Source organism: Arthrobacter gyeryongensis (assembly GCF_039543785.1).
Lineage (GTDB): Bacteria > Actinomycetota > Actinomycetes > Actinomycetales > Micrococcaceae > Arthrobacter > Arthrobacter gyeryongensis.
This window is the reverse complement of record NZ_BAABKK010000006.1, coordinates 280,397-338,067: the sequence shown is the minus strand read 5'-3', so window position 1 is coordinate 338,067 and position 57,671 is coordinate 280,397. Positions and strand designations below refer to the sequence as shown.

General features: G+C 61.9%; 51 protein-coding genes and 2 tRNA genes (2 of these 53 running past the window's edge). 32 read left to right on the top strand and 21 right to left on the bottom strand.

All coding sequences use genetic code 11. The annotated features are described in order from the left end of the window. The 5 genes in view from ABEA18_RS05520 to pknB are tightly spaced (at most 6 nt apart) and all read left to right on the top strand, a layout consistent with a single transcriptional unit that may run on beyond the window. A protein-coding gene (locus ABEA18_RS05520; protein WP_345448287.1) for a protein phosphatase 2C domain-containing protein crosses the window boundary here: on the top strand, positions 1-1,280 show its 3' portion. It extends 400 nt beyond the left edge of the window; only the last 1,280 of its 1,680 coding nucleotides appear in the window; the start codon falls outside the window, past its left edge; it ends in the stop codon at positions 1,278-1,280. Then, a complete protein-coding gene (locus tag ABEA18_RS05515) occupies positions 1,277-2,644 on the top strand; it encodes an FtsW/RodA/SpoVE family cell cycle protein (protein ID WP_345448286.1) in 1,368 nt (455 codons plus the stop codon). The genes ABEA18_RS05520 and ABEA18_RS05515 overlap by 4 nt, the downstream gene beginning before the upstream one ends. Beyond that, complete coding sequence (locus ABEA18_RS05510; protein ID WP_345448285.1) at positions 2,641-4,098, top strand: penicillin-binding transpeptidase domain-containing protein; 1,458 nt, start codon at positions 2,641-2,643, stop codon at positions 4,096-4,098. The genes ABEA18_RS05515 and ABEA18_RS05510 overlap by 4 nt, the downstream gene beginning before the upstream one ends. Further along, on the top strand, positions 4,095-5,903 hold the full coding sequence (locus ABEA18_RS05505) for a protein kinase domain-containing protein (protein ID WP_345448284.1): 1,809 nt from the start codon (positions 4,095-4,097) through the stop codon (positions 5,901-5,903). Before ABEA18_RS05510 ends, ABEA18_RS05505 begins: the two co-directional genes overlap by 4 nt. A 6-nt stretch (positions 5,904-5,909) precedes the next feature. Next, positions 5,910-7,880, top strand: a complete 1,971-nt coding sequence (pknB, locus tag ABEA18_RS05500) for a Stk1 family PASTA domain-containing Ser/Thr kinase (RefSeq protein WP_425550476.1) — start codon at positions 5,910-5,912, stop codon at positions 7,878-7,880. Here pknB and ABEA18_RS05495 read toward each other — a convergent pair. Both ABEA18_RS05495 and ABEA18_RS05490 read right to left on the bottom strand, forming a co-directional pair. Next, entirely contained in the window at positions 7,877-8,518 is a 642-nt protein-coding gene (locus ABEA18_RS05495; RefSeq protein ID WP_345448282.1) for an aminodeoxychorismate/anthranilate synthase component II, read from the bottom strand. The two genes, pknB and ABEA18_RS05495, sit on opposite strands and share 4 nt — an antisense overlap. A gap of 170 nt (positions 8,519-8,688) precedes the next feature. Continuing rightward, entirely contained in the window at positions 8,689-9,417 is a 729-nt protein-coding gene (locus ABEA18_RS05490) for a class E sortase (RefSeq protein WP_345448357.1), read from the bottom strand. Positions 9,418-9,727: 310 nt separating this feature from the next. Between ABEA18_RS05490 and ABEA18_RS05485 the strand changes: the two genes are divergently transcribed. The 11 genes from ABEA18_RS05485 (at position 9,728) to ABEA18_RS05435 (ending at position 17,681) form a co-directional block, all read left to right on the top strand. Then, positions 9,728-9,979: a cell division protein CrgA gene (locus tag ABEA18_RS05485; RefSeq protein WP_345448281.1), complete on the top strand. Its 252-nt coding sequence runs from the start codon at positions 9,728-9,730 to the stop codon at positions 9,977-9,979. Between the two features lie 42 nt (positions 9,980-10,021). Beyond that, on the top strand, positions 10,022-10,531 hold the full coding sequence (locus tag ABEA18_RS05480) for a methylated-DNA--[protein]-cysteine S-methyltransferase (protein ID WP_345448279.1): 510 nt from the start codon (positions 10,022-10,024) through the stop codon (positions 10,529-10,531). After that, positions 10,531-11,046 (top strand): RNA polymerase sigma factor, encoded by a 516-nt coding sequence (locus tag ABEA18_RS05475; RefSeq protein WP_345448278.1) that lies wholly within the window; start codon positions 10,531-10,533, stop codon positions 11,044-11,046. The genes ABEA18_RS05480 and ABEA18_RS05475 overlap by 1 nt, the downstream gene beginning before the upstream one ends. Further along, a complete protein-coding gene (locus tag ABEA18_RS05470) occupies positions 11,043-11,663 on the top strand; it encodes a methylated-DNA--[protein]-cysteine S-methyltransferase (protein ID WP_345448277.1) in 621 nt (206 codons plus the stop codon). Before ABEA18_RS05475 ends, ABEA18_RS05470 begins: the two co-directional genes overlap by 4 nt. After that, positions 11,660-12,355 (top strand): alpha-ketoglutarate-dependent dioxygenase AlkB family protein, encoded by a 696-nt coding sequence (locus ABEA18_RS05465; protein WP_345448276.1) that lies wholly within the window; start codon positions 11,660-11,662, stop codon positions 12,353-12,355. The genes ABEA18_RS05470 and ABEA18_RS05465 overlap by 4 nt, the downstream gene beginning before the upstream one ends. 56 nt (positions 12,356-12,411) lie before the next feature. Beyond that, positions 12,412-13,014 (top strand): DNA-3-methyladenine glycosylase I, encoded by a 603-nt coding sequence (locus ABEA18_RS05460; RefSeq protein ID WP_345448275.1) that lies wholly within the window; start codon positions 12,412-12,414, stop codon positions 13,012-13,014. A gap of 307 nt (positions 13,015-13,321) precedes the next feature. Next, a complete protein-coding gene (locus tag ABEA18_RS05455; protein WP_345448274.1) occupies positions 13,322-13,684 on the top strand; it encodes an ArsR/SmtB family transcription factor in 363 nt (120 codons plus the stop codon). Then, positions 13,681-14,724: a cation diffusion facilitator family transporter gene (locus ABEA18_RS05450; RefSeq protein ID WP_345448273.1), complete on the top strand. Its 1,044-nt coding sequence runs from the start codon at positions 13,681-13,683 to the stop codon at positions 14,722-14,724. Before ABEA18_RS05455 ends, ABEA18_RS05450 begins: the two co-directional genes overlap by 4 nt. 140 nt (positions 14,725-14,864) lie before the next feature. Next, positions 14,865-16,220 (top strand): FtsW/RodA/SpoVE family cell cycle protein, encoded by a 1,356-nt coding sequence (locus ABEA18_RS05445; RefSeq protein WP_345448272.1) that lies wholly within the window; start codon positions 14,865-14,867, stop codon positions 16,218-16,220. Between the two features lie 611 nt (positions 16,221-16,831). Further along, positions 16,832-17,236, top strand: coding sequence for an ArsR/SmtB family transcription factor (locus ABEA18_RS05440; protein ID WP_345448271.1), 405 nt, complete (start codon positions 16,832-16,834; stop codon positions 17,234-17,236). Next, positions 17,211-17,681 carry an SRPBCC family protein gene (locus tag ABEA18_RS05435; RefSeq protein ID WP_345448270.1) on the top strand — a complete coding sequence of 157 codons (471 nt, stop codon included), beginning with the start codon at positions 17,211-17,213 and terminating at the stop codon, positions 17,679-17,681. Before ABEA18_RS05440 ends, ABEA18_RS05435 begins: the two co-directional genes overlap by 26 nt. A gap of 15 nt (positions 17,682-17,696) precedes the next feature. Here the strand turns inward: ABEA18_RS05435 and ABEA18_RS05430 are convergent, their stop codons facing one another. Both ABEA18_RS05430 and ABEA18_RS05425 read right to left on the bottom strand, forming a co-directional pair. Then, the gene (locus ABEA18_RS05430) at positions 17,697-18,566 is read right to left on the bottom strand and encodes a rhomboid family intramembrane serine protease (RefSeq protein WP_345448269.1); all 870 of its coding nucleotides are present in this window, start codon (positions 18,564-18,566) and stop codon (positions 17,697-17,699) included. 21 nt (positions 18,567-18,587) lie between these two features. After that, a complete protein-coding gene (locus ABEA18_RS05425) occupies positions 18,588-19,130 on the bottom strand; it encodes a peptidylprolyl isomerase (protein ID WP_236813950.1) in 543 nt (180 codons plus the stop codon). Positions 19,131-19,283: 153 nt separating this feature from the next. On the opposite strand from ABEA18_RS05425, the gene ABEA18_RS05420 reads away from it, so the two are divergent. Both ABEA18_RS05420 and ABEA18_RS05415 read left to right on the top strand, forming a co-directional pair. After that, complete coding sequence (locus ABEA18_RS05420; RefSeq protein WP_345448268.1) at positions 19,284-20,264, top strand: hypothetical protein; 981 nt, start codon at positions 19,284-19,286, stop codon at positions 20,262-20,264. A 122-nt stretch (positions 20,265-20,386) separates the two neighbouring features. After that, the gene (locus ABEA18_RS05415; RefSeq protein ID WP_345448267.1) at positions 20,387-21,271 is read left to right on the top strand and encodes a glycosyltransferase family 2 protein; all 885 of its coding nucleotides are present in this window, start codon (positions 20,387-20,389) and stop codon (positions 21,269-21,271) included. 15 nt (positions 21,272-21,286) lie between these two features. Here ABEA18_RS05415 and ABEA18_RS05410 read toward each other — a convergent pair whose 3' ends face one another. The 12 genes from ABEA18_RS05410 to dnaA form a co-directional block, all read right to left on the bottom strand. After that, positions 21,287-22,195 (bottom strand): DMT family transporter, encoded by a 909-nt coding sequence (locus ABEA18_RS05410; RefSeq protein WP_345448266.1) that lies wholly within the window; start codon positions 22,193-22,195, stop codon positions 21,287-21,289. Positions 22,196-22,262: 67 nt separating this feature from the next. Beyond that, positions 22,263-22,338 (bottom strand) — tRNA-Ala (locus ABEA18_RS05405). Positions 22,339-22,410: 72 nt separating this feature from the next. Continuing rightward, positions 22,411-22,527 (bottom strand): DLW-39 family protein, encoded by a 117-nt coding sequence (locus ABEA18_RS05400; RefSeq protein ID WP_345448265.1) that lies wholly within the window; start codon positions 22,525-22,527, stop codon positions 22,411-22,413. 57 nt (positions 22,528-22,584) lie between these two features. Continuing rightward, positions 22,585-22,658, bottom strand: a tRNA-Ile gene (locus ABEA18_RS05395). 113 nt (positions 22,659-22,771) lie between these two features. After that, entirely contained in the window at positions 22,772-23,467 is a 696-nt protein-coding gene (locus tag ABEA18_RS05390) for a DUF3566 domain-containing protein (RefSeq protein WP_345448264.1), read from the bottom strand. Then, the gene (gene gyrA / locus ABEA18_RS05385) at positions 23,464-26,196 is read right to left on the bottom strand and encodes a DNA gyrase subunit A (protein WP_345448263.1); all 2,733 of its coding nucleotides are present in this window, start codon (positions 26,194-26,196) and stop codon (positions 23,464-23,466) included. Before gyrA ends, ABEA18_RS05390 begins: the two co-directional genes overlap by 4 nt. Positions 26,197-26,258: 62 nt before the next feature. Beyond that, positions 26,259-28,334: a DNA topoisomerase (ATP-hydrolyzing) subunit B gene (gene gyrB / locus ABEA18_RS05380; RefSeq protein ID WP_272909602.1), complete on the bottom strand. Its 2,076-nt coding sequence runs from the start codon at positions 28,332-28,334 to the stop codon at positions 26,259-26,261. Between the two features lie 396 nt (positions 28,335-28,730). Then, entirely contained in the window at positions 28,731-29,285 is a 555-nt protein-coding gene (locus ABEA18_RS05375; RefSeq protein ID WP_234752970.1) for a DciA family protein, read from the bottom strand. Next, a complete protein-coding gene (gene recF, locus ABEA18_RS05370) occupies positions 29,272-30,465 on the bottom strand; it encodes a DNA replication/repair protein RecF (RefSeq protein ID WP_345448262.1) in 1,194 nt (397 codons plus the stop codon). The genes ABEA18_RS05375 and recF overlap by 14 nt, the downstream gene beginning before the upstream one ends. 23 nt (positions 30,466-30,488) lie before the next feature. Next, positions 30,489-31,448 carry a phosphogluconate dehydrogenase (NAD(+)-dependent, decarboxylating) gene (gene gnd, locus ABEA18_RS05365; protein ID WP_425550483.1) on the bottom strand — a complete coding sequence of 320 codons (960 nt, stop codon included), beginning with the start codon at positions 31,446-31,448 and terminating at the stop codon, positions 30,489-30,491. Between the two features lie 18 nt (positions 31,449-31,466). Further along, the gene (gene dnaN, locus ABEA18_RS05360; protein ID WP_059388865.1) at positions 31,467-32,591 is read right to left on the bottom strand and encodes a DNA polymerase III subunit beta; all 1,125 of its coding nucleotides are present in this window, start codon (positions 32,589-32,591) and stop codon (positions 31,467-31,469) included. Between the two features lie 525 nt (positions 32,592-33,116). Continuing rightward, positions 33,117-34,538 carry a chromosomal replication initiator protein DnaA gene (dnaA, locus tag ABEA18_RS05355; RefSeq protein WP_345448260.1) on the bottom strand — a complete coding sequence of 474 codons (1,422 nt, stop codon included), beginning with the start codon at positions 34,536-34,538 and terminating at the stop codon, positions 33,117-33,119. Positions 34,539-34,995: 457 nt separating this feature from the next. Here dnaA and rpmH point away from each other — a divergent pair, with 457 nt between their 5' ends. The 8 genes from rpmH to ABEA18_RS05315 all read left to right on the top strand — a co-directional run bounded on the left by rpmH (position 34,996) and on the right by ABEA18_RS05315 (position 40,581). Beyond that, positions 34,996-35,133 (top strand): 50S ribosomal protein L34, encoded by a 138-nt coding sequence (gene rpmH, locus ABEA18_RS05350; protein ID WP_011776797.1) that lies wholly within the window; start codon positions 34,996-34,998, stop codon positions 35,131-35,133. A 40-nt stretch (positions 35,134-35,173) separates the two neighbouring features. Further along, complete coding sequence (rnpA, locus tag ABEA18_RS05345; RefSeq protein ID WP_236813924.1) at positions 35,174-35,581, top strand: ribonuclease P protein component; 408 nt, start codon at positions 35,174-35,176, stop codon at positions 35,579-35,581. Continuing rightward, positions 35,574-35,972, top strand: coding sequence for a membrane protein insertion efficiency factor YidD (gene yidD, locus ABEA18_RS05340; protein ID WP_425550475.1), 399 nt, complete (start codon positions 35,574-35,576; stop codon positions 35,970-35,972). The genes rnpA and yidD overlap by 8 nt, the downstream gene beginning before the upstream one ends. Positions 35,973-35,989: 17 nt before the next feature. After that, positions 35,990-36,967: a membrane protein insertase YidC gene (gene yidC / locus ABEA18_RS05335; protein ID WP_345448258.1), complete on the top strand. Its 978-nt coding sequence runs from the start codon at positions 35,990-35,992 to the stop codon at positions 36,965-36,967. Next, complete coding sequence (locus tag ABEA18_RS05330) at positions 36,967-37,542, top strand: Jag family protein (RefSeq protein ID WP_345448257.1); 576 nt, start codon at positions 36,967-36,969, stop codon at positions 37,540-37,542. Before yidC ends, ABEA18_RS05330 begins: the two co-directional genes overlap by 1 nt. Before the next feature lie 6 nt (positions 37,543-37,548). Further along, positions 37,549-38,199 carry a 16S rRNA (guanine(527)-N(7))-methyltransferase RsmG gene (rsmG, locus tag ABEA18_RS05325; protein ID WP_345448256.1) on the top strand — a complete coding sequence of 217 codons (651 nt, stop codon included), beginning with the start codon at positions 37,549-37,551 and terminating at the stop codon, positions 38,197-38,199. Between the two features lie 86 nt (positions 38,200-38,285). Further along, positions 38,286-39,341, top strand: a complete 1,056-nt coding sequence (locus tag ABEA18_RS05320; protein WP_345448255.1) for a ParA family protein — start codon at positions 38,286-38,288, stop codon at positions 39,339-39,341. Between the two features lie 67 nt (positions 39,342-39,408). Next, positions 39,409-40,581, top strand: a complete 1,173-nt coding sequence (locus ABEA18_RS05315) for a ParB/RepB/Spo0J family partition protein (RefSeq protein WP_345448254.1) — start codon at positions 39,409-39,411, stop codon at positions 40,579-40,581. 5,687 nt (positions 40,582-46,268) lie between these two features. Here the strand turns inward: ABEA18_RS05315 and trxA are convergent. The 5 genes from trxA to ABEA18_RS05290 all read right to left on the bottom strand — a co-directional run bounded on the left by trxA (position 46,269) and on the right by ABEA18_RS05290 (position 52,192). Further along, positions 46,269-46,595, bottom strand: coding sequence for a thioredoxin (trxA, locus tag ABEA18_RS05310; RefSeq protein ID WP_078107075.1), 327 nt, complete (start codon positions 46,593-46,595; stop codon positions 46,269-46,271). 36 nt (positions 46,596-46,631) lie between these two features. Then, positions 46,632-47,588: a thioredoxin-disulfide reductase gene (gene trxB, locus ABEA18_RS05305; protein ID WP_345448253.1), complete on the bottom strand. Its 957-nt coding sequence runs from the start codon at positions 47,586-47,588 to the stop codon at positions 46,632-46,634. Positions 47,589-47,746: 158 nt separating this feature from the next. Then, complete coding sequence (locus ABEA18_RS05300; protein WP_345448252.1) at positions 47,747-49,396, bottom strand: ABC transporter substrate-binding protein; 1,650 nt, start codon at positions 49,394-49,396, stop codon at positions 47,747-47,749. Positions 49,397-49,539: 143 nt separating this feature from the next. Next, a complete protein-coding gene (murJ, locus tag ABEA18_RS05295; RefSeq protein WP_345448251.1) occupies positions 49,540-51,621 on the bottom strand; it encodes a murein biosynthesis integral membrane protein MurJ in 2,082 nt (693 codons plus the stop codon). A gap of 70 nt (positions 51,622-51,691) precedes the next feature. Continuing rightward, positions 51,692-52,192, bottom strand: a complete 501-nt coding sequence (locus ABEA18_RS05290; RefSeq protein WP_345448356.1) for an NUDIX hydrolase — start codon at positions 52,190-52,192, stop codon at positions 51,692-51,694. 216 nt (positions 52,193-52,408) lie between these two features. Here ABEA18_RS05290 and ABEA18_RS05285 point away from each other — a divergent pair, with 216 nt between their 5' ends. The 6 genes from ABEA18_RS05285 to ABEA18_RS05260 form a co-directional block, all read left to right on the top strand. Further along, positions 52,409-53,905: a CCA tRNA nucleotidyltransferase gene (locus tag ABEA18_RS05285; protein ID WP_345448250.1), complete on the top strand. Its 1,497-nt coding sequence runs from the start codon at positions 52,409-52,411 to the stop codon at positions 53,903-53,905. Between the two features lies 1 nt (position 53,906). Further along, positions 53,907-54,491 (top strand): histidine phosphatase family protein, encoded by a 585-nt coding sequence (locus ABEA18_RS05280; protein WP_059388855.1) that lies wholly within the window; start codon positions 53,907-53,909, stop codon positions 54,489-54,491. A 581-nt stretch (positions 54,492-55,072) separates the two neighbouring features. Next, positions 55,073-55,213: a hypothetical protein gene (locus ABEA18_RS05275; protein ID WP_234752948.1), complete on the top strand. Its 141-nt coding sequence runs from the start codon at positions 55,073-55,075 to the stop codon at positions 55,211-55,213. Between the two features lie 33 nt (positions 55,214-55,246). After that, entirely contained in the window at positions 55,247-55,372 is a 126-nt protein-coding gene (locus ABEA18_RS05270; protein ID WP_345448249.1) for a hypothetical protein, read from the top strand. Between the two features lie 16 nt (positions 55,373-55,388). Then, positions 55,389-56,960, top strand: coding sequence for a glycosyltransferase family 87 protein (locus tag ABEA18_RS05265; protein ID WP_345448248.1), 1,572 nt, complete (start codon positions 55,389-55,391; stop codon positions 56,958-56,960). After that, positions 56,953-57,671, top strand: the start of a protein-coding gene (locus ABEA18_RS05260) for a phytoene desaturase family protein (RefSeq protein WP_345448247.1). The gene runs 727 nt beyond the window's last position; 719 of the gene's 1,446 nt are visible here — the first part of the coding sequence; it begins with the start codon at positions 56,953-56,955; the stop codon falls past the right edge of the window. The genes ABEA18_RS05265 and ABEA18_RS05260 overlap by 8 nt, the downstream gene beginning before the upstream one ends.

The following is a 57,671-nucleotide window of genomic DNA, read 5'->3' as shown; positions in this document are numbered from 1 at the left end:
ACCGCCTGCGCAATGGCAAATTCGAGCAAATCAGCGTGGACCACACTTTCGTCCAGAGGCTGATCGACGAAGGCCGCCTGCGCCCGGAGGAAGCTGAGACCCACCCGCACAAGAACGTCCTCATGCGCGTTCTGGGCGACGTGGACGCGAGCCCCGAGCTGGACCTGGACGAACTCGACGTCGTACCGGGCGAACGCTGGCTCCTCTGCTCCGATGGCCTGAACTACGTCCAGGGCGCGGTCGTGGAGCAAGTCGTCCGCGAAACCAAGGACCTCGCCGAGTGCGCCGAACTCCTCGTTGAGCTCACGCTCGCCAACGGTGCTCCCGATAACGTCACCGTGGTGCTGTTGGAAATCGTGGAAGAGACCGGCGACAACCTCAGCACGGCCGCCGTCGACGTCGTCCGGGAAGCGCCAGTGCCGCCGAAAGCGGCCGATCCGGGAAAGTCCGCGCCGAGCAAGGACAGCGCGCACGGCAACGATGCGGCAGCCCAGGTCAAAGAGTCCGGAGCCAACATTCCCACAGCCCCGGAAAATCCCACCGCAGCCGCGGCTCCCGTAGCGGGTTCGGCAAAACCAGCCCGGACTCCTGAGCCTCCGACGGCGACAGACCCGCACCTTGGCGAGCACCTGTCGGCGGAGATCCTCCGCGAAGAGCTCGCAAGCCGTCCGCACGAACTGGTCGGTGCCGCCGCGACCGCGGCCGATACGGGTTCGATCCCGACGATAGCCGGACGCAGCGTTGCACGCCGGGCTGCCACGGTGCTGACCCACAAGGCTGAACAGGACCGCCAGGATCTACAACCGCTTGTCGCCAGGAAGCGACGCTGGTTGACGCCGGCCATTGCCGCAGTCCTGGCCATATTCGTGGTCGCCGGGCTGTGGCTCGGCTATGCGTGGACCCAGACACGCTACTACGTCGGTGAATTCGACCAGCACGTCGCAATTTTCAATGGCATTTCCCAGAGCCTTGGCCCGTTCCAGCTCTCGAAAGTTGAGGCCAGGACGAACATCCGCATGGACTCTTTGCCTCAATACACGCAACAAACCCTTCGCCAGACCGTTCCGGCACGGGATCTCGCCGATGCACAGCAGATCGTGAAGAGCCTGCAGGAGAACGGCACCACCGGGCTGCCAGCCAATTGCCCCACAGGCACAGCCAAGCCGACGGCGAGTCCCACCCCCACGGGAACCCCCGCGCCGGCAAGCCCGAGTCCTTCGAACCAGCCAACATCGTCACCCACGTCAACGGCAGCCCCTACGTGCGCGGTGTCGCGATGATTCTGGCCATCACCACACCCAAGCCGCGCCGCAACGTCGAGCTCGTCCTGCTGGTCCTTGCCCTCGCTGTGGGAATCGGCGCCAGCGCCATGGTCGGGCTCAACAGTACGGCCGCTTTCGACGGCGATTTCTGGTTCCAGTCGAGTCTCTTGATCGTGGCGGCATTCGCTTTTCACATGATCCTCAGGTTCCGTGCAAAATATGCCGATCCGATCATCCTTCCGATCGTCGTTGCCCTCAACGGCTTGGGACTGGCCCTCATCCATCGCATGGACCAGCCAGGCGAGGACACGGGTAACAACCAGTTGCGCTGGACCCTCCTGGCCATGGCAGTGTCAATCGTCGTGATTTGGTTCCTCAAGGATCACCGCCTCCTTCGCCGTTTCACTTTTATTTCGCTGGCGGCCAGTGCAGTTCTCCTTGTACTGCCGCTCGTTCCCGGCATCTCCGCCGGCGAGGTGCTCGGCGCCAGCGTCTGGATCCGGATCGGTCCCATGACTTTCCAACCAGGCGAAATCGCCAAGATCACCTTGGCTATATTCTTCGCAGGTTATCTTTCCTCCAACCGGGACCTCATCCTGCTTGCCGGCCGAAAGATCGGCCCCATGCAATTGCCACGCTTCAAGGATCTTGGACCGATGATCACGGCTTGGCTCGTAAGCATCGGCATCCTCGTGTTCCAGCGGGACCTCGGCACGTCAATCCTTTTCTTCGGCTTGTTCATCGTCATCATTTACGTGGCAACAAGTCGAATCAGCTGGGTGGTCATCGGAGTCGCACTGATCCTTGGTGGCGGATTCCTGGCGTCCAGGTTCTTCTCGCACGTCGCGTTCCGCCTGGACAGCTGGTGGAACGCCTTCACCCCGGAAGTCTTCGACCGCTCCCCGGGCGGCAGCGGACAGATCGTCCAAGGCCTCTTTGGCATGGCCGATGGCGGCCTCGGAGGCACAGGGCTCGGACAAGGCAGGCCGGATCTGGTGCCTTTCGCCAACAGCGACATGATCGTGGCCCTCATCGGTGAGGAGCTGGGACTGATCGGTCTCTTCGCCGTCGTGATGCTCTACATGCTGCTCTTCACCCGGGGGTTCCGCGCGGCTCTTGGCGCGCGGGACGCGTTCGGCAAACTCTTGGCATGTGGCCTGTCCTTTGCCATAGCGCTGCAGTGCTTCGTGGTGATCGGCGGCGTCACCCGGCTGATCCCGCTGACGGGACTAACCACTCCATTCCTTGCGGCAGGCGGTTCCTCCTTGCTTGCCAACTGGATCATCGTGGGCTTGCTGCTCATGATTTCGAACACCGCGCGCGGCCCGGTGGACACTACGCCCATTACCCATGCCCCCACAGAGGCGGTGCAGACCTCATGAACCATTCCATACGCAATTCGTGGATGGCAGCAGTTGCCATGTTCGCCCTCCTCTTTGGCGCGATCAGCTATGTCCAGGTCATCGGCGCCGGCGACCTCAACGACAATCCGTGGAACCAGCGCGCCGTCCTGGCGAACTACTGCAACGACCGCGGTGCCATCATCGTGGGCGGCAAGCCAATCGCCGAATCCGTCCCCGGAGACGAAACCTGCAAGTACCAGCGCAGTTACGCCCAACCGGAGCTCTATGCGGGGATCACTGGATACTTCTCCAGGACCTATGGGTCCACCGGACTTGAGCAGCAGCTCCGGGATGAGTTGGCAGGCAGCTCCGACCAGCTCTTCCTTGACCGTGTGAGCCAGATTTTCCTCGGGAGCCAGCCAAAGGGCGCGTCGGTGGAATTGACCCTCGATCCTGTGATCCAGAAGCTGGCATACGACCTCATTCCTGACGGTCAGCGCGGCTCAATTGTCGTCACCAACCCGAAGACGGGTGCCATCATCGCGATGGTTTCCAAGCCGTCCTATAACCCCAACCTGATCGCCACGCACGATCCCGCCAAGGAAAAGGCCGGTTACGATCAAATCAACCAGGTCCCCGGCATCAACCTCAACCAGTCCGTGAGCGGGCCCACCGGCGAGCTGTTGGCGCCCGGTTCCGTGTTCAAGCTCGTCGATACCGCGGCTGCATTGAGCTCCGGGAAGTACAACAAGGACAGTGTCTTGCCGAACCCGGACAGCCTGCCCTTGCCCGGTTCGAACGCCTCGCTGCCGAACTATGCCGGCGGCAACTGCTCAACCCGCAACACAGCCGATTTCCCTTTCGCCTTGGAACAGTCGTGCAACACGCCTTTCGCGAGCATCGCCCTGGACCTGGGTCAGAACGCCATCGCGGACCAGGCCAGCAAGTTCGGCTTCGGACAGGATTTCGGGGACCAGCTCAAGCTGCAGTCCGCGGTCAGTGTCTTCCCCAAGAATCTGGACCAGGCGGCGCTGGCCCAGTCCGCCGTCGGGCAGCGTGACGTCAGGGCCACTCCGCTGCAAATCGCCATGATGACCGCCGCTATTGCCAATAAGGGCGTCCAGATGAAGCCGAACCTCATCAAGACTGTGCGCGCACCTGACCTGCGTGTCATCAGCGAGCCCAAGGCCGAGGCGCTGCGTACTTCCACCACGCCCGATATCGCCAGCCAGATCACAGAGTGGATGACCGACGTCGTATCCAAGGGCATTGCGAGCGGTGCCGCGGTGCCGGGAGTCCAGGTGGCCGGCAAGACCGGCACGGCGCAACTCGGCGATTCAGGCTTGAACAACTCATGGTTTACCGGGTTCGCCCCGGCCAACGACCCGCAGGTAGCCGTCACCATTGTCATGGAAGGCGTTGATGTGTCTACAGGCGCAAAGCTAACCAGTCCGAACGCGAAGAAGATTTTTGAGGCGGTGTTGAACAAGTGAGGCCTACGTCAGGAATCACCCTCGGCGGCAGGTTCCAGCTGACCAGTCGCATTGCGATTGGCGGCATGGGAGAGGTCTGGAGGGCAAAGGACCAGATCCTCGGCCGGATCGTCGCCATCAAGGTGCTCAAGGAGGAATACACCGGTGACCCCGGGTTCCTCCAGCGGTTCCGCGCCGAGGCCCGCCACACTGCGCTGCTTAATCACGTGGGAATCGCCAACGTCTTCGACTACGGAGAGGAAGACGGCTCCGCCTACCTGGTCATGGAATTGGTACCAGGTCAGCCGCTGAGCAGCATGCTGGAACACGAGCAGGTCCTTTCCCCGGACCGCACCCTGTCCATCATTTCCCAGACAGCCCGGGCGCTGGCCCCCGCGCATGCCCAGGGCCTGGTGCACCGGGACATCAAGCCGGGCAACCTGCTGATCACGCCGGACTTCCGTGTCAAGATCACCGACTTCGGTATCGCCCGCCTGGCAGACCAGGTTCCGCTCACGCAGACCGGCCAAGTCATGGGTACGGCGCAGTACCTGGCTCCGGAGCAGGCCACCGGACAAACGGCCACAGGCGCCTCGGACATATATTCCCTCGGGATTATCGGCTACGAGTGCCTCACAGGGCATCGTCCCTTCTCCGGCGAATCCCAGATCGCCATTGCTCTGGCCCAGGTCAACGACGCCCCGCCGCCGCTGCCTGAAAGCCTGCCTACCCCGATACGCGCCCTGCTGATGTCCATGCTCGCCAAGGATCCGAAGAACCGTCCTGCGGATGCCATCAAACTGGCTGAAGCCGCAGAGGCGATCCGCGCCGGCGATATTGCCAAGGCACATGCCGCCGTGCCTGGGATGTTGCTGTTCGAATCCGCCACGGGCCCCATCACCGCACCCACGGACATCGCCACCGCGCCCACCGGCATTGTCACCTCGCCGTACGGGAGGGAAGCACGGTCGACGTCGACGTCGGCGCTCCCGGTGGTCGGCGCCGCCGCCGCGGGAGCCGCAGCGGTTGGGGCCGCAGCCGAAGGTGGAAATCCGCTGGCCCGTGCCAACGCCCTGGCCGCCGAACGCAGTTTGGATCAGGCCGGCGAGCACAACCAGTACATCCATGAAGAAGAGGAGTACCAGGAGGAGCCGCAGCGGAAGAAACGCAGCCCGTGGACGTGGCCGCTCATTGCACTGATCGTGCTCGTGCTGCTCGCCGTGGTGGGGGCGATCCTGACCCAGTCCGGGCTGTTCTCGCCCAGCAGGCCGGCACCGGCGAGCACCACGCCTCCAGCCCAGGTCTCGAGCGCACCGCCAACCTCGGCAACTCCGAGCCCAACGGAGACTTCGGCCAGCCCCACGCCCACCACCTCCACCCCCGATACGATCAACCTGATCCCGGAGCAGTACAAGGGACAGCCGTACGACAAGGTGCGCTCGGACCTCAATGCACTCGGCCTCGCGGTCAACGGCGTACAGGTCTTCGATCCATCCACGCCGGGCACTGTCATCGACATCAATCCTTCCGGTCCCGTGGCCAAGGGATCGACCATCACCGTCAGCTACTCCAAGGGACCGCAGATGGTCACGGTGCCGACCATCGGCAAGGGAGCCACCGAATCACAAGTGCAGGCCACCATCGAAGGTGCGGGCCTGCGCTGGGTCACCGGTGCCCCCGTTGACGGAGCAACCGGCCAGGCGCCGGGAACATTCGTCAGTTCCGATCCTGCAGCCGGGCAGAAGGTACCGGCCGGGTCCGTCGTGACCTATCACCTGTCCAAGCCGACCGCGAACCTGTCTCCTTCCCCTAAGACCACCCCGTAGGACACCATGCCAACCGGACGCTCCACCCCTGCCCACAGAGAGGACAGCACTCCAATGACATCCCAGCGCGTCCTCAACGGGCGGTACGAACTCGGTGAATTGCTCGGCCGTGGTGGCATGGCCGATGTCTACAAGGGCGTCGACACGGTGCTCGGACGAACTGTCGCGGTGAAACTGCTCCGTGCCGATCTTGCCCGCGATCCGCAGTTCCATGCCCGCTTCAAGCGTGAGGCGCAGGCGGTGGCGGCCCTGAACCACTCCTCTATCGTCGCCATCTACGACACCGGCGAGTACACCGTGCCCGGTGGCCCGGGCGAGGACGTCCGGGTCCCTTACATCGTCATGGAATACGTGTCCGGCCGGACTGTCCGCGACCTGATCCGGGCCAAGGAACTGGACATCGATCAAGCCATCGAATTCATCCTTGGCGTCCTCGCCGCTCTGGAATACAGCCATAAGGCCGGAATCGTCCATCGCGATATCAAGCCGGCCAACGTCATGGTGACTGGGGAGTCAAACGATGTGAAGGTCATGGACTTCGGAATCGCCCGGGCGATGGCCGATTCGGCGGCAACCATGACCCAGACGCAGGCCGTAGTTGGTACTGCCCAATACCTGTCGCCCGAGCAGGCCCTCGGCGAGACCGTGGATGCCCGCAGTGATCTGTACTCCGCGGCGTGCCTCCTGTTTGAAATGCTGACCTCGCGCCCTCCGTTCACGGGCGACAGCCCTGTCTCGGTGGCCTACCAGCACGTCCGTGAGATCCCGGAACCCGCCAGCACCTTCAATCCGGCCGTTTCAGAGGCACTGGACAGTGTCCTGGCCAAGGGCCTGCAGAAGAATCGCGCGGATCGTTTCCAGGATGCTGCTGCCTTCCGGCGCGCCCTGCGTGCGGCCAAGAACGGCGTTGCTGTTCCGGCAGTTGCCGCCGGAACACCCACCGACGTCCAGGAGGCTGTGCCGTCGACACAACTGATTCCGGAAGGTGGCCTGGCTCGCGGCCTGATGGGCGCAGAATTCCTGGACAGCACCCTGAGTGGAGGGCCAGGCAACGGCCAGGTCACCGGCGACCAGGACATGCTGGACCGGGAGGCAGCCGAATCGGAGTCTGACGCAGAGCACGACGGCGCCATGCCGCTTGGTTTCGCCCCAGAACGCGAGCGGACCGCCAGGCAGAAGTCCCGCCGTCGTGCGTGGACCGCAGTGGTGGTTATTTTGGTGCTGCTGGTCTTGGCCGGCGGCGGATTCTGGGTGTACACCACGGTGAACCAGAAGCCGGCCCCGCCCCCGTTGGTCGCGGTACCGGCGGTCACCAACATGAGCGAGGCTACGGCATTGCAGATGCTTTACGGTGCCAATCTCAGCCCGGAGTCTCATCATGTCCCGGATGACAAGATACCCAAGGGGATAGTGATCAGCACCGACCCCGGCGCGGGGTCCCAAGTGGCGCCGAAATCACAAGTCACGCTGAACGTTTCAGACGGGCCGGTCTCGGCGACCGTCCCGGCAGGCCTGAGCGGCCTTACCGAAGCCGCTGCCCGCGACCTCCTGCGCCAGGCTGGACTCGTAGGTGGGTCAAGTACCTTGGCCAATAGTGCCACGGTCCCCGCGGGCTCCGTCATCAGCACCAAGCCGGCTTCCGGAGCCGTGGTGGGCGTGGGCAGCACCGTTGACTTGGTGGTGTCCACGGGCAAAGTAGCCGTTCCTCAACTCATTGGATTGACCAAGGCCGATGCCGAGGCACTGCTCAAGCAGAACGGCCTGGCCATCGCGGTCACCGAACAGGAGAATTCGCAAGTAGCCCCGGGAAAGGTGACGGGCCAGGGAGATGCCTTCAATTCCCTCGTGGAGCAGGGCAAGACCATCAGCGTGATTGTCGCGAAGGCTCCCGCCCCGCCCCCGAGTCCCACTCCGACCCCCACGCCGTCTCCAAGCGACACGAAGGGCGGCGGAGGCCTGGGCGGACTAGGCGGCTAGCGCTGGATCAGGGGGCTCAGGGTGGCTGCGCGGGCGGCCGCCCCGGACATCCCGAGTGATTCAAGCCAGTTGCCGAGCATGAGGTAGCCACCTTCAGTGAGCACCGATTCCGGGTGGAACTGCACACCGCACAGCGGCGCCGAACGGTGCTGCAGGCCCATGACAACCCCGCTGGCGGTTTCGGCGGTGATTTCCAGGACGTCGGGAATGCTTTCCCGGACAGCCGCCAGGGAGTGGTAGCGGGTGGCCGTTACCGGCGAAGGCAGACCGGCGAAAACGCTTTTGCCGTCATGCTGCACAGGTGATGTCTTGCCGTGCATCAGCTCTGGCGCGTGCGTCACGGTCCCGCCGTAGGCCTCGGCCAGTGCCTGGTGCCCGAGGCAGACCCCGAACATCGGTTTGTTGTTGTCTCCGCACCACCTGATCAACTCAATGCAGACCCCGGCGTCCGCCGGGGTTCCGGGGCCGGGGGAGATCAGCACGCCGTCGCGCGCGTCCGCCAGCTCGATCGCTTCGGCGAGGGTGACGTCGTCGTTCCGGACCACTGTGGTTTCCGCACCGAGTTCCTGCAAGTAGCCGACCAGGGTGTAGACGAAGCTGTCGTAATTGTCCACGACGAGGATTTTTGTTGTGCTCATGGCTGCTGTGCTGAACCAATCGTTGAGTCGGTGAAGGAAGTGAACTGTGACATCCAGGGGAACAGGAACTGGACCATCAAGACAAGCGCGCATGCCACGAGGGCCGCTGATGTCAGGATACGCACCCAGAGGGGTCCCGGAAGGTGGCGGAAGATCCATCCGTACATGGCTTAACCCTTTCCGGCCGTTTGGGCGACTTGCTTAGCGATGTCCTGTGGTGGCCCGGCGGATGCCGGCTGCCAGCTTTCCAGAACGGAGTAAGCGATGATGCGTTCTTGCGCACCGAAGCGCGGATTGCAGCTGGTCATGGTCAAGTAGCTTTCGGTGGGCGTCGCACCGGGCTGTGTGGGAACCGGAAGAAGGACGTCCGTCCGGGAAGGCAGCACGATCTGGTTGTTGCGGAAAACGTATGTGTAGTAACCGTCTTTGGTCTGCACATATATCTTGTCGCCCGGTACCAGGAGATGGATGTTGTCCAGCACGGCACCATGTGTCTGGCGATGCCCCGCGACGGCGAAGTTACCCGGGGCTCCCGGCATGCTTGTGGTCCCGTAATGGCCAAGGCCCAGCGTGTCCAGAATGTCGGAACCGGTTCCCTCGATGATGGGCCGCGAATAATCCGTGCCGAATCGAGGAATGTACATGATGCCGATCATGCCTCCGTGCTCGGGAGCCTCGGCAACCACGGGCTTCCCGTAGTCCGGCGGTGCGGCAGGGTTGGCAGGGGCAACAGGCGCCACAGGTCCCGCAAAACTCTTCGCAAAACCCTGGACGGCCTGGCTTTGCTTGGCGTCGGCTTCGACGTTGGTCCACCACAGTTCCCAAGCCACAAAGAGCAGCAGAATGAGTCCCGCGGTGACGAGCAACTCGCCCACGATCTGGACGATCTTGCGTACGATATTCCCCGTGCTTGGCCGTCCCTTGCGCCTCGCCGAGCGCGGCTTGTGTCCCGCAGGGCCGGAACCTTCCGCGCCGGTTCCTGTGCCGTCGTCCGGCACGGCAGCGGCTTGCTGCGTCTGCTGCTGCGCCACTGGATCTCCTCTTTGCAGGCGCGGATGCCCGACGACGAGCAGCCCCCGAAATCCGGCTAGACTTGACTGCTAGAACGAACCCCGGAATTGCCGCGTGCGCGTTGACCGCTGGAATTTTCCTTCCTGCAGGATATCAAGCTGGCGCGCGGCCTTTCATTCAGCCGGCCAAGGAGGAACCGTGCCCGAGTCCAAGCCCCGCAAGAGGGCCGCCCGCCCCACCGAAGCGGCCGCCACGCAGCAGTACAAACCGAACCCCATCTGGTACAAGCCAGTCATGTTCGGTCTCATGATCATCGGCCTGCTGTGGATCATCACCTTCTACATCACCAGCGGCCAGCTTCCCGTGGCCGCATGGGCGTCCTGGAACATCGTGGCAGGTTTCGGCATCGCGATTGTCGGCTTCCTCATGACCACGCGCTGGCGTTCCTGAGCGGCGACCTCACATTTCCGCCGCCTGCAGCGTCTACTACACATGACCACCAGGCACACAACGATTGATTCCCCGCTGGGCAGGCTCACACTGACTGCCCGGGACGATCAGCTGACCGGCATTTTCTTCGAGGGTCATTGGCATATGCCGCCTTCGGAGTTCTTCGGTGAAGCCGTCCCGGCCGAGGATCCCCTGTTCCAGCAAACTGCCGTTGAACTCGGCGAATACCTGGCTGGCGAGCGGACCGTGTTCGACGTGCCGTTCAAGGCTTCAGGAAATCCGTTCCAGCGGCGGGTCTGGGCAAGGCTCGAGGAAATTCCGTACGGGGATACCGTCAGCTATGGAGAACTGGCCACTGAACTGGGCGATCGCAACCTTTCCCAGGCCGTCGGCTCGGCAGTTGGCCGCAATCCATTGAGCATCATCATCCCGTGCCATCGGGTTGTGGGGCGCGACGGTAAGCTCACCGGATACGCTGGCGGCCTCGACAACAAACGGTTCCTCCTGGAACTCGAAGAACCAGCCGCGGCGAAGGAAAGCAAGCTCTTCTAATGGAGCCGAAGAAGCCGTTCGAGCTGGTCGTCCGGGAGCACGGACCCACGGTCCTGCGCGTGTGCCGCGCGGTTCTCGGCGTCCACGACGCGGAAGACGGCTGGTCCGAGACTTTCCTCTCCGCATTGAAGGCCTACCCGGAACTTCCGGCCGGTGCCAACGTCCAGGCCTGGCTCGTGACGATCGCCCACCGCAAATCCATCGACATCGTCCGCTCCAGGAACCGCCAGCCGGTTCCGGTGGACGAACTGCCCGTGCGACCATCGGGACTCGGAATCCCCGGCGACGGCCACCGGGACGTGCTCGACGCCGTCGGGCAGCTTCCGCCGAAGCAGCGCCGGGCGGTGGCGTACCACTACCTCGCCGGGCTCCCCTACAAGGATGTCGCCGGGCTCCTCGGCGGAACCCCCGACGCCGCGCGTCGAGCGGGAGCCGACGGCGTCAAGGCGTTGCGCGCCATCCTCACCGAAAACACTGACAGCTCCTTGAGCTACGTGAAAGAAGAAACCCCATGACCATCCACCACGACGAACCGGACGTCTCCGAACTCCTCGCACCCCTCGATTCCGTGGAGCCGGCTGTCATGCGGCGGCTCCATGACCGCCTCGCAGCGGCTGCAGCGGAGGAGCACGCCCTCGACATTGCCTACCGCACGGTGGATTCCCCAATCGGCAAGCTGCTCCTTGCGGCCACCGAGCGCGGCATGGTGCGCGTGGCATTCGAAGTGGAAGACCACGACGCCGTATTGCAGCTGCTCGCTGAAAAGCTCAGTCCGCGGATCCTTTTCTCAGCGAGCCGCCTCGATCCGGCCGCCCGTGAGCTGGACGAATACTTCGCCGGGACCCGGCACCAGTTTGACCTGCCCCTGGATTTCAGCCTTTCGCGCGGGTTCCGCCTCAGCGTCCTCGAACACTTGCCGCACATCGCCTACGGCCACACGGAAAGCTACGCGCAAGTGGCCTTGGCGGCCGGAAGTCCGCGAGCCGTGCGCGCCGTCGGCACTGCTTGCGCCACCAACCCGTTGCCGGTGATTGTTCCTTGCCATCGGGTGGTGAAATCCGATGGATCGTTTGGCAACTACCTCGGCGGCACGGAAGCCAAACGAACCCTGTTGGCGCTCGAGGCAGCATGAGTTCAGGGTGGACAGAACCGCTGTTTCCGCTTGAGTTGCCGGACCCGCCCGACGCCGGTCCCCGGGAGATCGCGCCCGGCGCGGTGCACGTTCCGGGCTGGTTGAGCCTTGAGCAGCAACAGTGGATCGCAGCCCGTTTCGAAGAATGGACGCGGGGTCCCGTCCCCTTGCGCGCCGCCGTCCTTCCAGGCGGGCACCCGATGTCCGTCCGGACGGTCTGCCTCGGCTGGCACTGGCAGCCCTACCGCTATACGCGCGAGGCCTTTGACGTCAACGGGCGGCGGGTCCTCGACTTTCCTGACTGGATGGTGCGTCTGGGCCGCAAGGCGCTCTTCGAGGCCCATGGCTACGCCGCCGAAGCCGCCGGCTACACGCCGGACACTGCGCTGGTGAATTTCTACGACGAGGCCGCAAAGATGGGGATGCACCAGGACAAGGATGAAAGGTCCCGGGCCCCTGTGGTGTCGCTCAGCATCGGAGACAGTTGCGTCTTCCGCTTCGGAAACACGGAGACGCGCACCAAGCCGTATACCGACGTCGAACTCTCCTCAGGAGACCTCTTCGTGTTCGGTGGAGCATCCCGTTTTGCGTACCACGGAGTCACCAAAGTTCTCCCCGGAACGGCTCCCGAAGGCTGCGGGCTGCCGCGGGGGCGAATCAACATCACCATGCGTGTCACGGGAATGTCGTAGGACGGGGGCACAATGTCAGCAACAGCTTTTGCCCGGCTCCCTGTGAAGGAACACCTATGAACCCGCCCGAGAACGGCACCATCATTGGCGACGACGGCCTTGCGCGTCCGCCGTGGGCATCCGTTGACCCACTCATGCGCGAGTACTACGACCACGAGTGGGGCATGCCCGTCCGGGACGAACGGGGCTTGTATGAGCGGATCAGCCTCGAGGGATTCCAAGCGGGCCTGTCCTGGGCCACCATCTTGCGCAAGCGCGAGGCATTCCGGTCCGCTTTCCTGGACTTCCACCCTGAAAGCGTCGCCGCTTTCACGGAGGCCGACGTCGAACGCCTGATGCAGGATTCGGGAATCGTGCGCAACCGCCTTAAGATCCGTGCGGCCATCACCAACGCCAAGGCCACCATCGCTTTGCGGAGCGAGGGCGGGTTGGTGGACTTCGTGTGGTCGTTCCAACCGGAGTCGACGCCGGAACCGCGTACGTTTGCCGACGTCGCTACACAATCGCCCGAGTCAGTTGCTCTGTCCAAGGCCCTGCGTAAGAAGGGCTTCGCTTTCGTGGGCCCCACAACCATGTATGCGCTGATGGAGGCGATCGGGATGATCGATACCCATCTTCTTGACAGCCACCGTCGGGGCAGCTCCGGAGTTTGGCTCTGATACCCACCGCTTTCCACAGAAGTTCGTAACTTTATCCACAGCTGTGGACAATTCATGTGGACATCCATGTACATGAAGCCCGGATCCCCGACATTCAGGTGATAATCATGCCCTCACGCCTTGGACCTGTGGTTTTACCCAGTGTGCACAAGGCTGTGGATAGTGTCCGCGGGTTCACTGAGAGTTCACTCCCGAAGTATTGAGAACTTCATTCTGGCCCCGCCGATCGCTGCGCCTCATCGGCCTTCGGTTCGCCATCCCGGGCCCTCCATGTGGGTTTGGCTTGGATATGTGAAAGAATCTGCATATGAATGCAGATAAGAGTACTTGCTCGCTGGGCGTCGACAGCCAATACGTTGAATTGGCTGTAGAAGTGTTCGCGATGCTGGCTGACGCCACGAGGGTCCGGATCGTCCTCGCGCTCCGGAACGGCGAAATGGCCGTCGGAGCGCTGGCGGACCTCGTCGGGAAGTCCCCGGCTGCAGTGTCGCAGCACCTTGCCAAAATGCGCTTGGCGAGAATGGTTTCCACGCGACAGGACGGAACCAGGGTCATGTACCGTCTCGAGAACGAGCATGCCCGCCAGTTGGTCGCGGATGCAATATTCCAAGCAGAACACGCCTTGGGCGGTACTCCTGCACACCACCGCGCAGAACAGGAATCAGCATGAGCGGTCACCAGCAAGTTGGTCATCACGAGCACCACGTGCACGACCATGACCATGACCATGACCATGACCATGACCATGACGGACACTCCCACGAGCATCACAAGGGTCTCAAGGGGTGGTTGTATGAGCTTTTTGTCCCGCACACCCATGATGCCGCCGATTCAATCGACGATGCCCTTGAGTCCAGTACACACGGCGTCCGGGCACTGAAGATCAGTCTTTTCATACTCCTTGGCACCACCGTCCTGCAGTTCCTGGTAGTCCTGATCAGCGGCTCCGTCGCGTTGCTGGCTGACACCATCCACAACTTTTCGGACGCACTCACCGCAGTGCCACTGTGGATTGCATTCATTCTGGGACGTCGCGCGGCAACTCGACGCTACAACTATGGATACGGGCGGGCGGAGGACCTTGCCGGACTGTTCATTGTCGGCGTGGTCGCGCTTTCGGCAGTGGTCGCCGCGTGGCAATCCATCGATCGCCTGTTCCATCCGCAACCCCTGCACAATCTGTGGTGGGTACTTGCGGCAGGACTCATTGGCTTTGCTGGCAATGAAATTGTGGCCGTTTATCGGATCAGGGTCGGCCGGCAGATCGGCTCCGCTGCATTGGTCGCTGACGGCGTGCATGCACGCATTGACGGATTCACCTCCCTCGCCGTGGTGCTTGGAGCCGGCGGCGTGATGCTCGGCTTCCCTTTGGCGGACCCGATTGTCGGCCTGATGATTTCAGCGGCAATCATCGTCCTGCTCTGGGGCACGGTACGCAGCATCGGACGACGACTGATGGACGGTATAGAACCCGAACTGCTCGACAGCGCCCAGGCGGCGTTGAAAACGACGCCCGGCGTTCTCTCCGTGCCGAAGCTGCAACTGCGTTGGGTCGGCCATCGCCTCCAGGGCGCGGCAACGATCGTCGTCGCCAACGCGCCGCTGTCAGCGGTGGAAGAAACTGTAGGCCAGGCCAGGCATCGGCTTGGGCGCGCGCTGCCTAAGCTCGACGACATGGTGATACAGACCGTTACGCAAGCTGGCCGCTGATCGACCGGATCCTGTTCCCAACCGCCGCCCAGCCGCTGCGGCTATGATGGCCCACTGAACCTTATGTTGAGCCACTGACCCGATCTTGAGGCATCGAACCGGACCCGCCGGCCGCCCCAGATCCACGAAAGAAGATGCCCATGAGCCAGCAAGCGATTCTGGCGAAGCCTCGCCGAAACGTGGAGATGGTGCTGTTGGTGCTGGCACTTGGGGTCGGCATTGGTGCCCTTGCAATGACCAGCGTCGACAAGAAAGAAGCCCTCGACGTTGGATTCTGGCTTCAGGCCGGTACCTTGACGGCGCTGGCCGCGATCTTCCACGTCGTCCTGCGGTTCAAGGCAAGGTATGCGGATCCGGTGATCCTCCCGATTGTGGTGGCCTTGAACGGCCTCGGCATTGCCATGATCCGCCGCTTGGATGCCTCAAACGGTACGACTGCCGGGGCCAATCAGCTCACATGGACGATCGTCTCGGTCCTGGTCGCGGCCGCCGTTTTGTGGCTGCTGAAGGACCACCGGCTTTTGCGCCGGTACACCTTCATCGCACTTGCGGTCAGCGCCGCCCTCCTTATCCTTCCCCTCGTGCCGGGCATTTCGGCCGGCGACATCAACGGCGCGAATGTCTGGATACGCCTCGGTTCACTGCAGTTCCAGCCCGGCGAGATCGTGAAGATTACGCTGGCCGTCTTCTTCGCAGGCTACTTGTCCTCCAACCGGGACTTGATCCTGCTGGCCGGCAGGAAATTCGGACGCCTCCAGTTCCCCAGGATCAAGGACACCGGGCCGATGATCACCGCCTGGGCAGCAAGCGTAGGCGTACTGGTCTTCCAGCACGATCTCGGCATGTCGATACTGCTGTTCGGACTGTTCATCGTGATGATCTACGTTGCCACGAGCCGGGCCAGCTGGCTCGTCCTCGGCGTCGTGCTCATGCTTTTGGGCGGCTACGCGGCAGCAAAGATCTTCTCCCATGTCGGCTTGCGCATTGACGCCTGGATCAATGCCTTCGACCCCCAGGTCTTCACCCGCTTCCCCGGAGGCAGCGCCCAGATTGTCCAGGGGCTCTTCGGAATGGCCGACGGCGGCCTGATCGGCAAAGGTCTAGGGCTCGGAAGCCCGGACCTGGTGCCTTTCGCGAACAGCGACATGATCATCGCTTCCCTCGGTGAAGAACTCGGCCTGATCGGGCTGTTCGCGATCGTTCTCCTCTATTTGCTGCTTTTCACGAGGGGATTCCGGGCCGCACTGGGCATCCGGGATGCCTTCGGGAAGCTCCTTGCCTGTGGGCTGGCCTTCTCCATGGCCCTCCAGTGCTTCATCATTATCGGCGGCGTCACTCGCCTTATTCCCCTCACTGGGCTGACGACGCCGTTCCTCTCCGCGGGCGGGTCCTCCCTCCTTGCCAATTGGATCATCGTCGCCCTGCTGTTGCGGATCAGCGACGCCGCCCGCAGGCCCCAGACGGTCGCTTCCCAGACCGATCACGTTCCGGTCTGACGCCTGTCCGCGATTCAGGCTGCCACCACCACGTGAATCTTGTGCGGCGGTAGCCGTGATCCGGCGCCTGTAGCTCGAACCGTAGTTACACACTTAACAACAGGCAGCTACCCACAAGTTATCCACAGTTGGGGAAAAGCTGTGCCCACAGAGTGGAAAACTCCCAGAACGGCGGGCCTCAAGGTGCAGGAAAAACACAGAACTACAGCCTTGTGATTTATTAACAGTGTTGATAACTCTGTTGATATTGCGCTCTTGCGCTTGCCACGGGTGAGGTTGTCCACACGCGCCCGGAAAATGCACACCTTATCCACATACCCACAGGCACCTGGGCAAAAGTTATCCACAGGTGTGGACGTTAATCCCCAGAGGAAAGCACAGACCCCGCCATCTCGCTCCAAAGAGTCCATTCTCGATCGAACTACACCCTTGTAAGTTACGCACATTGTGGATAACCCCTGTGGAAAACATATCCAAGGGTCTTGACGGACTCAGCGCACAGTTTTACGCTGACATTATTCAATGAACTAGTTGATAAACCATCTGCTTGAGAACAGCGGAAGACTTCGAAACCCGCAACGCTTGAGCCAGAAGCCAGGCAGGGGAGACGCATGCCGGACACGATGGGTACAGCGGTGCTGGATCCGGAAGACCAGCTCAACAGGGCGTTCATGGCCCTCGCCGATCCTGTCCGGCGCAAGATCCTGGCACGGTTGGCCCTGGGCGATGCCACTGTCAATGAGATCGCCCAGCCCTTCACGGTCACCCTCCAAGCCATCTCCAAGCACCTACAAGTGCTCGAGGGCGCGGGGCTCATCACGAGGAGCAGGGAAGCGCAGCGCCGTCCCTGCCACTTGAACACCGCGGCGCTGGGTCCCTTGACCGAGTGGATCGAGAACTACCGTCTTCAGGCAGAGGAACGTTTCGCCCGACTGGACGAACTATTGGCCAGCACAACCCAAAAGGACAATCCGGAAAAGGAGAAGGACAATGAGCACCAACACAACAACCATTGATGTCGCGGCGGGCACGCCGTTCATCGACACGAGCCGCGACTTCGACGCCGCACCGGAGCGCGTGTTCCAGGCATTCACGGACCCCGAACTCGTCGTCAAATGGTTGGGTCCGCGTCGCCTGGAAATGCGCCTGGAATCCTACGACGCGCGGACGGGCGGCAGCTACCGCTATACGCATGTGGACGGCCAAGGCAACGAGTTCGGTTTCCGTGGGGTCTTCCACGAGGTCCAGGAGCCATTGCGGATCATCCAGACCTTCGAATTCGACGGCGCCCCTGGGCAAGTCACGTTGGACACCACCAGGTTTGAAGACCTCGGAGGCCGCACACGTGTGGTGCAGCGTTCCGTGTTTCCCTCGGTGGAGGCCCGGGACATGGCAGTAGCCAGCGGCATGGATGCGGGCATCAAAGAGTCGATGGACCGCTTGGAGGAGCTCCTGGGGTAAAGAGCTAAGGAGCTGTTAGCCCGCCGTGGCCCGAAGGACGGTGGCCAGGACCAGGACTCCGGCCACCAGGGCCATTCCGGCGGTCTGCAACAGCGCCTGGCGCGGTCCACGCGGAGCAAAGGCAATCACGGCGGCACACAAGCCTCCCGTAACAAGGCCGCCCAAGTGGGCCTGCCAGGCAATGCCGGGGACAACGAAGCCGATCACGCCGTTGATGGCAATAAGGATCCACAGCTGCCGGGTGTCTCCGCCGCGCCGGCTCTGAACTACCAACAGTGCGCCAAAGAGGCCGAAGATCGCGCCGGACGCACCTTCCACTCCAGTGGGAGGCAAAACAGGCGTCAGAAGCAGGAAGCCGACAGAGCCGCCAATGGCGGACAACAGGTAAACGGCCAAAAAGCGGATGCGCCCCAGGACCGGCTCCAGCACCTGGCCGAAAATCCAGAGCATATACATGTTGAGCACAATGTGCAGCACAAAGCCCTGGGAGTGAACAAAAGCGCTGGTCAGCATCCGCCAAGGTTCGAAGGCCCCGTATTGCGGAGCGGCGTAGACGGACGCGAAAGCGAGTTGATTCTCCACGACACCGCCGGGAATCAGCCATTGCAGCACGTACACCAGGGCACACAACCCGATAAGTATGTACGTCGCCAAGGGGCGGCCGGTCACGACGGCGCCGCCATAGGCGGAGCGCACCACCGGCGTCGAACGCTTCATTTCATTGACGCAGTCAATGCATTGGAACCCGACGGCGGCCGCCCGCTGGCATTCGGGGCATGCAGGGCGCCCGCAACGCTGGCACCGTACATAGGAGGGCCTGTCCGGGTGCCTGGGGCACACCGGAATGTCTGCTGACGGCTCTGCCGCCGGGATTCCGTAACTCATATGCTGTTCAGGCGACGGGGATCAGAGCTGGACGATGTCGATGCTGTTGATGACGACGTCCTCAACAGGGCGGTCGCCCATGCCCGTGCGGACAGCCTCGATCGCGTCCACAACCTTCTTGGACTCTTCGTCAGCAACCTCACCGAAGATGGAGTGCTTGCCGAAAAGCCAGTCGGTGTTGACCGTGGTGATGAAGAACTGGGAACCGTTGGTGCCCTTGCCCATCTGCACGCCGGCGTTGGCCATGGCCAGCTTGTAAGGGGCGTTGAAGTTGAGTTCCGGGTGGATCTCGTCGTCGAACTTGTAGCCCGGTCCGCCGATGCCGCGACCGAGGGGATCGCCGCCCTGGATCATGAAGTCTTTGATGATGCGGTGGAAAATCGTGCCGTTGTACAGCGGGGTACCGGTCTTGTCTTCACCGGTCTCCGGGTGCGTCCAAGACTTTTCGCCTGTGGCCAGGCCAACGAAGTTGGCGACCGTCTTGGGCGCGTGGTTGCCGAAGAGGTCAACCACGATGTCACCGAGGCTCGTGTGGAAAGTTGCTTTTGCGGTTGCGATGGTCATATCGCCATTGTTTCACGCAGGGTCAACGCCGGGGCGGCCAGGAAGGCGGTTCCGCGCTAGGTGAAATCTTCTATGAATCCGCTGGATGAATAGCCGGTGCCGAACAAGCGACGTAGGCTAACAACAAACGAGCATGTTGATCGGGAGGTAGTTGTGAAGAAATCGGACCGGATTGCCCGCGAACTTGAACACACCGTTGTGAATGGTGTCGAAAATGCCAAGGACTGGGCGACACCGCGCGTCGAAGCAGCTGTGAACTGGGCGGTTCCCCGCATCCAGCACGGAATCGACACCGCTTCGCCGAAGCTTCAGGAAGGCCTGAAGTCGGCTGCGTACAACCTCGCCGACGGCGTCGCAACCGTCACGCCGAAGCTCCAGGAAGGCTTGGCGAACCTCGCACCGAGGATCCACGACGTTGTCGAGGACGCCTCACCCAAGATCCAGGAAGCACTTAACAAAGCCACCCCGGCGCTCAGCCACGCCCGGGACAAAGTTGTTGAGGAGTACCTGCCCAAGCTCTCAGAGCAGCTCGGGCAAGCCTCCGTGGTGGTCCACCAGGCACTTGAGAACGCGCCCGCACAGGTGGACGCCGTCGCCCAGAAGCTGGTGGACTCGGGAGTGGTTCACAATCTGCAGGAACAAGCACAAGCCACAGGGGCCCAGCTGAAAGCCGCTGCCGGGGAAGCATCAAAAACAGTCTCGAAAGAACTCGCCAAGACCCGCAAGCCCAAAAAGCGTGGTTTTCTGATCTTCACGATTGTCGCAGCAGCTGCCGCGGCCGGCGTCGCCGCGTGGAAGGCCAGCCGCCCGGTGGAGGACCCGTGGAAGACTCCGGTTCCGGTTACGCCATCACCTGTCCCGGCCGCAGCGGCAGCCGAGAAAGTTGCCGACAAGGCCAACGAGGCCGCCACCAAGGTAGCTGACACGGTTGACGATGTGAAACTCAACGTAGCTGACAAAGCCGAAATCGTAGCCGAGAAGGCAAAGCACGTTGTCGAGGACGCTACGGAGACTGCAGCCAAGGTGGCAACCGACGCCAAGACCGCGGTCAAGAACATCGCCGCCAGCCTCCACAAGGACGAAGCGGCCAAGGACCAAGCAGCCACGGACGAAGCCGGCAAGCACGAGGCCTAGGCGAAGGCCATATTCGCTCCACGTTGAAGGGATTCCGGTTCGCCGGGGTCCCTTCAATTGTTTGGCCACTTGTCACCGGAGGCTTCCTCCAGGAACACCGCCCTGATGTTAGATTTATGGGGATGCCAGCCGATAGATCTTTCGTAGATGCAGCCACCAGCGCAGCCGTCGCACCCGTGAAGCCGAGCGTTTCAATCATCATCCCGGCGTACAACGAGGAAAGCGTCATACGGCAATGCCTCATCGCGGCCATTTACCAGTCAGTACCTGCGGACGAGATCATCGTGGTGGACAACAGGTCCACGGACCGCACTGCACAGATCGTCCAGCAGATGCAGCAGGAATACCCGGAGAGCCCCATCATCCTGCTGAGCCAGGACGAGGCGCAGGGACTCATCCCCACACGCAACTTTGGCCTCAATAGCGCCACGTCGGATATCCTCGGCCGGATCGATGCCGACTCCGTTGTGGAACCCGATTGGGTTGAGCAGGTGCAAAAGGCTTTCGCGGATCCCTCCGTGCAGGCGGCAACGGGTCCGGTGGTCTACTACGACATGCCCATGCGTCGATTCGGACTCAAGGCCGACGACAAAATGCGCCAGCTCATGCTTCGGCTTGCGAAGCACCAGTACCACTTCCTTTTTGGATCAAACATGGCCCTTCGCCGTTCCGCCTGGGAAACCATCCGCGAGGAAACCTGCCTGGATGAGAGGGACGAGATGCATGAGGACATCGATCTTTCCCTGCATCTTGCCGACCACGACCTGAGGGTGCAGTACTGGCCGCAGATGGTGTCGGGCATGTCTGCGCGCAGGCTCGAGGATTCACCGCGCGACTACCGCTATTACGTGACCCGCTTCGACCGCACCTATAAGGCCCACAACGTCAAGAAGATGGCCCTGAAGGCCCCCATGGTGGTGTTCTTCTCCGTCTACTTCCCGGCCAAGCTGCTCCGGGCCATCCACACGGCCAATGCGGGCCAGGGCGTCCGCCGCGGCGGCCTGTAGCCGCGCGAATACAGCTCAGTCAGTACCGAGTTCGGCGATCTTGCCTTCAACATCGTCTTTGCCGCGCCGCTGACCAGCGACGACGACGGCGAGTCCAACCAGGATCAAAGCGAGTCCTGCGTAAGTACCGGCCGGCAGGGTCTCGTGCAGGAAGACCGCAGCGAGCAGGGCTGCGCCCGGAATCTCCAGCAGGATGATCATGGACACCAGCAGCGGGCTCATGGTCGCCAGGAGATGGTTGAAGGCGGTGTGCCCCACCAGTTGTGCGCACACGGTGATGGCCACGATCCCAAGCCATCCGCCGGCGTCGAACCCTACAAGCGGCTGGCTGCCCGTGAGCGCCAGCACGGCGACGATGGCCGCGCAGATCCCGTAGCAAAGCGTCGTGTACGTTCCAATGCCCATGCTCTGGCGGGCTTTGCCTCCGGCCAAGGTATACAGGCCGGCCAGCGCGCCTCCGGCGAGGGCCAGGATGTCACCAAGGAGGGCTTTCGGGGAGGATCCCATATCGAAGCCCGTGATGGCCGCGACGCCGCCCAGCGCGATACCCAGGCCCACGAGGACCGGCCAGCGGTGCTTGGTGCCGCGGAGGAGCTGGAAAACGGCGATCCATGCAGATTGCAGGCAGACCAAGGCGGTGGCGGCTGCGACTGATGTGAGCTGGAGCGCGGTGATGAAGCAGGCGAAATGGAAGGCCAGTGCCACTGCTGCGACAGCAGACCAGGTGAACTCCTTGCGGGTGATCTTGCGGAACTGGCGCGGTTCACGGACCAGGACCGGCGAGGCCATCACGACGGCGGCGATTGCGTTGCGCCAGAAGGCGATGGCCAGTGCGGTGACGGAAGTAGCTCCAAGCGTTCCGGCGATGAGGGGTCCGGAAGATGCGACGCCGAGCACACCCAAAGCAGCAACAATAAAGTTCACATTTCAACCTTAGTGGGGCGGCTTAAAGCAAAGAGTCCCGGTCATTTCTGACCGGGACTCTTTCTTATGGTGGAGGCACGGGGACTCGAACCCCGAACCCCCTGCTTGCAAAGCAGGTGCGCTACCAATTGCGCCATGCCCCCATAAGAAGCAACCCATCCATACTACCCTAGTTCCTTCGATGGTTTTCACCATTTCCAGACTGGGCGCCTTCGCTAGTCAACCGTGTCGGTTGCCTTGCTCCAGACCGTCTTCTGGGCTTCGGTTTCCTGCACTTTTTTGTAGAGCAGGACGCCTGCGATTGCAGCTGCGACTAAGAGCAACTTCTTCACACGCACCCCGTTCCGGTTCAGTTTCCCGAGCCTTTATCAAAACCTGTGCAGGTTCCGTGGGCGTACCAGGACTTGAACCTGGGACCTCTTCGTTATCAGCGAAGCGCTCTAACCGCCTGAGCTATACGCCCCGATACCTCTTCGGGCCGAGACATGACTTTACAGCACATCCCGGCCCGATCTCAAATCGAGGTATTTTCACCACTGTTTTCCAGCAGTTTCCCTCAATTTCCGACCGTTTGGGCTAGTCGTCGGTGAGGGTCACGCCAATGCCGCCCACGAGTGTTGCGGCAATGTTATAAAGCACGGCGCTCAACATGGACAGGGCAGTCAGCAGAACAACATTCACCACGGCAATGATGGTGGCGAAGGAGGCAACCTGTCCGAGCGATGCGACCTTCTTGAGTTCGAAGCCACCGCTTTCCGAGCCTGCCAGAGTGCCCAGAAGGCTGTCCACCTGGTTGAAAATGCCGGTGAGGTCCAGGACGGTCCAAAGCACGATCGCCGCGATCACAGTCACGATGCCCAAGGCAACGGACAACAGGAACGCCATCTTCAGGACGGACCACGGATCAACCTTGCTGACGAGCAGCCGGGCGCGGCGGACTTTCGCCTTGGGTGCCGGCTTCACAAGCCCCGGAGCCCCGGGGGCTGGCCGCTGCTGGCCCTGCACGGGCCTCTGGCCGGGCGCCGCGGGGCGCTGGCCCGCCGGGCGCTGCGTCCCTGCGGGACGTTGGCCTGGGACGGCGGGGCGCTGACCGGGCACGGCCGGGCGCTGACCCGGGACCCTCTCCGCGCCAGTTCCTGTCGCACCCGAAGCGGATGCCGCAGGGCGCTGCTGGGGACGGGCCGGTGCGTCTACCCGCGGAGTAGCCGACGGCTGCCGCAATCCTCCAGGGACACCCGTACTCGGCTTGGGATATGAGTCCGAATTGCTCACTCGTTACCTCCGGTGTTGTCTTCGTTCAGCTCGACGCCGGACCCATTGCCGGATCCTGCGGCCGATCCCGATTCGGCCGTCACGGTCGCCTGATCGGCGCCGCCGTTTGCAGCCAACGTTACGTCATCGTCCGCCTCGGACGTTCCTCCGGCGGGATTTTCGACACTATTGACGCTTGAGGCGTCGTCTGGGCCCTCGCCGTGCTCGTCGGACTCCTCGAGGCCGCGTTCGCTGTTGCGGGCCACCTCGATGATGCGGTCGTTCTTGTCAGGCTTCGCGAAAATGACGCCCATGGTGTCACGGCCCTTGGCAGGAACACCGGCCACGGCGGAGCGGACAATCTTGCCACCTTCCATGACCACGAGAACTTCGTCCTCCTCATTGACGATCAACGCACCGACAAGGTCGCCTCGCTCTTCCTGAAGCTTGGCCACCTTGATGCCCAGGCCGCCACGGCCCTGGAGCCGGTACTCCTCGACGGCGGTGCGCTTGGCATATCCGCCTTCGGTCACCACGAACACGAACGAGCCGTCCTGGACGACGTCGGCCGCGAGGAGTTCGTCGTCTTCGCGGAACTTCATGCCGGTCACACCCGAGGTGGCGCGCCCCATGGGACGCAGTGCCTCGTCGGTGGCTGTGAAGCGGATCGACTGGCCCTTGCGGGAAACCAGGAGGAGATCGTCCGTCTCGGACACAAGCTGCGCCGAGACAAGCTCGTCCTCATCGCGAAGGTTGATGGCGATGACGCCGGCTGTGCGGTTGGTGTCGTAGTCTTCCAGGCGCGTCTTCTTCACAAGGCCGTTCTTGGTGGCGAGCACCAAATACGGGGCCTGCTCATAGTCGCGCAAGTCCAGGACCTGGGCGATGTGCTCGTCCGGCTGGAAGGCCAACAGGTTGGCCACGTGTTGTCCCTTGGCGTCGCGGCCGGCCTCGGCAAGCTCGTACGCCTTGGCCCGGTACACGCGGCCCAAATTGGTGAAGAACAGCAACCAGTGGTGGGTTGTTGTGACGAAGAAGTGCTCCACGACGTCGTCGCCGCGAAGCTGTGCACCCTTGACACCCTTGCCGCCTCGCTGCTGGGAACGATAGTTGTCGCTGCGGGTGCGCTTGACATATCCGCCGCGGGTGATGGTGACCACCACTTCTTCCTCGGGGATGAGGTCTTCCATGGACATGTCACCGTCGAAGCCCATGAGGATGTGGGTCCGGCGGTCATCACCATGCTTGGCCACGATCTCAGCCAGTTCCTGGCTGATGATGTCGCGCTGGCGCTGCTCGGAGGCCAGGATCGAGTTGAACTCGGTGATCATCGCTTCCAGCTCGGAGTGCCTGTCCTGGATCTTCTGCCGTTCCAACGCGGCAAGGCGGCGGAGCTGCATGTCGAGGATGGCGCGGGCCTGGAGCTCGTCGATGTCAAGGAGCCCCATCAGGCCGTCGCGGGCAGCCTCGGTGGTGTTGGAGGCCCGAATGAGCGCAATAACCTCGTCCAGCATGTCCAGGGCCTTGAGAAGTGCGCGCAGGATGTGCGCCTCTTCCTCGGCCTTGCGCAGGCGGTAGCGGGTCCGCCGGACAATGACGCTCATCTGGTGGGCCACCCAGTGCCGGATGAAGGCGTCCAGGCTCAGGGTGCGGGGTACGCCGTCGACGATCGCCAGCATGTTGGCACCGAAATTGTCCTGCAGCTGGGTGTGCTTGTAGAGGTTGTTGAGCACCACCTTGGCCACGGCGTCGCGCTTGAGCACGATCACCAGTCGCTGTCCTGTACGGCCGGACGTCTCGTCGCGGAGATCCGCAATGCCCTGGATCTTGCCGTCCTTGACCAGTTCGGCGATCTTGATCGCCAGGTTGTCCGGGTTCGCCTGGTACGGAAGTTCGGTGACCACCAGGCACGTGCGGCCCTGGAGTTCCTCGACGTTCACCACGGCACGCATGGTGATGGAGCCGCGGCCAGTCCGGTAGGCGTCCTCGATACCCTTGTGGCCGAGGATGGTGGCACCGGTCGGGAAGTCCGGACCCTTGATGCGCACGAGCAACGCTTCGAGCAGCTCTTCACGGCTCGCCGTTGGGTTGGCCAAATACCACTGCACACCGTCGGCGACTTCGCGGAGGTTGTGCGGCGGGATGTTGGTGGCCATGCCGACGGCGATGCCGGAGGAACCGTTGACCAGCAGGTTGGGGAAACGCGCCGGCAGGATGGTCGGTTCCTGGTTCTTGCCGTCGTAGTTGTCCTGGAAGTCGACGGTTTCCTCGTCGATGTCGCGGACCATTTCCATGGCCAGCTGGGCCATCTTGGTTTCGGTGTATCGCGGAGCCGCGGCGCCGTCGTTGCCCGGGGAACCGAAGTTACCCTGGCCCAGCGCAAGCGGATAGCGCATCGTCCAGTCCTGGATCAGGCGGACCAGGGCATCGTAGATGGCGGTGTCACCGTGCGGGTGGTACTGGCCCATGACCTCGCCCACCACGCGGGCACATTTGTTGAACGAGCGGTCCGGGCGGTAACCGCCGTCGAACATCGCGTAGAGCACTCGGCGGTGGACGGGCTTCAGGCCGTCGCGGACGTCCGGAAGCGCACGGCCGACGATAACGGCCATGGCATAGTCCAGGTAGGAACGCTGCATTTCCGTCTGCAGGTCCACCTGGTCCACGCGGTCGGTCAGCACATCGCCCTCAAGGACGGGTTCCGGGACGCTGGCCGACTCTGCGGGAACCTCTGGTGTTTCTTCACTCATAATTTATGATTTCCGTTTCAGGTATATGTCAGTACTGGAATATTCCTAGGGCTTTGAAGTCTCTAGATATCCAGGAACCTGACGTCCTTGGCGTTCTGCTGAATGAAGTTCCGGCGCGATTCCACGTCCTCACCCATCAGTACGGAGAAGGTCTGGTCCGCCGCCAGGGCATCATCCATGGTGACTTGCAGCAGCGTGCGGTGGTCCGGGTCCATGGTGGTATCCCAGAGCTCGGTGTAGTCCATTTCACCGAGGCCCTTGTAGCGCTGGATGCCGTTGTCCTTCGGGATGCGACGGCCGGCGGCTTGGCCGGAGACCAGCTTGGCGTCACGTTCACGGTCGCTGTACACGTAGTCGTGGGGGGCGTTCGACCACTTGATGCGGTACAGCGGCGGCTGGGCCAGGTAGACAAAGCCGTTCTCGATCAGCGGACGCATGTAGCGGAACAGCAGCGTCATCAGCAGCGTGGTGATGTGTTGGCCGTCCACGTCGGCATCGGCCATGAGGACGATCTTGTGGTACCGCAGCTTGGAGATGTCGAAGTCCTCGCCGATGCCCGTGCCGAAGGCCGTGATCATGGACTGGACTTCATTGTTGCCGAGGGCCTTGTCCAGCCGTGCGCGCTCCACGTTCAGGATCTTGCCGCGCAATGGCAGGATGGCCTGGGTCTCGGGGTTACGGCCACGCTTGGCCGAACCACCGGCGGAGTCACCCTCCACGAGGTAGACCTCGCAGCGCGCGGGATCCTTCGAGGAGCAGTCGGACAGCTTGCCCGGCATGCCGAAGGATTCCAGGGGGCTCTTGCGACGTGCGTTGTCACGTGCCTTGCGGGCGGCCATACGGGCTTGGGCCGCCTGGACAGCCTTGCGGATGACGTCGCGGGCCGGGCCCGGGTTTCGTTCCAACCAGTCGCCAAGCTGGTCGGTAACGACCCGTTGGACGAAGCCCTTGACTTCGGAGTTGCCCAGTTTGGTCTTGGTCTGGCCCTCGAACTGGGGTTCGGACAACTTCACGGAGATGACGGCCGTGAGGCCCTCCCGGATGTCGTCACCAGTGAGGTTGTCTTCCTTTTCCTTGATGATGGTCTTCTCGCGCGCGTAGCGGTTGATGAGCGACGTCATCGCGGCACGGAAACCTTCTTCGTGCGTGCCGCCCTCATGCGTGTTGATGGTGTTGGCGTAAGTGTGCACACTCTCGGAATAGGCCGTGGTCCACTGCATCGCGACCTCGACGGCGATGTGCCGCTCAGTGTCTTCGGTTTCGAAGGCGATGACGTCCTCGTGGACGACGTCCACTTTCTTGTTCGAGTTCAGGTGCTTCACGTAGTCGAGCAGACCGTCGTCGTACTGGTAAACCACCGTGCGGTGTTCTGCCGCCACTTCGCCGTCGGTCGCAACCGCGTCAAGATCCAAGTCATCGTCGGCTGCTCCCGCGACGGGACGCTCGTCCGTGAGGGTGATGCGCAGGCCCTTGTTGAGGAAGGCCATCTGCTGGAATCGCGCGCGGAGGGTTTCGAAATCGAAATCGGTGCTTTCGAAGATGGTGCCGTCCGGGTAGAACGTCTGGGACGTTCCGGTCTGGTCCGTTTCTTCGCCCTGGACGAGTCCGCCCTGTGGCTTGCCGCCGTCGGCGAAGGTCATCCGCCAAACGTGGCCCTGGCGACGCACCTCGGTGTCGACCCTGCGCGAAAGCGCGTTGACAACGGAGATACCCACTCCGTGGAGCCCACCGGAGACCGCATAGCCGCTGCCGCCGAACTTGCCGCCGGCATGGAGGATGGTCATGACAACTTCGACTGTCGGCTTCTTCTCCGTGGGGTGCATGTCCACCGGGATGCCGCGGCCGTCGTCCACGACCTTGACGCCGCCGTCGGCCTGGAGAGTCACTTCAATGTGGCTGCAGTACCCGGCAAGGGCCTCGTCCACCGAGTTGTCCACCACCTCGTACACCAAGTGGTGGAGGCCGCGCGGGCCTGTGGATCCGATGTACATACCCGGGCGCTTACGCACCGCTTCGAGACCTTCAAGAACGGTAATGTCACTCGCACCGTACTCCTTCGACCCCGAGGGGGTGTCAGGCTTATGGGCGTTCTCCTTCGCGGGATCTACTGCCAAGGTCTCTGCATTGTCGTTAGCCACAGGCGCTTTCGACTCCTCCGTGTTCGATGGTCGCCGGCCGTCACCGCACCAAGGAAGCACGTCCGTGAGGACACACCACAGGGATACGGCAGCCGCCAACAGGGACGTCACTGCTAACGCCGGCTACTTCGTGATTGGCGGATCCGCTTTTACATTGCTGTTCAGCGGAGCCAATCAACGTTCACCGGCGCCCAGTTGTCTATGCCGATTCTATCGTGACTGGGCGCAGTTCCTTGCAAAACCCGGCCCTTATGATCAGGAAAGTAGCTCTGGGAGGCCGCTGGCCCCATCTGCAAGCTGCCAAAACGGCACCCTCTAGGGAGCTGTACGGTCCGGGGAGGTTTCTCGCCCCTGTGCGCCGTTCAAGCAAATGCGCAGACACGGGCGCCCGGGAAGTTACCCGTAGGTATCCCGGGGGCCCCGCCCGTTGACGCTTCGGCCGCCCTTGCGCCAGCTCGGTGCGGTGGGCGCGAGCACTTGAATCGACGTCACTACGCCGTCTCCGAGTTCCCTTCGGAACATGTCCAGGAGGCTGGTGCTTAGGAGCCTGAGCTGTGTTGCCCAGGCGGTGGAATCGCAACGGACATGAAGTGTGGTGTCGGTAAAGCTCTCCGGGGTGCAGTGCGCGGAAATCTCCGGTCCTACCAGGGCATCCCACTCGGCCATCACGGAGCCGACGGCCACTGGTGACGTCCAGCCGCGTTCGGCCACGAGCCTCCCGACGACCTTCCCCAGGCCGAGCGGATCCCGGCCCGTGCCGTGGAATTGGCTGAATCCTCGAGTGTCGCGGACGCCCTTGCGTTTAGGAGCAGCGCCTGTCCGCGGGGCAGCTCGGCGGATTTCGCCGCGCGCGGCGGCGGCTTCGCGCATCCGATTCAAAGCTGATTGGGCAGCGTCGATCTCGTCAGGGTCCCTGCCCGGCTGGCGTCCGCCGGGGCTATCCTTCTCCATCAATGCCTCCGGGCACAACCTTCACGCGTCGTCCCGCCAGTTCTTCGGGAATGTCGGCGTCGACGGCGGCCGTCACCAAAACCTGCTCGGCGCCGGCCACTATTCCAGCCAGTTTACGCCTGCGCTGCACGTCCAGTTCGGCGAAGACATCGTCGAGGATGAGGATGGGAGCCGAACCGCCGGTACGGGTGTCATCGAGCATGACATAGTACGAGGCAAGTCGCAGGGAGAGGCACATGGACCATGTTTCGCCATGGGAGGCATAACCCTTTGCCGGAGCCTGGCCGAGAACCAGTTCAAGTTCGTCGCGGTGGGGTCCGACCAAGGAAATCCCGCGTTCCAACTCCTTGCGGCGCGAGGCTGCGAAGGCCTGGACGTAGCGCTCGGTGAGTTGGTCCACGGACAGCGAGCGGAGGTCCTCAACCCCCTCTGAACCTTCAGTGAGACCCTCGGCGGGTCCGCCGTCGTCGTCCAACACACCCTGGATGGTGGAGCGGTAGACGGCTCCCGCTTCCTTGGATCCATCCGTTAGTTGCGCGTAGGCACTCTTGAGGTGGGGACGGAGGCGTTCCACGAGTTCCAGCCGCGCATGCAGGAGTTCCGCGCCGGCCCGCGCCATATGCTGGTCCCAGACATCGAGCGTTGCTTCGTGGCCCGAGGTGAATTTCCCGGTGCGGGCCGATTTCAACAAGGCGTTGCGCTGTTTGAGCACGCGGTCGTAGTCGCTGCGGGTGGCCGCGTGCACCGGCATGAGGCTGACCAGCAGTTCATCGAGGAACCGCCGGCGGTTGGACGGATCACCCTTGACCAAGGCGAGGTCCTCAGGGGCGAAAAGCACCGTCTGGCAAATGCCCAGTATGTCGCGGGCGCGGACAGGATTTCCACGGTTGATCCGGCCACGGTTGGCACGGCCGGTATTGATTTCGAGCTCGACCACCGTCGATTGTTCACCGCGGACAAGCTTCGCCCTGATCAAAGCCCGGTCCGTACCGAAGCGCAGGAGGGGCGCATCCGTACTGACGCGGTGCGAGCTCAGGGTAGCCAGATACCCGATGGCTTCCATGAGGTTCGTCTTGCCGATGCCGTTGGACCCCACCAGGACCGTGACACCGGGGCCGAGTTTGAGGTCAACCTGCGCGTAGCTGCGGAAATCGGTCAGCGAAAGATGTTCGAGGTACACGCGTACTGCTGGTCGGCCAGGGCCTAGTTGGCCGGACGGGTGGCGTGTCCGCCGAACTGGTTGCGCAGCGCTGAGACCATCTTCATGGCTGGCGAGTTGTCCTCGCGGGAAGAGAAGCGGGCGAAGAGCGCAGCGGTGATTGCCGGCGCCGGGATCGCATTGGCAATGGCTTCTTCAACGGTCCAGCGGCCTTCGCCGGAGTCCTCGACGTAGTCCCCGATGGACGCCAGGCCCGGGTCCTCGTCCAAGGCTTTGACCATGAGGTCCAACAGCCAGGAGCGAACAACCGTGCCCTTTTGCCAAGCACGGAAGGTGCCGGGAAGGTCCTTGATGATGTCCTTTGCAGCGAGCAATTCGTAGCCTTCGGCGTAGGCCTGCATGAGACCGTATTCGATGCCGTTGTGGACCATCTTCGCGTAGTGGCCCGCTCCGACGCCGCCCACGTGGACGAAGCTGTCGGCACGATCGCCTTCAGGGCGGAGGGCGTCGAATACCGGCATGGCGAGTTCAATGTCCTCGTCCGCGCCGCCTGCCATGAGCCCGTAACCGTTCTGCAGGCCCCAGACACCTCCCGAAACACCGCAATCAGCGAAGCGGATGTCCTTGGAGTCCAGGAATGCCGCGTGTTTCTGGTCTTCGGTGAAGCGTGAGTTGCCGCCGTCGATCACCATGTCACCCGCAGAAAGCTTCTCGCCGAGCTCGCTGATCACCGCATCGGTAATGTCGCCGGAGGGAACCATGACCCAGACAAGGCGCGGCGTCGGAAGGGCAGCAATCAGTTCATCAACGGACGCGACGTCGGCAATGTCCTGATTGCGGTCGAAGCCAGTGACCTCGATTCCGCCCTTGCGCATGCGTTCGCGCATGTTGAAACCCATTTTTCCAAGGCCGATCAGTCCGATGTGCACGGTGTGAACTCTTTTCTGCGTTGGTTGTTGTGTTGTCCCGACTGACTCGCAGTTGTTGTCGTTTTGGGCGCCCAGAACGACAACAACTGCGAGTCAGTTGGGGAGGCGGACAGGCATCACGAGGTAGCGGTAGTCGCCTTTGTCATCGCCGTCGGCGTCGACCTGGGCGGTGATCATGGCCGGCTTTGGTGCCGTGGTGAACGAGAAACGCACGAACTTGGTCTCGATTACGCTCAGGCCTTCCACAAGGTAGTGCGGGTTGAAGGCAACTGTGATGTCTTCGCCGCTGAGCTGGGCTTCCAGTTCCTCGGATGCCTGGGCGTCTTCACCGGTACCGGCGTCGAGACTCAGTTGGCCCTGCGTGAACGCCAGGCGAACCGGGGTGTTTCGTTCGGCGACCAAGGACACACGGCGAACGGCCTCGACAAGTTCCTGGGTTTGGACCGTTGCGTGGATCGGGGTGGAGTCCGGGAACAACGACCGGATCTTGGGGTAGTCGCCGTCGACGAGCAAGGAAGTGGTGGTGCGCCCGCCGCTTTCGAAGCCAATCAGACGGCTGTCGTCGTCGGCGAGGGCGAGATGGATGTCGCCGCTGCCACCGAGGGTCTTTGCCACCTCGTTGAGGGTCTTGGATTTCACCAAAGCACTTGTGGAAATCCCCGGAGTGACGGGCTTCCAGGGCACTTCGCGCATGGCGAGGCGGTACCGGTCCGTGGCGAGGAGGGTGATCATGTCATCCTCGATCTCCATCCGGACACCGGTGAGAATCGGCAGGGTGTCATCCCTGCTTGCGGCGATGATGACCTGGGAAACAGCCTGAGCGAAGGCGTCGCCGGGCAACGTACCGCTGATGGCGGGAAGCGCCGGCAGCGGCGGGTATTCGGATTCCGGCATCGTGGCGAGATGGAAGCTGCTTCGACGGCACGTGAGAGTGACCTTGCTGCCATCGGTTTCGATGTCGACAGGAGCCGAGGGCAGGCTGCGGCAGATGTCTGCCAAGAGGCGCCCGGAAACCAGGATGGTTCCCTCGGTGGTGATGTCCGCTGGAATTTCAAGACGGGCCGAGGTCTCGTAGTCAAAGCTCGAGAGACTCACTGTTCCGGCTTCTGCCTTGAGCAGGAGCCCTGAGAGTACCGGAACGGGCGGCCGCGGAGACAAGGACCGGGCTGTCCATGTGACGGCTTCTGCCAGGACATCCCGCTCGACTCTGAACTTCACGGAAGGGTGCCGCCTTTCATTGCTGCTGCCAGTGTTCCACCGGAAACTCCCCCAGGAGTTCCGAAAACCAGCGCCCGGAACCCAAAAGCTGCATGGTCCGCAGCGAGCGAACTACAAAGCAGCGCCAAGGATGGACGCGATGCAGACAGCTTAGCCGGAACTTCGGGCATTAACCCATCCCCGGCTTACTGGCTTGTGGTTCGAAGCAGCCACGGGCTGCGTCGCTGGGTGGGCGGAAGGAGATTGTTATTTGAGGGAATTCATTTTTTTGGGATTAGTAGTGTTAATAACCCCTGTGGAAACTGTGGATAACCGCCTCTGGACCCGCAGTTCCGCGGTTAAGCCCTGTTCACCATATGTGGGTGACAGGGGTTTTAAACAGGGTGTGGACGTGGATAACCCCCAAGCCCGTTTTTAACGATCCACAGACGGCTTAAGGGTTTTAAGCCCATTAACCGTGTTTGTCCCCTTAAGTATCCACAGGCTTATCCACATGTGCCTGTTAATAAGGTATGTAGTGGCCGCTTAGGAATCGCGTTGTTGCTGCTTGATGCGGTTGGTCAGCTCAGTCACCTGGTTGTAGATCACACGGCGCTCGGCCATCAGTTCGCGAATCTTGCGGTCCGCGTGGATCACTGTGGTGTGGTCGCGGCCGCCAAGCTCCTGGCCGATCTTCGGCAGGGACATGTCCGTGAGCTCACGGCACAAGTACATGGCGATCTGCCGCGCGGTCACCAAGGTGCGCGTACGGGACTTGCTGCAAAGCTCTTCCATGCTGAGCTTGAAGTACTCGGCCGTCTGCTTCAGGATCTGGTCGGCCGTGATCTCTTGGGCACCGTCGTCGGTGATCAGATCCTTCAGCACCATCTCGGCGAGGGCCACATCCACGGGCTGGCGGTTGAGGCTGGCGAACGCAGTGACGCGGATCAGCGCGCCTTCGAGTTCGCGGATGTTGCTGGAGATCTTGGAAGCGATGTATTCCAAGGCGTCGTCGGGGGCGGACAATCCTTCGCTCTGGGCCTTCTTGCGGAGGATCGCAATACGGGTTTCGAGTTCGGGCGGCTGGATATCGGTGAGCAGGCCCCATTCGAAGCGGGACTTCATGCGGTCCTCGAAGCCGGCGAGCTGCTTGGGCGGGAGGTCCGAGGTGATGACCACCTGCTTGTTGTTGTTGTGCAGGGCGTTGAAGGTGTGGAAGAACTCCTCGAGCGTGCGGTCCTTGCCTGCCAGGAACTGAATGTCGTCGATCAGGAGCACGTCGACGTTGCGGTACGTGGTCTTGAAGCTGGCGCCCTCGTCGTCGCGGATGGAGTTGATGAAGTCGTTGGTGAACTCTTCGGAATTCACGTAGCGCACCCGGATGCCGCTGTAGAGCCGGCGGGCGTAGTGGCCGATCGCGTGCAGCAAGTGCGTCTTGCCGAGCCCGGAGTCACCGTAGATGAACAGAGGGTTGTAGGCCTTGGCCGGTGCTTCCGCGACCGCGACGGCGGCAGCATGGGCGAACCGGTTGGAAGAACCGATCACGAAGGTGTCAAAGACGTATTTAGGGTTGAGCCGGCCGAATTCGTGCGAAGTACTCGGCGGTGTGGGCTGCGGCTTGGATTCCACGGCAAGGTCGTTCGCGGAAGAGAGTTCGACGGCGGGGGCCGGCTCTTCGTGGATGGGCACCAGATCCGTGTCGACGTCGATCGCGCACCGGATGTCGTCGGAAAAGACGCTGCGGAGGGCATCATCGAGAGCGTCCTTGACTTGCGTCTGGAGGACCTCGCGGGTGAGTTCGTTGGGGACGGCCACCAGGAGGGTGGAGCCGATCAGGCCCTGCGCCTGCGCAAGGATGACGAAACCACGCTGCCGGGGTGTGACGCGATCGTCTTGTTCCAGCAGGCTCAGCACCCGCCGCCAGGAACTTCCGACCGTGTTGGCGTGGTTGGCTTCGTCTACCGTCATCAATTGGTTCCCTCGAGTGCTTGCTTGCCTGGATTGCGGCAGCCGAAGGTCCAAACCATGAGTGGATTCCGAACCGAATCCACAGGGTTATGCACAGTCCGTGGATAATCGGCTACTGAGACACTCTAGGGGATGAAAACTCCAGAAGATAGCTGGGAAGAAGCTTGTGGATAATTACACCGTTGTGGTTCTAAAACAGGGCCTGTGAGCCACTTCATCCACAGGCTGGTGTGGGTAGTTAGCCACAGCTGGGGATAGCGGGCACTGCAGCTCCCGGTTTGACCTGGGGGGTCTTTTTGCCCTAACGTTGTGAAGTCCTATGTGTCCGCTTTTTGACCACCCGCACTTCCGGTAAATCCGGCGTTGGGCGGCGGCGGATACTCAATAAACTTAGCGTCGGCCAGTTCTTCCCCTTTTGATCGGGTGGGCGCACCTTTGATCCACTGGAGTAACTAACGTGAGCAAGCGGACTTTTCAGCCGAATAACCGCCGTCGGGCCAAGAAGCATGGCTTCCGCCTTCGTATGCGCACCCGTGCCGGCCGTGCCATCCTGGCCGCCCGTCGTGGCAAGGGCCGCGTCGAACTGTCGGCCTAAATAACTGACTCGTCGGTCAGCCTTCCAAGCGAGTCAATAGGTGCTAGCCACCCGTAATCGTCTGCGGACTTCTACCGACTTTTCAACAACTGTACGTTCCGGCGTCCGCAATGGACGCCGGAACTTAGTGTTATATACGGCACCTATCGGTGCCGGAGAACCGAGCCGCATCGGCTTCATCGTTTCCAAAGCTGTCGGGAACGCTGTGACCAGGAACCTCGTTAAGAGGAGACTGAGAGAAGCAGGTGCTTTGTCTTTGAAAGGACATGGCACGGGTCTTGCTGTTGTGGTCCGGGCGCTGCCCGCGGCCGCAACAGCGAGCTGGGACCAGCTGCTGACGGATTACAACGCCGCCTTGGCGGCAACCACGAAACGGCTCGGCGGATCCTCTCCGCGAGTTGTTTCGCCCACCCAGGGCACCACAACGGAAGGGACACCGCGTGCATGAGCTGAGCTCCGCCGTCGTCCGCTTCTTTAGAGTCGCTCCGAGGATCCTCGGAACATTTCTGTGGGAGCTGCCACGCAACGTCCTCATCATCTTGCTGAAGACGTATCGCAGGATCATCTCTCCCTTGTACGGCCAGGTGTGCCGGTTCTTCCCATCCTGCTCGGCGTATGCCCTCGAAGCGGTGACGGTACACGGTGCCGTCAAGGGAAGTTGGCTCGCAGTGCGGCGCCTTGCGCGTTGCCACCCCTGGAACGCCGGCGGCGTGGACCACGTCCCCGCCGGACATCGTCACTGGCCCGAAGGCCAGACGCCCACAATTGTTGTACTGAACAACCCGGACCAGTTCCTGGCTGTGTGGTCTGATGAAGACGGTCGCCGCACAGCGGCCTGAGGAAATAGGGAAAACGTATGGACATCTTTGGAACAATTCTGGCCCCGTTCAAGTGGCTAGTGTCCGCGATTATGCTGGGGTTCCACGACGGGCTGAGTTTCATCGGCCTGCCGCCGGAGAACGGCTGGACCTGGACGCTGTCCATCATCGGCTTGGTGCTGGTGATCCGTGCCGCCCTGATCCCTGTCTTCGTCAAGCAAATCAAGGCCCAGCGGGGAATGCAGCTGCTTCAGCCTGATCTGAAGAAGATGCAGGCGAAGTATAAGGGCAAGACGGACCAGCTCTCCCGCCAGGCGATGGCGCAGGAACAGATGGCGCTGTACAAGAAGCACGGCACCAACCCGTTCTCGGCGTGTTTGCCCATGCTGATCCAGATGCCGTTCTTCTTCGCGCTGTTCCAGGTGCTTTCCGGTATCACCCAGGCCCGCCAGAGCGGTATCGGCATCGGCGCCTTGAGCCACGACCAGGTGGTGCAGTTCGACGAATCCAGCATCTTCGGCGCACCGCTCTCGGCTTCCTTGCTCCACGGCGGTGGTCTCCCCGGATCCGATCAGACGATCGTGTGGGTCCTGTCGATCGTGATGATCCTCGCCATGACGGCGTCGCAGTTCATCACGCAGAAGCAGATCATGGCCAAGAACATGTCTGAAGAAGCGATGGCCAGCCCGTTCATGCGCCAGCAGAAGATGATGCTCTACATCCTGCCGCTCGTCTTCGGTGTGGGTGGCATCAACTTCCCCATTGGTGTGCTCATCTACTGGACCACCACCAACTTGTGGACCATGGGCCAGCAGTTCTTTGTCATCCGCCGCATGCCGACGCCGGGATCCCCCGCAGCGAAGGCGCTTGCCGAGCGTCGCGCCGCCAAGGGTTTGCCGTCCCACCCCCTTCTGGGCGGTAAGAAGGACGCAGACGTCGCTGCTGAAGTGGCCGCCGTCGAGGTCAAGGCCCAGCAGCGCATCCAGCCACAACGTAAGAACAGGAAGAAGAAGTAATGTCTGTTGAAAGCACCGAAGAGGCAACGGCCGCTGCCGCCGAGGAACTGGCAGAAGCCACAGAAGAAACTTCCGAAGAAGGCGCTGCTGACGGTAAGGGCACTTCCGTGAGCCGCCTCGAGGAAGAGGGCGACGTCGCCGCAGACTACCTTGAGGAACTCCTCGACATTGCCGACATCGACGGCGACATCGACATCGAGATCCGCAATGGCCGCACCTACATCTCCATCGCGGCTGAAGACGACTCTGAGGGGCTTGAGAGCCTGGTAGGCCGCGACGGTGAAGTGCTCGAAGCCCTTCAGGAACTCGCTCGCCTGTCCGTGCTGTCGGCGACCGAGAACCGCTCGCGCCTGGTGCTCGACATCAACGGCTACCGCAAGGAACGTGCCGGCGATCTGCAGCAGATTGCCGAAGACGCCGTCGCAAAGGTCAAGGAAACCGGCGCCTCCGTTGCACTTGCACCTATGAGCGCCTACGAACGCAAGATTGTGCACGACGCTGTCGCGGACCTCGGTTTTGTATCCGAGTCTGAGGGCGAAGGCGCCGGCCGCCACATTGTGGTTTCGGCCGACTAACGGATCATGGTTGAAATCACGGCAGCCGAACTGCAGGCGGCAGAAAAGATTTTCGGTGACCGGCTTGGTCTCGCCCAGCGCTATGTAGAGCATTTGGCGACGTCAGGAACTGAGCGCGGGTTGATTGGCCCGCGCGAGGTTCCCCGCCTGTGGAGCCGGCACGTTCTCAACTGCGCGGTCATCGAGTCGGTGATTGCCCACGGAAGCCACGTTGCGGACGTTGGTTCCGGCGCGGGGCTTCCCGGCTTGTGCTTGGCAATTGCACGTCCCGACCTTGAACTCACACTGATCGAACCGCTGGAGCGACGCGTCATTTGGCTTCAGGAAGTAGTGGACGACCTCGGGCTGGGCAATGTCACGGTCATGCGCACCCGGGCCGAGCTCGCGGTGGGGATGGTCGACGCGGACGTTGTCACGGCCAGGGCTGTCTCCGCCCTCACCAAGCTGGCTGGCTTGACCATTCCCTTGCTCAGCGGCAAGGGTGAAGTGGTTGCGATCAAGGGCCGCAGTGCTGCCGAAGAGATTGAGCAAGCAGCAAAAGTGATCCGCAGGCTCGGCGGCGTGGAAACGTCCGTCGTGGTTTGCGGACAGGAGCTCCTGGAAGAACCCACCACAGTGGTGAGGATCGTCGTTAACAAACAGCGGAAGATCGCTTAGCTTCGGCGCTGTGTCCCGCGTGTCCGCAACTGAGCGGTTAAGCTAGAGAACGGCAGCTAGAGCCGAATGAGAGTGAGAGTGTGACAGTGGGCAGTAGCGAAACCTCCACCCAGCGGATCCCGCCATTTATTTCCTTGGGGTCGGCTCGGGCCATGGCTGCACCATCGGCGTCCTTTGAGTCTGCGCTGATGCGTACCAATTCGGTTGCGAACGTCGCTGTTTCACGTGAAACCTTGATCGTCGGACACGACAACGTCATGGACTCCATCGACGACTCCAGCCCCATTGCGCGCCAGCTCGCCAACGAGACCCGACGTCGCGAGCGGTTGGTGGGACGCGAGCTTCCCAAGCCGGAAAAGACCCGTATTTTTACCGTGTCCAATCAAAAAGGCGGCGTCGGTAAGACCACCACGACTGTCAATATTGCGGCCGCCTTGGCTTCCGCGGGACTCAATGTCCTGGTGATCGACATCGATCCCCAAGGAAACGCGTCCACCGCTCTTGGTATTGAACACCACGCCGACGTCGACAGTATCTATGATGTGCTGATCAACGACCTCCCACTGCGTGACGTTGTGGCACCTTGCCCTGATATTCCCAATCTCATCTGCGCGCCGGCCACCATTCACCTTGCGGGCGCTGAGATTGAACTGGTATCCCTCGTGGCACGCGAGCAGCGCCTGCGCCGCGCAATCGATGTGTATTCGAAGGAACGCGCGAAGAACGGTGAAGGGCGCTTGGACTTCATCTTCATCGACTGCCCGCCCAGCCTGGGCCTGCTGACCGTCAACGCATTCTGCGCGGCAAGCGAGGTACTCATCCCGATCCAATGTGAGTACTACGCACTGGAAGGCCTGAGCCAGCTCCTCAAGAACATCGAAATGATCCAGAAGCACCTCAATGCTGATCTGGTCGTTTCCACCATTCTTCTCACTATGTACGACGGCCGCACGAATCTCGCCGCACAGGTGGCTTCCGAGGTCCGTCAACATTTCCCGGACCAGGTCCTCGGTGCCGTGGTTCCCCGCTCCGTGCGCATCTCGGAAGCTCCGAGCTATCAGCAGACGGTAATGACCTACGATCCCTCATCCAGCGGCGCGTTGTCCTACATGGAAGCCGCCGCGGAAATCGCCGAGCGCTAGACTTCCTTAATCACTGCAATATCCTTGGCGGGCTCTATTCTTGCCATTCCACCGGAGGGACATACTAATGAGCGAAAAGCGACGAGGCCTGGGTAGGGGTCTTGGGGCTCTCATTCCCAGCTCCGCTTCGGCCGGTGCATCGGGCAATGGCGTTCCGACATCCCGCCCGGTTGACCTTTTCTTCCCGGAGGCGCGTAAGGCCCCGGAGACGGTGGACAAGGCTGAGGTTCCTGAAACCGAAGTAGCGAAGAGCTCCCCCTCGCGGGGATCTTCGTCCAAGAGCACGACGGCGGCAAAGACTCCTGCGGCGAAGTCGCCCGCCGCTAATGTTAGCTCTCGTGAAGAACAGTCCGCGCCTGAGCCCGCTGACGTTGTTTCTGAGTCGCTTCCCGCCGATGCGCCCGAGGTTCAACTAGTCGAAGTTCCCGGGGCGCGCTTTGCCGAAATCCCCGTCGGGGACATTCATCCCAACCGCAAGCAACCCCGTAGCGTCTTCGATGAGGACGACATGGCGGAGCTGGTTCATTCCGTCAAGGAAATAGGCGTCCTCCAGCCAATTGTTGTACGTACTTCAACCGAAAAGGGTGGAGAACCGTACGAACTGGTGATGGGTGAACGGCGCTGGAGGGCTGTACAGGCCGCCGGGCTCGAAACTATCCCGGCGATTGTCCGCGATACAAATGATGACGACCTCCTCCGCGATGCTTTGCTGGAGAATCTCCACCGCAGCCAACTGAACCCCCTGGAAGAAGCGGCTGCCTACCAGCAACTCCTGGAGGACTTCGGTACCACCCATGAACAGTTGGCAGATCGGATCGGACGCTCGCGGCCGCAGGTGTCTAACACCCTTCGCCTGCTGAAACTTCCTCCGCTAGTGCAGCGACGAGTTGCGGCCAGCGTGCTGTCGGCCGGCCACGCTCGTGCATTGCTGGCTCTCCCGGACGCGGCCGCGATGGAGCGTCTCGCCCAGAAGATTGTTTCCGAAGGAATGTCCGTACGGGCCACTGAGGAAGCGGTGACGTTGTACCAGGATCCTACGGTGCCGCCGAAGAACAGCATTCCGCGCCCCAATGCCCGCCACGAGCGCCTCGACTACCTTGCGTCTTCTCTTTCCGATCGACTGGACACCAACGTGAAGATCACCTTGGGTGCGCGAAAGGGTCGAGTCAGCATTGAGTTTGCCAGCGTTGAAGATTTGAACCGCATCATGGATGTTCTGTCCCCCGGGGATGAAGGCTAGGCGTTCAATTCCTACGAAATTGGGGTTTGCTTCTATTGAGGCAGGCTCCATTTTCATTTAATGGTTGCTCTTGGCTCGTAGGAACGCAGTTGTCCCTTTAGCCATCTTGATCGCTCAAGGAGTCTGCCGGGTGGGGGCTCCCAGGGTTGGCATGGGCTGTGGCAATCTGCGATCGCGTGCTTATGCCGTTCGTGCGGCCCGGTTGGGGCCACTCTCCAGTGGATGGATGGCGGCAGACCTGGGGTGATCGACGCATCGCTGAGCCGTTGGTGTGTCTCACGTGAAACGGTCGGCCGCATTTCGAGTTGGCCGAGAAGTGCCGGCGTGGCAGATTTCTTCGATCCCCTGGGCGTCGGATTCTGGCGGCCGGCTTCCTCTGCGAGCACAGGCCTTCGCGTTTCACGTGAAACAACAGGGCTCGCTCCTTTCAATGGATCTTCGCCGGGGCCTCCTACGCACTTCGGGGTCTCGCTCGATTCTTCCTGGTCGATGCAGTAATCAGGCGCCCTTGCTCGCTCCGGTGCTGAGGCATCCGGAGTAGCTCCACTCCCCACTTCCGCGTCGGGCCGCGGAAGGATGATTTTCAGGGCAAGATCTGGAGAAGGCCAAACTCGCCAATCCCGCCCGCACGCCTCCCGACCTTGCTCATCTACTGCGGCCAATGTTGGCGCGAGGATCCGAGCATGTTGCGCATATGAAGTCAGTGCCTTCTGGGTGCAATGAGGTGCCGGATGTTTCACGTGAAACAGTTGTCCGGCTGACCAGCGACCGACGAGCGCAGCTCGGATAGTGCGTGGTTACATGGGCTAGTCCGAACGTCGGTCCGGGCCGGACTCTCTTGGTGGTGTGTTTCACGTGAAACAGACCGCCTCAGCCTGGTCCGGGATCGATTCACTGACGCATGGCCAGTTAATTGGTAGTTGACTCGCAGTACGATGTGAATGGTCGACGACTCTGGTCAACGAGAGGGCCCGGAGGCTGGATGCCTCTCGGCTTCCCGTGTCCACTCACTGTCTAGAAGGGGATCCCGGGCTTTCGGCCGCAAGCGTAAGGATGCCCAAAGGAACGCGGCGACTTCGGTTGGAGACAGTGGAGGAAGCTTCCTGTTTCGGTCTCGGAAGTAGATCGATCCGCGCGGCAGGAGGCACGCCTCGTGGGGACGTCTGACACTGACTCTCGAACTTGCGGGAGTCTCCTGAGGCGAATTGGCTTCAGCGTGAGGTGATGTCCAACCAGTTCCTTGCTCGCGTCGGGCGATAGCCGGTGCTGGGTATTGCTGCTGCTGTTGACGCACACGAGTGGTTGCCGCGTTAGACGTCTTTCTGGGCGCATGGGGCTGCGGATACCCGCAGGCTCTGGCGCTGGCTGGTAGGAAGTGTCAGGGGCGTGAGCTGGCCGCGACCGGAGTCCCTTAGTACGCTGATATCCGCGGCGGAGGAGTGACTGTAGCCGGAGACAGCTCCCCTGTTCGCTTGACCATGAGACCGACACAAACTAAGCGTTCCGGCAGCTTATTACGCTTCTATTGGGACTGATGAGCCTGGTTCAGGCCAGATCCGTCCATCAGCGTTTTTACATCCTCGATGCAGGGACGGGCCCTGGATTCTTGATGAATGTCCGGACCCGTAGGAAGATTCTTCGCCCGGATTTCGACGGTTGGGCCGGGAGACAGAGGTCAGTGTTGCCAGCGGGCAAGACACAATGAGTGCAGCCCGCCTGTAGTCGCTGGCGGCTCTGGGTTTGTGTTGGCGTTGTCCGTGCTGGAGCCGAGACTGGTGCCCACGGCAGCAGTCGGACAGGTCGGTTATGTCCTTGATGCCAGTCGTGGTGATCGTTGGTATGAAATGGTGGCACCACCGTAAGCCTCAAGTGCGCCATGCCAGGATCTCCCCCGAGCTTTGAGCAGCCCCACCGACTCTCGTGTCGCGGCGCTTCGACTGCTTATGCACGTTGGCTCGCCTGCGGGTCCGCGGGGTGTGACTGACCCTAGACTAGCTGCGTGGAAAAGCACTCGTAGGAAGAGTGACATCAACACCGCAGTCCGTGGCGTGTACGGCGTTAGCCCCGAGCTGCGACGCTCGTGCTTGGGCGAATCTGAGCGACGCATCTGCGGAATGCCTAGCGCAGACTCGGCAGGTGAACCCCTGCTTGTTCAATCGGTGTCCGAGTTTTGAGGGGCGCGAAAGTAGAAGGTTGAGGCTCTAGCTGGGGTGAGAGTTGGAGCATTGAGACTTCGCAAGCCGCAGCGTCGCGGCAGGCGGCTGGAACTATTGACGGTCCCGGACAGTGACGCTCGCGCGAAATCGAGGCGCAGTGTGAGGGCCTTCTAGGCATGTGAAGGAGAAAGCCTACTCGGCTCGCGCGATGCCCACACCTTCAAGGGTCTGTTGAAAAGTCGGAAAACAGCGGTGGATATCCCTGTGGATAACTTTGTTGATAAGTCGGCGCGGTTGAGGGGCCAGTGGTATGCACTCAGCGTGTCTCTATCCGAACGGTAGATGCACTCGCGCCGTGTTCGTCTTTTTCAATGACTCTGTTTCACGTGAAACAGAGCCATCATTCTCGAACCGCCGATTTTCACGCAAAATTGGCCCAATTTCGGCGGATTTCCGGCTTTCCGCGCCGATTTCTGACGCAGGCTAAACCTGGTTCTATATGGGAGGGGGCGCGTCGCATCAGTTCGCGCTGATCGCGCTTCTTACCGGGCGGCGAGAGCTACTCGGACTGACTCTGTCGGGCCGTGGATATCGCTGTGGATAACTATGTGCATAACTTTGGACCCGACGGTGGATATCCTTTGCAGCCTCGATGCGTCTGGTGTGGAAGGCCGGCCCGATGTTGTGCACTAGCCCCAGCATCTCGGTCAGCACTGTCCGGACTCTGGCTGGCTATCGGGTTCAGCGTGATCAAGTCTGGGCACCATGATCATGGCACGTTTCACGTGAAACAATGGGCGGCGATGACTGGCGCATTCTCCAAGCTGGTAGCAACACTGCGTCGCGACTGCTCATCGGCACGGCGTCAAGACACGACGAGGCGGAAGCAGCGGCGACGACTACGTGGCTGGAGTGCTCGCATCCAGCGGATCGCACGCCGCTCTTACGTTGAGGGCAGTTCATTCATGACGTGGGTATGCCCGCGACCAGGTGCCCGTTCTGCAGAATTGGTGAAGAGCCACTTGCGGCTCTCAAACGGTTTTTTCCACCACGGGCGCCGGCATAGCGCGAGCTCAAGGCAGGACATTGAGCCCAAAACCAGCGCGCGATCCGCAGACTCACGCGAGGCGAGAAACCCTCGGCAAAGGGAATCACCGACCGGTGTTCAGCCGTTTGAATCCTCAGTCTTCCGCCCCGGCAATACGAACTCGTCTGCCAGCATCCAGATAGCTTGCGCTTCTGACCAAACCGGGAAGTCCGATCACCTTGCCACGCCCAACCCTCCCGCGTTCGAAGCTTCTAGCGCCAGCCCTTTCCACCGCCGGAGAGTGCAGGCGTGCGAAGGCTAATGGAGGCTGCCTGACAGAGGCTGATTCATCGTCAGTTGTCCTTTCGCGGCTGGATGATCGTCCGGTGAAGCCGCCGCTGCTACGTGTATGGCTTCGTGACGCCGGGTTAGTGGTGGGAGTTAGGAGAGGGGTCCGTCGAACCCCTGGGCTGTAGTTCGATCCGAAGAAGGTGGGCGCCGGCCACAACGCCGCGGCTCGGGGTCAGACGACTTGGCTATGGCATCGGTGTGTAGAACGGCGTCCGGGCCGTCCTGGACCGGGTCCAAGCTAGTGCCGGGTGCGGGGGTTATGGCTAGGGCTGTGTCTTTGGGTTCATGAAGGCCCGGCCTGGCCAATTCGGGCGGAACCGCTTGATGGTTTGCGAATATGACCTGCCTATCGAGCGCAGCATTTGAGGACTTGGCCGTCCCCATCAGACCCTATTCGCGCCGTCAATCGCGATTCAGTCGCCGCCCACAGAGAATTGGAACTCAGGAGGCTTGGCTCTCTTCCGGTCGCCGCCGTGGCCTGGGGTATCCAGTACGGATAGCTCTATGCCGTGCCATCGCTGATTGATGGCTCCGATCCCAGTAGTTGAGCTAAAAGCGTCTGTTTCGAATCTCGCCGACCCCACAATCCGAGCTGTGTACTAGAAGTGCGGGAGGCCGCCCTTCTAGGTATGCGAGTACATAGCGCGTGTGGACGCGAGGCAAGGCAATAGACACTCGCTCGGGGATTCTGCGCCTGATGTGTCTGCGCAGCCCCGACCCGCAAGACTCGATAAGGATCAAAAGGCCAAATGGCGGGACTCGCATCCTGCTGTAGGGCCGCGGACGGCTCAGCCTCCGCTCAGAACCCTGTCGTGGGGCTTCTACCCGCGCTGTCGGTATCCGGAGTGTCCAACTGCCACCGGAAGGTGTCGATGTCTCTGTAGAGATGACGGACTGCGTTCCGGAGTCCGGAAGATGATTGATGCTAAGTTAATCAATCTAAATAAGTTACCGGCAACGGTTTCTTCGACCAGCAGCTCCGAAGTCGGGCGCGGCGGAGCACCTGCTCTTCGCTGTGGCCCTGCTTCTATACGTTTTGAATAGTACAGTCGCGTAGTGGGGAACAAGGCGAGTAGCCTTCGCATCCGCGAGACATAGCTAACTCTTTTCGACCGACTCGAATCATGCGCGTGATGCTTCTCTGCTTCTTAAGCTGAACGCGAGCCACGGCGCGTGGGCGTGCCGGTGTTGGTCCGTGGCGAAGGACGCGCGCGAGGTCGCACCGGGTCCTGGCCGATGAGGATATGAGAATGAAGTTCGGGCCGCCACTGTGTTTCACGTGAAACATGGAGCTCGGAAGGGTTTCCGCAGGACTCCCCCAACTATCAGTGAAGGGTGACCGGGGATCAGTCCCTTGGCTAGGGGCGCCGCAAGGAGCTTGCAAGAAGATGCGATCGTAGGGTTCGAGGGTTCGAGGGGTCGGGAATTCAGGGTAAGTTGGACACGCCACCACCGTCAACAGGCAGGTCGGCCAGGCCTGTAGCCCCTACAACGAGGAGTGGCTTACGCTCCACGTGTAACCTTACGAGTGCAACTCCCGCGTGGTTTGTGCGTGCTGAACTTGGACACCAAATCGCGCTTAGGAGACTATCGAGGCGTTAGCCATGTTTCACGTGAAACGGTACACGGGCCGTGCGCATGCGAGATTCGACTTCGAACCGAATTCGAAAATTCAGAGCCGCGGCACTCCACGAAGAGCCAGAATTGTTTCACGTGAAACAGCCTATTCGAATACCTCGTCGTCGGCACTAAGCCATAAACGCCGCAACAGCGCGGCACACCGACATCAACGGACGACTCTGAAGAATCGACACTGTGCACTTGTCGTTTAGCCCTTAGTCCATGCCAATCCTGCCGGCAATTGTCCTTATACGAGCCCGACTCCAGGCGCACAACAGATTTCATGCCAGTCCAGGCCGTTCCCGGAAAAGTTGTCTATTTTGAGATTGAAAATGGTTCACTAACGGCACCTCAGTCCACAGGCAGCAGCAGCGCTTGCATCGGCCTACCAACATTCACCACCAGCTCCGTCAGTCGCGAGACCACGAACCCCGAAACCGCACACTGAAGGCACGAAAAAGCCGGTGGCCCTCGCTCTTGAGCGAGGGCCACCGGCCGAATCAGAAGCGACCGCTAAAGGGGCGCCCGACGTCCTAGGACAGTACGGATTCAAATTCCTTTTCGAAGAATTGCTTCGGCTTGGCGCCGATAACTGTGCTCTTCACTTCTCCCCCACTGAAAAGGTAAACCGCAGGAATAGACGTGATGCCGTATTCAGCGGCGATGGCTGGGTTGTCGTCGACATTCAGCTTGACGACGTCAACCTTGTCTCCGTACTCAACCGAGATCTCATCGAGGATGGGACCCAACTTGCGGCACGGGCCGCACCACTCCGCCCAGAAGTCCACAATGACCGGCTTTTCAGCGGCCAGGACGTCGGTGCTGAAACTGGCGTCGGTAACGTTTTTAGCGTTGCTCATAATTCTTTCCCTTCGAATGGATGGCTGCCGTGCCGATTAGGCGTGCAGGTCTGCAAGATAGTGCTCGACGTCCAAAGCCGCGACACAACCGGAACCAGCTGCCGTGATGGCCTGGCGGTAGGTGGGGTCCACGACGTCGCCGGCGGCGAAGACGCCCTTGATGCTGGTCTTGGAGCTGCGGCCGTCGACGGCGATGGTGCCTTCAGGGGCGAGCTCCAGCTTTCCCTTTACGAGTTCCGTGCGGGGATCGTTGCCGATGGCCACGAAAACGCCGGTGACGGCGAGTTCGGACTCGGTGCCGTCGACGAGGTTCTTCAGTTTCAAGCCGGTCACCTTGTCCCCACCGATGACGTCCTCGACGGCGGTGTTCCACACGAAATTGATCTTCTCGTGGGCCTGCGCACGGTCAGCCATGATTTTCGAAGCCCTGAGGGCGTCGCGGCGGTGTACCACGGTGACGGACTTGGCGAACTTGGTGAGGAAAAGTGCTTCCTCCATTGCAGAGTCACCGCCGCCGATCACTGCGATGTCCTGGTCCTTGAAGAAGAAACCGTCACAGGTTGCACACCAGCTCACGCCGTGTCCGGAAAGACGCTTTTCATTCGCCAGGCCGAGCTCGCGGTATGCGGAACCCGTGGAAAGAATGATGGCGCGTGCCTTGAAGGTCTCCCCCGTGCCAATCGTCACGGACTTGATGTCGCCGTCGAGGTCCAGTTCAGTGACGTCCTCAAACTGAATCTCAGTCCCAAAGCGTGCCGCCTGCTTTTCGAAGTTCTCCATGAGATCAGGTCCCATGACGCCTTCGGGGAAACCGGGGTAGTTCTCGACGTCCGTTGTGTTCATCAGTTCGCCACCGGCAGTCACGGAACCGGCGATGAGCAGCGGCTTCATGTTGGCGCGGGCCGTGTAGACGGCCGCTGTGTAACCGGCAGGCCCTGAGCCTACGATGATGACATCACGTACGTTGGACGCGGTGTTTTCTGCGTTGCTCACTGGTAGGTGAACCTCTTCCTTAGTCGATGCACCGGATCCTTGCGGCCGGCCACATGGCACAACCCTTTGTCGGCGCGGAATATTCCGATGTTCCCGCGGACCCTAATATCCGCCACCATTCAGGGTACCGTCCGGCAGCGCAGGCCTTCCGCCGTCGACTACTGGACCTTGATCTCCGCAAGGCGCAGGCCGAACCCGTAGCGCGTCTTGGGCGCGGTCAGTTTGGGCAGGGACTTGATGGAGATGATGACGTACTGGGCCGTCACAGGGGAACTGAGCGGCATGGTGAGCTCCGGTGAGGTGAAGCTGTTGGTGCCTACCAATTTGGCACCGTCCATGGCCGGACGGTCGTTGGTGTAAACGTTGATGTTTCCACCGGATGCGCCTAATTGACTCAAGGTGACGGACGTTACTTGTGAGGGTGCCTTGAGCTTGACGAGCAGCGAAACTCCATCAGGTGCCAGGCCGCCCCAGTCCGCGGTGGCGAACTCCATGTCCGACCAGTAACTCGCGGCGTTGCCGTCGTAAGCCTTGACCAGGTCTTTGTCGTAGCTCGCGGCGAATTCGAAATCGCCCATGCGGGTGACTCCATCAATGACCGGCGGCGCTGCGACCGGCGCTGATGCTGATGCACTGCTACTCGGCTGTCCGGTTACCGTTTGAGAAGCTGTGGAGGTCTGCTTGGCTGCCGGAGTCCCGCCGGGGATGAGGTTGCCGAGATTGGTGACAGCCAGAACCAAACCCACGATCAAGACGGCGGCAAGGACCCCACCCACGAGCCAACGGAAGGAACGGGGCTCGCGGACTGGCTCTTCGTCGTAGTATTCGTCCTCGTCGAGGGGCTCTGCCTGCTCACGCGCCGTCGAGGGGAAGCTCGATGCTCCTCGGCTGTATCCCCCGGTAGCTGCGGCCGCATCGCGAGAAGTGTCCGCACCTCGGGAGCCGGCTTCGTCGTTAACAAAGCCGTAGTCGTCTTCGGACCAGAGAGAGACCTTGGATTCCTGGGCGGGGTTCGCGGAGGTGGGCGCCGGAGGGGTGGACGCCGGAACAGCCTGCGTGGCGGGCGCCTCTTGGATTTGCTGGGGAGCCGTCCGGCTCGACTCGGCAGCCGAAGCGGATCCGGCCCTCCCTGAAGGTGCGGCTTCGCCGTGGTCGCTGGTTGATCTTTCGGTACCCTTTACGGCGGCTGCGGCCGCAGCGGCAGCGGCCCCTGCTCCCGCTGCCGCAGCAGCGATGCGGGAACCGATGCCCCCACGGGCCGACGTCGGCCGGGCAGCAGGCATGGGAGGAACCACCGGGCGGCGCGGGTCCGCAGGTGCCGGGGTCCCCTGCAACGAATCGCCGGCGGGATGGGGCTCGACCTCGTCGTAACTGATGTACTCGGCGTCGTGCTCTTCTTCGTCGTACAGTCCGTCGTAGGTCTCGGGTTCGTGGGACCTGGCCTGGCCGAAGATCTCGCTGCCAAGAGTGTCCGTGAAGAACGGTTCGACGTAGGGCGGGTTGGTGGCCACTACGAGATCCAGTAGGTCAGGAGCGCTGCTGTGGTTGGTGATGAGGTACGTGGTGCTGTCGCTCACGCCGAGATCGAGGATCTGGACATGGCCGGGCCGTTCCCCAGTGGCTACCTCGCGGGCGCTTTTGGCGACCTGCTCAGCGTTTCCGGGGCCGGCCACGAGGATGCTGACAGGTCTGTTGAGGACCTGGTCCACGCCGTCGAGCACCAGATCTTGGTCGTGCGAAGTCAACACGGTGGCTGTGACTTTGTAGCGGCCGCCAAGCACTGATCCGACATCGATCGGGTGGGACACGGGTTCCTCCTATGACTGTCCGGAAGCTGCGGGTCCTGAATACGGGATCCGGCCAGCCGGGTGACCCGTGGTCTGCAACTACCTGTATTAGTTTCTGATCCTAGCTGATTGGGCCGTTCCGGCTCCGGGTTTGCGAGGATGCGTCACCTTTTGCGGCGGGGTCCACCGCGGAAATATGGATTGTTTCCCAGCGTCCCCTGATAGGTGCGGCGGCCCGGCAACGGGATGCCCGGGCGGCCTGCGGCCCCTTGCGCGGTGCTCGGGATGTCTTCATCCGGCAGATATGACTTCTCGATGTCGGACCAAGCGTCCACTGTATCCCTCCCTTCCGCAATGCCTCCATCGGCAATGCGGTCAGGATCGTGGCCGCCATCCCACCCGTCCTTGGAAGGGATGGTTTGCAAGGCGGGACCGGCGCGGAAGGATGCTGCGTCGAACTCGCCCGAAATGCGCGGAATGAGCCCGGTGTCGTCGGACACTGTGGCGCGGACCGCCGTCGGGGTCTGTTTTCCGCCCGCGGGCGGTGTTTTCTCGACTGGAACACCCCGGCCGAGCCGGCCGAGCACCGGCCGGAGCAAATCGCGCAGCTCGCTCACGTGGAAGACGCGCAGCAGGAACAGATACGCAAGCAGCATGACGGGCCCGACGACGACCACCGTCACCAAGGCGGCAGGCCTGCTGCTCCACGCGAAACCGTCAGCGTGGTAGCTGCCGAGGAGCCACAAAGCCAAGGCGCCCGCGATCGCCGAGCCCAAGGCCGCGTAGCCCATGCGGATGTACGAGTTTGCGATCCGGGGACCGTCCACATGGCCGAGGAGGCGTCGAAGGAACCAGACGCTGATGACCACGGACAGGATGTTGCCGAGCGTGTACAGGACGGCGATCGCGAAGATGATCCGGCCCACCGGCAGGAACTGGATGATGAACGCGCCCACAACGTTGAGCAGGGCCAACATGAGCTGTATATAGAAAGGGGTCCGGGCGTCTTCGTTGGCGTAGAAGACGCGGGACATCATGAAGTTGGCGCTCATGAACGGCGTGCTCAGCGCGAGGATCGTCAGCGTCTGGGCGAGCATGACGCCGTCCTGGGGCTTCCCGCCGGAGAAGAACATGCCCAACGGTCCGGCGAGGGCAAAGAGGGCCAGCGCTCCGAAGACGGTTGCGACGGCCATGGTCCGCAGTCCGTGCGAGAGGGCTTCGCGCAGTTCGGCTTTGTTGCCGGCCTGGGAGGCAAGGGCCATGCGGTTGAAGAGCACCGTGGCGAGCGACAACGCAATGATCGAGTGCGGAAGCAAGTACAGCTGGCTGGCGACTTCGAGGACCGCGTTACCGGGGAGAGTGGCGGCCGCCGGGTCCTGCGCGTGCTCCAGGCGGAGCCGCTCGGAGCCGGGAATCGTCGCGATCCTCATGACGTAAAGGAAAGCGAGCTGCCCGACGGCGGCGGTCAGGAGCGTCCAGACGCTCAGTTTTGCTGCCTGGCCCAGTCCCACGCCCCGCCAACCAAAGCGCGGCCGGAGCCCGAGCCGCAAGCGGATCACCGGGACGAGGAGTATCGCGGTCTGCGCGAGCACGCCGACGGTGGAGAATCCGGCGATCAGGAAGGTCTGGAACGGCCCCCAATTGTCCAAGGTGTGGGGGTTGGTGTTGTTGGCACCGAGGATCCAGATGAACATGCCCAATCCGGCGATGGCCACCACGTTGTTCAGGATCGGCGCCCACATGGCGGGGCCGAAGGCACCGTTGGCGTTGAGGATCTGGGTCAGCAACGCATACAAACCGTAGAAGAAGATCTGCGGGAGGCAATAGAACGCGAACGTTACGGCCAGAGATTTCTGCTGGGGTGAATAGCCCTGGGTAGTGAGGTCGATGACCATCGGTGCGGCCAGCGTGACCAGCGCCGTGAGCGTCAAGAGAACCAGCACGGCCAAGGTCAGGAGCCGGCTGATGTAGTCCGCGCCGCGGTCCGGGCCCTTGCTCGCTTTGATGATTTGCGGGACCAGTACGGCGTTGAACACGCCGCCCGCGACCAGGAGGAAGATCAGGTTGGGCAGGTTGTTGGCGTTGATGAAGGTGTCATTGACCGTCGATCCCAGGCCCAGTGCGGCGCCAAGCATCCAGGTTTTGGCGAAGCCGAGGAACCGTGAAACGAGCGTCCCCGCGGCCATGACGGCGCTGGAACGTGTTTCTCCGGACTGGGGTGACTGGGTTGTTTTGGCGGCAGACATTGTCATTATCGTCCCATGAGCCGGGCTGCCTGGTGCGTCAAACCGGTGTCAGACGGTGGGAAAGGCCGTGTTAGAGGTGTTCGGGCAGGACTTCGCGGGCAAGATCGGCGATACGCCGCTCATTGGGAAAGGACAGCTTGCGGGCCAATTCCTGGAGGGGAACCCAGGCGGCATCGATGGCCTCCTGATCGGGATCGTTCTCGATTGTCAGCTCTCCACCGGTCGCGCGCAAGAGGAAATGGTGCACGGTTTTGTGGACCCGGTGACCGCTCACGGTGAACCAGTAGTCGATGCTGCCGAGGGGAGCGAGGACGTTGCCTTCGATCCCGGTCTCCTCTGCAATCTCGCGCACGGCTGCTTCTTCGTTGTTTTCCTTGCCCTCCGGATGCCCCTTCGGAAGGCACCACTCAAGCCGGCCACCCCTATTAAGGCGGGCGATGATCGCAACCCTTAGTTCGCCGTCGGACGTGTCTACGACGACGCCGCCTGCGGAGACTTCCTCCACCGTCGGAAGGGCCGCCTGGGCCGGGTGCGGGACGGGCGCGACGTGGGCACCAATTGCCGACGGCAATGGTGCGTTCGTCCTCCTGCCAGGAGCACTCGGGATCGGGTTGGCCATGAAGTCCACTCTAACGACTCTTGCCCGTTGGTGATGACCGGGACATGGACTCGCGGTGACGTACGGATGGCGCTCGCCCGTGATCCCGGTGCCGTCGCCACGCAATCACAGCGCAATGACAAGGATCCGGTGGGATGGCGCAGCGAAATCTGACAAGCTTAAGGAACTATGGCGCAAGTATTGGACAGTTCTTCAGTTAATTTCCACATGGATCCAGTGGTCCTGGACCTCGGACAGCGGTTTGTGGACGCTGGATTCGAACTGTCGCTGGTTGGCGGCCCGGTGCGGGACCTTTTCCTCGGCCGCGTCTCGCCCGACCTGGATTTCACCACCGACGCCACTCCGGACCAGACCCTTTCCATCATCAAGAGGTGGGCCGACAACTTCTGGGAAATCGGCCGCGCCTTTGGAACGATCGGGATGAAGAAGTCCGGCTTCCAGATCGAGATCACGACGTACCGGGCCGAGGCCTACGACGCCGATTCCCGCAAGCCCGCGGTGGCTTTTGGCTCCTCGCTGCTGGACGACCTTCTCCGCCGCGATTTCACTATCAATGCCATGGCGCTTCGGTTGCCCTCGCTGGAACTCGTGGATCCGTTCCACGGCGTCCGCGATCTCCATGCTTCGGTCCTCGCCACCCCGGGAGCACCGGAATCATCATTCTCCGATGATCCCCTGCGCATGATGCGCGCGGCCCGCTTCGCGGCGCAGCTCGGCGTTGCGGTGCGCGACGACGTCCGCCTCGCAATGTCCGGCATGGCCGAGCGGATCAAGATCATTTCCGCCGAACGCGTGCGCGAGGAGCTCGTCAAGCTCATTAATGGTGCGCACCCGCGCGCGGGCATCGACCTCCTCGTGGATACCGGACTGGCCGAATTTGTCTTGCCGGAGGTTTCTGCGCTGCGCCTTGAAGCCGATGAGCACCACCGGCACAAGGACGTCTACCAGCACTCCCTGCAGGTCCTGGAGCAGGCCGCGTCGCTCGAGACCGGCCCGGACGGCCCGGTGCCTGGTCCGGACTTTGTGTTGCGCTTCGCCGCGCTGATGCACGACGTCGGGAAGCCGGCGACGCGCCGTTTCGAACCGGGCGGCGCGGTGAGCTTCCGCCACCACGACATGGTCGGCTCCAAGCTGACCGCAAAACGCATGAAGGCCCTGCGCTTCGACAACGACACCATCAAGGCCGTGGCGCGGCTTGTGGAGCTTCACATGCGTTTCTACGGCTATGGGGATGCGGGCTGGACCGATTCCGCGGTCCGCCGATATGTGGCCGACGCCGGGCCCTTGTTGGAGCGCCTACACCGACTCACCCGGTCCGACGTCACCACACGTAACCAGCGCAAGGCGGAGCGGCTCTCCTTTGCCTACGATGACCTTGAGCAACGGATTGAGGTCCTGGCCGAACAGGAATCTCTCAATGCCATCCGGCCGGACTTGGACGGAGCGCAAATCATGGCTTTGCTGGGACTCAAGCCCGGGCCCGTGGTTGGCCGCGCCTATAAGTTCCTCCTGGAGGAGCGCATGGAAAACGGTCCGCTGTCCCAGGAGGATGCCGAGTCCAAGCTCGTGGCGTGGTGGGCCGGGCAACCCGAGTCCGCCGTCGAACTTTCATCGGAACCAGCCGTCGATGCCAAAGCAGGCACCGCCGAACCAGAGGAGTCCTGAAGTGAACCCTGCAGCCAAGCCTTCCCGGCCACAGCTCTGGATCATGCGTCACGGGGAGACCGAATGGTCCAAGAGCGGCCAATACACCGGTTTGACGGACCTTCCCTTGACGGTGGAAGGCGAACAGCAGGCGGTGGAAGCCCGCAAGATCTTGGAAGGCATCGACTTCGACCTTGTCTTGACATCGCCGCTGCGCCGGGCCCGGCGTACCGCGGAGTTGGCAGGCTTCCCCGACGCCGTTCATGAACCGCTCGCTGTGGAGTGGAACTACGGCGACTACGAAGGCATCAGCTCGGACCTCATCCGCAAAGACAACCCGGACTACCTCATCTGGTTCGACGGCGTTCCCAACGGCGAGACTCTCGACTCCGTGGCAGCCCGCGCCGACAAGATCATTGCACGCGTCCTCGAGTCTGGAATGGACAACGTCCTGATTGTGGCCCACGGGCATTTTTCCCGCATCCTCACGGCCCGCTGGCTTGAATTGGATGCCCGGGAAGGCCGCCACTTTGTCCTGGGAACAGCCAAAGTTTGCACTTTGGGTTGGGACAAGCGGACGCCCGCTATTCTTCGCTGGGGACTGTAGGAAGAATTAATTTCTAAATTGTTTGTAATTGGCTGGTCAACAGCGCGATTCATGGTGTAACTTTATTTTTGATCCCAGAGCGATCCGCCGGGATTGAGGCGTGCACTACCCAGCCAGTCAACTGCGGTAGTGCCAAAGCAGAAAAGGAGGTTGGGAAAATGATTACTTTGACTAGCGGATGGAAGATGACCGTTGCTGGCACCCCGGCCTTCGCTGATCGACGCCGTTTTGCGGCCTAGCTCCCCCTGATGTACTTCCTCCCCTGATTATTCGGGGCAGTTCGCGGTGCAATCAGGCTCTGGGTTGGGCCTACCATTGAGCGGTATCACGCGATTGACGTGGTGCGCAGTTTCCTCATAGTTCGGAACCAGCTTCTTGTTGGGGACGGCTGCCCCTGGATACCACCTACCGGAACTCCATGCTTCGGTACTGTTTACGGTCATTCGATAAATCCGCTTAATCCACCCATCATTGCCCGGCATTCACACGCCTAATTCTGCGCTGTTTTCTTCGAATTCAGGGGGCTTAATTGTCATGCCCGAATTCCGGCAATTCTCTTCAAATCGAAAGGAGGTGAACTCTTGGCCAAGCGCCTCAAGGACCTGATGGTCTTCAACAGCAAGCCCGTCGTCAAAGACAAGACGCTCTTCAACGGGCAACTGCTGGACCAACGCAGGGAAGACGTCTACGTCGTCCTGCACCAAATGGGCATCATCCGCTGAGTGTCCCCCACCACTGCAATTCAGGAGGGACTGATGGCACACATCGGACAGTTCGCCTTGGAAGCCCACGCGGCTATGCGTGGGCTTCCGCCTTTTAACGCGGGACTTAGGCGCGAGGCTGTCCGCCGCGGCTTGCTGGAACCTGATCGCCGGGCCTGAAGGTAAGCTCGATTCCATGCAGGAGACGAAGCCGCACAGCCAGGAAAAGCGTGCCCGCTTTGTGGTTCCCAGCCGTAGTGATTCCTTGCTCAGGAACTTCACCGAGTTGATCGGAGGACCTCTTGGGCAGCGGTCCTCCCCCGGGGCCGTCTCCCCTGGGTTCTTCACCGTTGAACGGGTCCTGATTATCCTCACGATCGTTGCGGCACTCCTGTCGATCTTGATCAAGGGCTATTGCCGCGTCAACGGTTGGCACACTCCCCAGCAGTTCTACGCCACCTGCTACTCGGACTTCCCCGAACTTTTCAGCAGTCGGGGCCTTGCGGACGGCGTTTTTCCGATCTTCGATCAGAAAGCCCTGTTCGAATATCCCGTGATCACGGGGCTGATTGCGGGTGTCACTACATGGCTCGTACCGGGGCACGGTGCCAGCCCCGAACGGATCCTTGGCTATTTCGACGTGAATGCGACCCTGATTGCGGCCATGTGGATCGTGGTTGTCCTGGCTACCGCGCGCATCAATCGGCGCCGGCCGTGGGACGCTGCCATAGTGGCCCTGGCGCCCGGGATCGTGCTGGCCGGAGTCATCAATTGGGACATGTGGGCCGTGGCCATGCTCGCGGTGGGGATGTACTTCTTCGCAAAGGAACGTCCCGTCCTGGCCGGTCTGTTCATCGGTTTGGGGACAGCCACCAAGCTCTATCCGCTGCTCATGCTGGGCGCAGTCTTGTTACTAGCGCTACGCAGCGGCCGGCTGCGGGTCCTTATTTTGACCACTTTGTCCGCCACGGCAGCCTGGCTCGCAGTCAATGTCCCGGTCGCAATCGTCAACCCGGCCGGCTGGCGCTACTTTTTCGACTACACCCGTGATCGCCCCGCTGGATACAGCTCTCCGTGGTTCGCCTACAACCTCGTCGCGGAACGCCTTCAACTGGTCCAGCTTGGCCCGGAGGCCATCAATGCCCTGGCGATGGACATGTTCCTCATTGCCTGCGTATTGATTGCCGTATTGGCTTTGACAGCGCCGCGGCGCCCGCGGCTGGCCCAGTTGACGTTTCTGATAGTGGCAGCTTTCATCCTTAGCAATAAGGTCTATTCGCCCCAATATGTCCTTTGGCTGGTGCCATTGCTGGCTTTGGCCAGACCCCGCTGGCGTGATTTCCTGCTCTGGCAGGCGGCCGAGGCGTTGCATTGGACCGCCACGTGGATGTATCTGGGCCAGACGACCAGCGGCGGGGCCGCGCAGAACAACATCGATATGCCGTACTACGTCATGGCCGTCACGCTACACATGGCCGCAACGGCATATTTGATGTTGAGGGTTGCATGGGACATCTGGGAACCCCACCTGGATCCCCTCCGAGTCCACGGTGTGGACGACCCCCACGGTGGTGAGTTCAACGGCGCCGAGGATAGGTTCCGGATAGACCTCAAGAACCCGGCGGCATCGGTGCTTCCTTGGCGGCGCGATCCCTTGAACGCCGTGGAGGCCGAGTCCGTGCTCGACGCGCAATCCGGGGTCGATACGCCCAAACCTTCCCACGACTCAGTGGCCTCTACAGGCGGCGAGGCCGAAGGCGATGGCTGAGGTCGCCGTCGTCGGCTCCGGACCTAACGGCTTGGCCGCCGCGGTAGTCATGGCCCGCGCGGGCCTGGCTGTGCGGGTATATGAGGCCGCCGAGACGATCGGCGGGGGAACGCGGACAGCTGAGCTGCTGGAACCGGGGCACGTCTACGATGTCTGTTCCGCGGTCCATCCGATGGCGCTGGCTTCGCGTTTCTTCCGGGAGTTTGAACTCGAGCGGCGCGTGGAGCTGCGATTGCCGGAAATCCAATACGGAACTCCGCTCGACGGCGGCAGGGCAGCCCTCGCGTATCGCTCGCTGGAGCGGACCGCTTCTGAACTCGGGCCTGACGGATCTGCGTTTACCCGCCTGATGGGACCACTGGTGGAGCGCATGGGCGGGGTGCTGGACGTGACGCAGAACCATCTTCTGAGGATCCCGGCCGATCCGGTGGCGGCGTTACGACTTGGCTTGGCGACCCTGGAGCAGGGTTCGCCGTGGTGGAACCGGCGCTTCTCCGGGGACGCGGCTCCCGCACTCCTGACCGGGGTCGCGGCGCACGCTGTGGGGCCGCTTCCTTCGCTCGCCGCCGCGGGGGCGGGACTCCTTCTGGGGGCGTTGGCTCACGCCGGCGGGTGGCCCATTCCCGTTGGTGGCTCTGTGGCTATAGCGGAGGCCATGGTCCGGGACATCGAGGCCCACGGCGGAGTGATTGAGACCGGCGGGCAGATCGA

Bases quoted from the DNA above. Each gene is read 5' to 3' on its own strand.
- ABEA18_RS05515 (WP_345448286.1), top strand. From the start codon at position 1,277: ATGATTCTGGCCATCACCACACCCAAGCCGCGCCGCAACGTCGAGCTC.
- ABEA18_RS05510 (WP_345448285.1), top strand. From the start codon at position 2,641: ATGAACCATTCCATACGCAATTCGTGGATGGCAGCAGTTGCCATGTTC.
- pknB (WP_425550476.1), top strand. From the start codon at position 5,910: ATGCCAACCGGACGCTCCACCCCTGCCCACAGAGAGGACAGCACTCCA.
- ABEA18_RS05495 (WP_345448282.1), bottom strand. From the start codon at position 8,518: ATGAGCACAACAAAAATCCTCGTCGTGGACAATTACGACAGCTTCGTC.
- ABEA18_RS05480 (WP_345448279.1), top strand. From the start codon at position 10,022: ATGACCACCAGGCACACAACGATTGATTCCCCGCTGGGCAGGCTCACA.
- ABEA18_RS05475 (WP_345448278.1), top strand. From the start codon at position 10,531: ATGGAGCCGAAGAAGCCGTTCGAGCTGGTCGTCCGGGAGCACGGACCC.
- ABEA18_RS05470 (WP_345448277.1), top strand. From the start codon at position 11,043: ATGACCATCCACCACGACGAACCGGACGTCTCCGAACTCCTCGCACCC.
- ABEA18_RS05465 (WP_345448276.1), top strand. From the start codon at position 11,660: ATGAGTTCAGGGTGGACAGAACCGCTGTTTCCGCTTGAGTTGCCGGAC.
- ABEA18_RS05460 (WP_345448275.1), top strand. From the start codon at position 12,412: ATGAACCCGCCCGAGAACGGCACCATCATTGGCGACGACGGCCTTGCG.
- ABEA18_RS05455 (WP_345448274.1), top strand. From the start codon at position 13,322: ATGAATGCAGATAAGAGTACTTGCTCGCTGGGCGTCGACAGCCAATAC.
- ABEA18_RS05450 (WP_345448273.1), top strand. From the start codon at position 13,681: ATGAGCGGTCACCAGCAAGTTGGTCATCACGAGCACCACGTGCACGAC.
- ABEA18_RS05445 (WP_345448272.1), top strand. From the start codon at position 14,865: ATGAGCCAGCAAGCGATTCTGGCGAAGCCTCGCCGAAACGTGGAGATG.
- ABEA18_RS05440 (WP_345448271.1), top strand. From the start codon at position 16,832: ATGCCGGACACGATGGGTACAGCGGTGCTGGATCCGGAAGACCAGCTC.
- ABEA18_RS05435 (WP_345448270.1), top strand. From the start codon at position 17,211: ATGAGCACCAACACAACAACCATTGATGTCGCGGCGGGCACGCCGTTC.
- ABEA18_RS05430 (WP_345448269.1), bottom strand. From the start codon at position 18,566: ATGAGTTACGGAATCCCGGCGGCAGAGCCGTCAGCAGACATTCCGGTG.
- ABEA18_RS05425 (WP_236813950.1), bottom strand. From the start codon at position 19,130: ATGACCATCGCAACCGCAAAAGCAACTTTCCACACGAGCCTCGGTGAC.
- ABEA18_RS05415 (WP_345448267.1), top strand. From the start codon at position 20,387: ATGCCAGCCGATAGATCTTTCGTAGATGCAGCCACCAGCGCAGCCGTC.
- gyrA (WP_345448263.1), bottom strand. From the start codon at position 26,196: ATGAGTGAAGAAACACCAGAGGTTCCCGCAGAGTCGGCCAGCGTCCCG.
- ABEA18_RS05375 (WP_234752970.1), bottom strand. From the start codon at position 29,285: ATGGAGAAGGATAGCCCCGGCGGACGCCAGCCGGGCAGGGACCCTGAC.
- dnaA (WP_345448260.1), bottom strand. From the start codon at position 34,538: ATGACGGTAGACGAAGCCAACCACGCCAACACGGTCGGAAGTTCCTGG.
- yidC (WP_345448258.1), top strand. From the start codon at position 35,990: ATGGACATCTTTGGAACAATTCTGGCCCCGTTCAAGTGGCTAGTGTCC.
- ABEA18_RS05330 (WP_345448257.1), top strand. From the start codon at position 36,967: ATGTCTGTTGAAAGCACCGAAGAGGCAACGGCCGCTGCCGCCGAGGAA.
- rsmG (WP_345448256.1), top strand. From the start codon at position 37,549: ATGGTTGAAATCACGGCAGCCGAACTGCAGGCGGCAGAAAAGATTTTC.
- ABEA18_RS05315 (WP_345448254.1), top strand. From the start codon at position 39,409: ATGAGCGAAAAGCGACGAGGCCTGGGTAGGGGTCTTGGGGCTCTCATT.
- trxA (WP_078107075.1), bottom strand. From the start codon at position 46,595: ATGAGCAACGCTAAAAACGTTACCGACGCCAGTTTCAGCACCGACGTC.
- murJ (WP_345448251.1), bottom strand. From the start codon at position 51,621: ATGTCTGCCGCCAAAACAACCCAGTCACCCCAGTCCGGAGAAACACGT.
- ABEA18_RS05285 (WP_345448250.1), top strand. From the start codon at position 52,409: ATGGCGCAAGTATTGGACAGTTCTTCAGTTAATTTCCACATGGATCCA.
- ABEA18_RS05270 (WP_345448249.1), top strand. From the start codon at position 55,247: ATGGCACACATCGGACAGTTCGCCTTGGAAGCCCACGCGGCTATGCGT.
- ABEA18_RS05265 (WP_345448248.1), top strand. From the start codon at position 55,389: ATGCAGGAGACGAAGCCGCACAGCCAGGAAAAGCGTGCCCGCTTTGTG.